General features: G+C 40.0%; 71 protein-coding genes, 1 rRNA gene and 2 other annotated features (1 of these 74 cut by a window edge). Of the genes, 1 reads left to right on the top strand and 71 read right to left on the bottom strand.

Features of this window, described 5'->3' with window-relative positions; translation table 11 throughout:
- The 3 genes from cwlD to AMD01_RS20430 form a co-directional block, all read right to left on the bottom strand.
- A protein-coding gene (gene cwlD, locus AMD01_RS20440) for an N-acetylmuramoyl-L-alanine amidase CwlD (protein ID WP_053403315.1) crosses the window boundary here: on the bottom strand, positions 1-483 show its 5' portion. Its footprint begins 225 nt before the window's first position; 483 of the gene's 708 nt are visible here — the first part of the coding sequence; it begins with the start codon at positions 481-483; the stop codon falls past the left edge of the window.
- A 67-nt stretch (positions 484-550) separates the two neighbouring features.
- A complete protein-coding gene (locus AMD01_RS20435; protein ID WP_053403314.1) occupies positions 551-994 on the bottom strand; it encodes a DUF2521 family protein in 444 nt (147 codons plus the stop codon).
- An 81-nt stretch (positions 995-1075) separates the two neighbouring features.
- Positions 1076-1594 (bottom strand): DinB family protein, encoded by a 519-nt coding sequence (locus tag AMD01_RS20430; RefSeq protein ID WP_053403313.1) that lies wholly within the window; start codon positions 1592-1594, stop codon positions 1076-1078.
- A gap of 53 nt (positions 1595-1647) precedes the next feature.
- On the opposite strand from AMD01_RS20430, the gene AMD01_RS20425 reads away from it, so the two are divergent.
- On the top strand, positions 1648-2532 hold the full coding sequence (locus AMD01_RS20425; RefSeq protein WP_053403312.1) for a metallophosphoesterase family protein: 885 nt from the start codon (positions 1648-1650) through the stop codon (positions 2530-2532).
- A 56-nt stretch (positions 2533-2588) separates the two neighbouring features.
- Here the strand turns inward: AMD01_RS20425 and rpsI are convergent, their stop codons facing one another.
- From rpsI to rrf, 68 genes are all read right to left on the bottom strand, one after another.
- Entirely contained in the window at positions 2589-2981 is a 393-nt protein-coding gene (gene rpsI, locus AMD01_RS20420) for a 30S ribosomal protein S9 (protein ID WP_053403311.1), read from the bottom strand.
- Positions 2982-3002: 21 nt separating this feature from the next.
- Positions 3003-3440, bottom strand: a complete 438-nt coding sequence (gene rplM, locus AMD01_RS20415; RefSeq protein ID WP_053403310.1) for a 50S ribosomal protein L13 — start codon at positions 3438-3440, stop codon at positions 3003-3005.
- A 152-nt stretch (positions 3441-3592) separates the two neighbouring features.
- Positions 3593-4336, bottom strand: a complete 744-nt coding sequence (gene truA / locus AMD01_RS20410) for a tRNA pseudouridine(38-40) synthase TruA (RefSeq protein WP_053403309.1) — start codon at positions 4334-4336, stop codon at positions 3593-3595.
- 12 nt (positions 4337-4348) lie between these two features.
- Positions 4349-5149 (bottom strand): energy-coupling factor transporter transmembrane component T family protein, encoded by an 801-nt coding sequence (locus AMD01_RS20405; protein ID WP_053403308.1) that lies wholly within the window; start codon positions 5147-5149, stop codon positions 4349-4351.
- Positions 5142-6014, bottom strand: coding sequence for an energy-coupling factor ABC transporter ATP-binding protein (locus tag AMD01_RS20400; protein WP_053403307.1), 873 nt, complete (start codon positions 6012-6014; stop codon positions 5142-5144). The genes AMD01_RS20405 and AMD01_RS20400 overlap by 8 nt, the downstream gene beginning before the upstream one ends.
- The gene (locus AMD01_RS20395; RefSeq protein WP_053403306.1) at positions 5990-6829 is read right to left on the bottom strand and encodes an energy-coupling factor ABC transporter ATP-binding protein; all 840 of its coding nucleotides are present in this window, start codon (positions 6827-6829) and stop codon (positions 5990-5992) included. The genes AMD01_RS20400 and AMD01_RS20395 overlap by 25 nt, the downstream gene beginning before the upstream one ends.
- Positions 6830-7095: 266 nt before the next feature.
- Positions 7096-7458 carry a 50S ribosomal protein L17 gene (gene rplQ, locus AMD01_RS20390; protein WP_053403305.1) on the bottom strand — a complete coding sequence of 121 codons (363 nt, stop codon included), beginning with the start codon at positions 7456-7458 and terminating at the stop codon, positions 7096-7098.
- Positions 7459-7503: 45 nt separating this feature from the next.
- The gene (locus AMD01_RS20385; protein WP_053403304.1) at positions 7504-8448 is read right to left on the bottom strand and encodes a DNA-directed RNA polymerase subunit alpha; all 945 of its coding nucleotides are present in this window, start codon (positions 8446-8448) and stop codon (positions 7504-7506) included.
- A gap of 183 nt (positions 8449-8631) precedes the next feature.
- Positions 8632-9021, bottom strand: a complete 390-nt coding sequence (gene rpsK / locus AMD01_RS20380) for a 30S ribosomal protein S11 (protein WP_053403303.1) — start codon at positions 9019-9021, stop codon at positions 8632-8634.
- Between the two features lie 25 nt (positions 9022-9046).
- Positions 9047-9412, bottom strand: coding sequence for a 30S ribosomal protein S13 (gene rpsM / locus AMD01_RS20375; protein ID WP_053403302.1), 366 nt, complete (start codon positions 9410-9412; stop codon positions 9047-9049).
- 34 nt (positions 9413-9446) lie between these two features.
- Positions 9447-9560 (bottom strand): 50S ribosomal protein L36, encoded by a 114-nt coding sequence (gene rpmJ, locus AMD01_RS20370; protein ID WP_003156543.1) that lies wholly within the window; start codon positions 9558-9560, stop codon positions 9447-9449.
- 37 nt (positions 9561-9597) lie between these two features.
- Complete coding sequence (infA, locus tag AMD01_RS20365) at positions 9598-9816, bottom strand: translation initiation factor IF-1 (RefSeq protein WP_010285101.1); 219 nt, start codon at positions 9814-9816, stop codon at positions 9598-9600.
- Positions 9817-10049: 233 nt separating this feature from the next.
- Positions 10050-10796: a type I methionyl aminopeptidase gene (map, locus tag AMD01_RS20360; protein ID WP_053403301.1), complete on the bottom strand. Its 747-nt coding sequence runs from the start codon at positions 10794-10796 to the stop codon at positions 10050-10052.
- Positions 10793-11446: an adenylate kinase gene (locus AMD01_RS20355; protein WP_053403300.1), complete on the bottom strand. Its 654-nt coding sequence runs from the start codon at positions 11444-11446 to the stop codon at positions 10793-10795. Before AMD01_RS20355 ends, map begins: the two co-directional genes overlap by 4 nt.
- A gap of 62 nt (positions 11447-11508) precedes the next feature.
- Positions 11509-12804, bottom strand: coding sequence for a preprotein translocase subunit SecY (gene secY, locus AMD01_RS20350; protein ID WP_053403299.1), 1296 nt, complete (start codon positions 12802-12804; stop codon positions 11509-11511).
- Positions 12804-13244 carry a 50S ribosomal protein L15 gene (rplO, locus tag AMD01_RS20345; protein ID WP_053403298.1) on the bottom strand — a complete coding sequence of 147 codons (441 nt, stop codon included), beginning with the start codon at positions 13242-13244 and terminating at the stop codon, positions 12804-12806. The genes secY and rplO overlap by 1 nt, the downstream gene beginning before the upstream one ends.
- A gap of 31 nt (positions 13245-13275) precedes the next feature.
- A complete protein-coding gene (gene rpmD, locus AMD01_RS20340) occupies positions 13276-13458 on the bottom strand; it encodes a 50S ribosomal protein L30 (RefSeq protein ID WP_053403297.1) in 183 nt (60 codons plus the stop codon).
- Between the two features lie 13 nt (positions 13459-13471).
- Positions 13472-13972 carry a 30S ribosomal protein S5 gene (gene rpsE, locus AMD01_RS20335; RefSeq protein ID WP_053403296.1) on the bottom strand — a complete coding sequence of 167 codons (501 nt, stop codon included), beginning with the start codon at positions 13970-13972 and terminating at the stop codon, positions 13472-13474.
- Between the two features lie 20 nt (positions 13973-13992).
- On the bottom strand, positions 13993-14355 hold the full coding sequence (rplR, locus tag AMD01_RS20330) for a 50S ribosomal protein L18 (protein WP_053403295.1): 363 nt from the start codon (positions 14353-14355) through the stop codon (positions 13993-13995).
- Positions 14356-14389: 34 nt separating this feature from the next.
- Entirely contained in the window at positions 14390-14929 is a 540-nt protein-coding gene (gene rplF, locus AMD01_RS20325) for a 50S ribosomal protein L6 (protein ID WP_053403294.1), read from the bottom strand.
- A 30-nt stretch (positions 14930-14959) separates the two neighbouring features.
- Complete coding sequence (rpsH, locus tag AMD01_RS20320) at positions 14960-15358, bottom strand: 30S ribosomal protein S8 (protein WP_053403293.1); 399 nt, start codon at positions 15356-15358, stop codon at positions 14960-14962.
- Positions 15359-15388: 30 nt separating this feature from the next.
- Positions 15389-15574, bottom strand: a complete 186-nt coding sequence (locus AMD01_RS20315) for a type Z 30S ribosomal protein S14 (RefSeq protein WP_025909738.1) — start codon at positions 15572-15574, stop codon at positions 15389-15391.
- A gap of 33 nt (positions 15575-15607) precedes the next feature.
- Positions 15608-16147 (bottom strand): 50S ribosomal protein L5, encoded by a 540-nt coding sequence (gene rplE / locus AMD01_RS20310; RefSeq protein WP_053403291.1) that lies wholly within the window; start codon positions 16145-16147, stop codon positions 15608-15610.
- Between the two features lie 27 nt (positions 16148-16174).
- Positions 16175-16486: a 50S ribosomal protein L24 gene (rplX, locus tag AMD01_RS20305; RefSeq protein ID WP_053403290.1), complete on the bottom strand. Its 312-nt coding sequence runs from the start codon at positions 16484-16486 to the stop codon at positions 16175-16177.
- Between the two features lie 41 nt (positions 16487-16527).
- Positions 16528-16896: a 50S ribosomal protein L14 gene (gene rplN, locus AMD01_RS20300; RefSeq protein WP_053403289.1), complete on the bottom strand. Its 369-nt coding sequence runs from the start codon at positions 16894-16896 to the stop codon at positions 16528-16530.
- A gap of 43 nt (positions 16897-16939) precedes the next feature.
- Positions 16940-17203: a 30S ribosomal protein S17 gene (rpsQ, locus tag AMD01_RS20295; RefSeq protein ID WP_053403288.1), complete on the bottom strand. Its 264-nt coding sequence runs from the start codon at positions 17201-17203 to the stop codon at positions 16940-16942.
- 23 nt (positions 17204-17226) lie between these two features.
- Positions 17227-17427: a 50S ribosomal protein L29 gene (gene rpmC, locus AMD01_RS20290; RefSeq protein WP_053403287.1), complete on the bottom strand. Its 201-nt coding sequence runs from the start codon at positions 17425-17427 to the stop codon at positions 17227-17229.
- A complete protein-coding gene (gene rplP / locus AMD01_RS20285) occupies positions 17417-17851 on the bottom strand; it encodes a 50S ribosomal protein L16 (RefSeq protein ID WP_053403286.1) in 435 nt (144 codons plus the stop codon). The genes rpmC and rplP overlap by 11 nt, the downstream gene beginning before the upstream one ends.
- Before the next feature lie 2 nt (positions 17852-17853).
- Positions 17854-18510, bottom strand: coding sequence for a 30S ribosomal protein S3 (gene rpsC / locus AMD01_RS20280; RefSeq protein ID WP_053403285.1), 657 nt, complete (start codon positions 18508-18510; stop codon positions 17854-17856).
- A 3-nt stretch (positions 18511-18513) separates the two neighbouring features.
- Positions 18514-18855 carry a 50S ribosomal protein L22 gene (gene rplV, locus AMD01_RS20275; protein ID WP_053403284.1) on the bottom strand — a complete coding sequence of 114 codons (342 nt, stop codon included), beginning with the start codon at positions 18853-18855 and terminating at the stop codon, positions 18514-18516.
- Between the two features lie 20 nt (positions 18856-18875).
- Positions 18876-19154: a 30S ribosomal protein S19 gene (rpsS, locus tag AMD01_RS20270; RefSeq protein ID WP_053403283.1), complete on the bottom strand. Its 279-nt coding sequence runs from the start codon at positions 19152-19154 to the stop codon at positions 18876-18878.
- A gap of 57 nt (positions 19155-19211) precedes the next feature.
- Complete coding sequence (gene rplB / locus AMD01_RS20265) at positions 19212-20042, bottom strand: 50S ribosomal protein L2 (protein WP_053403282.1); 831 nt, start codon at positions 20040-20042, stop codon at positions 19212-19214.
- 26 nt (positions 20043-20068) lie between these two features.
- Positions 20069-20356: a 50S ribosomal protein L23 gene (gene rplW, locus AMD01_RS20260; protein WP_053403281.1), complete on the bottom strand. Its 288-nt coding sequence runs from the start codon at positions 20354-20356 to the stop codon at positions 20069-20071.
- The gene (rplD, locus tag AMD01_RS20255; protein ID WP_053403280.1) at positions 20356-20979 is read right to left on the bottom strand and encodes a 50S ribosomal protein L4; all 624 of its coding nucleotides are present in this window, start codon (positions 20977-20979) and stop codon (positions 20356-20358) included. The genes rplW and rplD overlap by 1 nt, the downstream gene beginning before the upstream one ends.
- Before the next feature lie 30 nt (positions 20980-21009).
- Positions 21010-21639 carry a 50S ribosomal protein L3 gene (gene rplC, locus AMD01_RS20250; protein ID WP_053403279.1) on the bottom strand — a complete coding sequence of 210 codons (630 nt, stop codon included), beginning with the start codon at positions 21637-21639 and terminating at the stop codon, positions 21010-21012.
- Positions 21640-21679: 40 nt separating this feature from the next.
- Entirely contained in the window at positions 21680-21988 is a 309-nt protein-coding gene (rpsJ, locus tag AMD01_RS20245; protein ID WP_028397310.1) for a 30S ribosomal protein S10, read from the bottom strand.
- Positions 21989-22303: 315 nt separating this feature from the next.
- Positions 22304-23494: an elongation factor Tu gene (gene tuf, locus AMD01_RS20240; protein WP_053403278.1), complete on the bottom strand. Its 1191-nt coding sequence runs from the start codon at positions 23492-23494 to the stop codon at positions 22304-22306.
- 119 nt (positions 23495-23613) lie between these two features.
- Positions 23614-25692 (bottom strand): elongation factor G, encoded by a 2079-nt coding sequence (gene fusA / locus AMD01_RS20235; RefSeq protein ID WP_053403277.1) that lies wholly within the window; start codon positions 25690-25692, stop codon positions 23614-23616.
- A gap of 50 nt (positions 25693-25742) precedes the next feature.
- Positions 25743-26213, bottom strand: coding sequence for a 30S ribosomal protein S7 (gene rpsG / locus AMD01_RS20230; RefSeq protein ID WP_053403276.1), 471 nt, complete (start codon positions 26211-26213; stop codon positions 25743-25745).
- Positions 26214-26258: 45 nt separating this feature from the next.
- The gene (gene rpsL / locus AMD01_RS20225) at positions 26259-26678 is read right to left on the bottom strand and encodes a 30S ribosomal protein S12 (RefSeq protein WP_053403275.1); all 420 of its coding nucleotides are present in this window, start codon (positions 26676-26678) and stop codon (positions 26259-26261) included.
- Positions 26679-26777: 99 nt separating this feature from the next.
- Positions 26778-27026: a 50S ribosomal protein L7ae-like protein gene (locus AMD01_RS20220; RefSeq protein WP_053403274.1), complete on the bottom strand. Its 249-nt coding sequence runs from the start codon at positions 27024-27026 to the stop codon at positions 26778-26780.
- A gap of 128 nt (positions 27027-27154) precedes the next feature.
- On the bottom strand, positions 27155-30748 hold the full coding sequence (gene rpoC, locus AMD01_RS20215) for a DNA-directed RNA polymerase subunit beta' (RefSeq protein ID WP_053403273.1): 3594 nt from the start codon (positions 30746-30748) through the stop codon (positions 27155-27157).
- A gap of 43 nt (positions 30749-30791) precedes the next feature.
- A complete protein-coding gene (gene rpoB / locus AMD01_RS20210; RefSeq protein ID WP_053403272.1) occupies positions 30792-34355 on the bottom strand; it encodes a DNA-directed RNA polymerase subunit beta in 3564 nt (1187 codons plus the stop codon).
- 249 nt (positions 34356-34604) lie between these two features.
- Complete coding sequence (locus tag AMD01_RS20205; RefSeq protein WP_053403271.1) at positions 34605-35213, bottom strand: class I SAM-dependent methyltransferase; 609 nt, start codon at positions 35211-35213, stop codon at positions 34605-34607.
- A 112-nt stretch (positions 35214-35325) separates the two neighbouring features.
- Positions 35326-35691, bottom strand: a complete 366-nt coding sequence (gene rplL / locus AMD01_RS20200; protein WP_053403270.1) for a 50S ribosomal protein L7/L12 — start codon at positions 35689-35691, stop codon at positions 35326-35328.
- A gap of 56 nt (positions 35692-35747) precedes the next feature.
- Positions 35748-36248 (bottom strand): 50S ribosomal protein L10, encoded by a 501-nt coding sequence (gene rplJ, locus AMD01_RS20195; RefSeq protein WP_053403269.1) that lies wholly within the window; start codon positions 36246-36248, stop codon positions 35748-35750.
- Between the two features lie 44 nt (positions 36249-36292).
- Positions 36293-36435 (bottom strand) — a sequence feature (ribosomal protein L10 leader region).
- 44 nt (positions 36436-36479) lie between these two features.
- The gene (rplA, locus tag AMD01_RS20190; protein WP_053403268.1) at positions 36480-37175 is read right to left on the bottom strand and encodes a 50S ribosomal protein L1; all 696 of its coding nucleotides are present in this window, start codon (positions 37173-37175) and stop codon (positions 36480-36482) included.
- A 111-nt stretch (positions 37176-37286) separates the two neighbouring features.
- On the bottom strand, positions 37287-37712 hold the full coding sequence (gene rplK / locus AMD01_RS20185) for a 50S ribosomal protein L11 (RefSeq protein WP_053403267.1): 426 nt from the start codon (positions 37710-37712) through the stop codon (positions 37287-37289).
- Between the two features lie 167 nt (positions 37713-37879).
- Positions 37880-38413 (bottom strand): transcription termination/antitermination protein NusG, encoded by a 534-nt coding sequence (gene nusG / locus AMD01_RS20180; protein ID WP_053403266.1) that lies wholly within the window; start codon positions 38411-38413, stop codon positions 37880-37882.
- A 134-nt stretch (positions 38414-38547) separates the two neighbouring features.
- The gene (gene secE / locus AMD01_RS20175) at positions 38548-38730 is read right to left on the bottom strand and encodes a preprotein translocase subunit SecE (RefSeq protein WP_053403265.1); all 183 of its coding nucleotides are present in this window, start codon (positions 38728-38730) and stop codon (positions 38548-38550) included.
- Between the two features lie 52 nt (positions 38731-38782).
- The gene (rpmG, locus tag AMD01_RS23745) at positions 38783-38932 is read right to left on the bottom strand and encodes a 50S ribosomal protein L33 (protein ID WP_083446647.1); all 150 of its coding nucleotides are present in this window, start codon (positions 38930-38932) and stop codon (positions 38783-38785) included.
- A gap of 90 nt (positions 38933-39022) precedes the next feature.
- Entirely contained in the window at positions 39023-39736 is a 714-nt protein-coding gene (sigH, locus tag AMD01_RS20170; protein ID WP_211263419.1) for an RNA polymerase sporulation sigma factor SigH, read from the bottom strand.
- A gap of 5 nt (positions 39737-39741) precedes the next feature.
- Positions 39742-40254: an NYN domain-containing protein gene (locus AMD01_RS20165; protein WP_053403263.1), complete on the bottom strand. Its 513-nt coding sequence runs from the start codon at positions 40252-40254 to the stop codon at positions 39742-39744.
- Positions 40255-40257: 3 nt separating this feature from the next.
- Complete coding sequence (rlmB, locus tag AMD01_RS20160) at positions 40258-41022, bottom strand: 23S rRNA (guanosine(2251)-2'-O)-methyltransferase RlmB (RefSeq protein WP_053403262.1); 765 nt, start codon at positions 41020-41022, stop codon at positions 40258-40260.
- Entirely contained in the window at positions 41019-41441 is a 423-nt protein-coding gene (locus tag AMD01_RS20155) for a Mini-ribonuclease 3 (protein WP_053403261.1), read from the bottom strand. Before AMD01_RS20155 ends, rlmB begins: the two co-directional genes overlap by 4 nt.
- Positions 41441-42841, bottom strand: coding sequence for a cysteine--tRNA ligase (cysS, locus tag AMD01_RS20150; RefSeq protein ID WP_053403260.1), 1401 nt, complete (start codon positions 42839-42841; stop codon positions 41441-41443). The genes AMD01_RS20155 and cysS overlap by 1 nt, the downstream gene beginning before the upstream one ends.
- Positions 42831-43487: a serine O-acetyltransferase gene (gene cysE, locus AMD01_RS20145; RefSeq protein ID WP_053403259.1), complete on the bottom strand. Its 657-nt coding sequence runs from the start codon at positions 43485-43487 to the stop codon at positions 42831-42833. Before cysE ends, cysS begins: the two co-directional genes overlap by 11 nt.
- An 84-nt stretch (positions 43488-43571) precedes the next feature.
- Positions 43572-43798, bottom strand: a binding site (T-box leader).
- A gap of 47 nt (positions 43799-43845) precedes the next feature.
- A complete protein-coding gene (gltX, locus tag AMD01_RS20140; protein ID WP_053403258.1) occupies positions 43846-45303 on the bottom strand; it encodes a glutamate--tRNA ligase in 1458 nt (485 codons plus the stop codon).
- Positions 45304-45400: 97 nt separating this feature from the next.
- Positions 45401-45880 (bottom strand): 2-C-methyl-D-erythritol 2,4-cyclodiphosphate synthase, encoded by a 480-nt coding sequence (gene ispF / locus AMD01_RS20135; protein WP_053403257.1) that lies wholly within the window; start codon positions 45878-45880, stop codon positions 45401-45403.
- A 12-nt stretch (positions 45881-45892) separates the two neighbouring features.
- Positions 45893-46573 carry a 2-C-methyl-D-erythritol 4-phosphate cytidylyltransferase gene (gene ispD, locus AMD01_RS20130; protein ID WP_053403256.1) on the bottom strand — a complete coding sequence of 227 codons (681 nt, stop codon included), beginning with the start codon at positions 46571-46573 and terminating at the stop codon, positions 45893-45895.
- Positions 46574-46593: 20 nt separating this feature from the next.
- The gene (locus AMD01_RS20125; RefSeq protein ID WP_053403255.1) at positions 46594-47688 is read right to left on the bottom strand and encodes a PIN/TRAM domain-containing protein; all 1095 of its coding nucleotides are present in this window, start codon (positions 47686-47688) and stop codon (positions 46594-46596) included.
- Positions 47689-47842: 154 nt separating this feature from the next.
- Positions 47843-48916, bottom strand: a complete 1074-nt coding sequence (gene disA / locus AMD01_RS20120) for a DNA integrity scanning diadenylate cyclase DisA (RefSeq protein WP_053403254.1) — start codon at positions 48914-48916, stop codon at positions 47843-47845.
- Positions 48917-48918: 2 nt separating this feature from the next.
- A complete protein-coding gene (radA, locus tag AMD01_RS20115; protein WP_053403253.1) occupies positions 48919-50298 on the bottom strand; it encodes a DNA repair protein RadA in 1380 nt (459 codons plus the stop codon).
- A gap of 95 nt (positions 50299-50393) precedes the next feature.
- Positions 50394-52838, bottom strand: coding sequence for an ATP-dependent protease ATP-binding subunit ClpC (clpC, locus tag AMD01_RS20110; RefSeq protein ID WP_053403252.1), 2445 nt, complete (start codon positions 52836-52838; stop codon positions 50394-50396).
- 21 nt (positions 52839-52859) lie between these two features.
- On the bottom strand, positions 52860-53933 hold the full coding sequence (gene mcsB / locus AMD01_RS20105; protein ID WP_053403251.1) for a protein-arginine kinase McsB: 1074 nt from the start codon (positions 53931-53933) through the stop codon (positions 52860-52862).
- Position 53934: 1 nt separating this feature from the next.
- Positions 53935-54489, bottom strand: coding sequence for a protein-arginine kinase activator protein McsA (gene mcsA / locus AMD01_RS20100; RefSeq protein ID WP_053403250.1), 555 nt, complete (start codon positions 54487-54489; stop codon positions 53935-53937).
- A 33-nt stretch (positions 54490-54522) separates the two neighbouring features.
- A complete protein-coding gene (locus AMD01_RS20095; RefSeq protein ID WP_053403249.1) occupies positions 54523-54984 on the bottom strand; it encodes a CtsR family transcriptional regulator in 462 nt (153 codons plus the stop codon).
- Between the two features lie 225 nt (positions 54985-55209).
- Positions 55210-55285: ribosomal RNA gene (gene rrf / locus AMD01_RS25125) — 5S ribosomal RNA — on the bottom strand; the annotation flags it as partial.

The raw sequence follows: 55285 nt of genomic DNA, 5'->3' as shown, positions 1-55285 counted from the left end.
TTGAATGAACTTAGCTAAGTTCTTATTTTCTTCTAGTGATCCATGATAGAAGGTTTGTGCTCCACGCCACTTAGCAGATGGAATAGCATTTAAGTGAATGCTAAGATACATATCAGCACTTGATTCATTGATGAGCTTTAGGCGCTTTTTCAAATCTTCTACTTTCCTACGTCCATACCCCTTAATCTGTTCATCAGCCAAGTCATAGTCATCATCTCGAGTCATCATGACAAGAGCTCCTTGTCCTTGCAAATAATCGCGAATCATTAGAGAAATTTTTAGCGTTACGTCCTTCTCAAGCACTTCATCTCCTACCGCACCACCATCTGGACCACCGTGGCCTGCATCAATAATGACAATCTTTCCGCTGAGTGGTAAATTCCATGATTTCCATGAATTTCGTTGTGTAATTTGATGCTGAATCATAACTCCAAGCAAAATAAGAACGATTGTTGCTACAAGCGCAATTTTATACTTTTTCATCTCATCCCTCCAGCCAGTCCCACCTCTTTACTCTATATGGGACAACGGGAGGTTTTATGAATATTTTTTACTTGAGTCTAAGCAGATACCGCTTTTTCCCCTTATCAAATCCATCTCTCCACCATTCAGATACAAATTGCTCGCAAGTGTAATAAATACCGTCTTGAGACATACTCAACTGACCTAAAGGAGACCAAAACGTAACATATTCATATAGGGCATCTGTCAAGAGTTTCTGTTCATCTAAGCACCTTTCGTTCACCATTCGCTCTTCTTCCCCACGGTAGCCAAAATGACTAAATCTTGCCCCTAGAAGAAAAGATTCAATTGCGATGTCCATACAGCCGTCTTCTAACGTAGACACCTTATAGTCTTTCCCAACGAAAAATGGCAAAAAGCTTTGCTTCACTCGATCTTTCAACAACACAAGAGAGAGTTCCCGTAAAACCTTTCGTTCGTATAACATCTGCTTTTCTCTTCTTTTTTGCTGCAAGGTGTGACTAACCTTCATGATGCTACCCCCTTTTTTACATATTTTCTACACATGTGGTATTCTCATGCGCTAGAGGAAGCAACAAGAAGGTGGTAATTATTACGAACTATAAAGGACGTCTTTTATCTGGTTAAAATGATGTTCATCATGTTTTAATAATCCCATAAAATACGTTGCCAATAATAACGAGGTAGCTCTAAAGGAATACTCTCTATCCCAAACATACGGAGGGAAATGCTGAATAGCCTCTATTAGTTCCTCTCTCGTCTGAATAAACCGTTGGATCACTTCCTCTTGAGTTTGAGAACGACTCATTTGGACTGCCTCTTCATTAAACACTTCAACATGAGGAGCTGGTGGGAAAGGCTCATCACTCATTACATAAGGAAGTCTCTTTGCCACCACAAACTCATCCCAGTAAACGAGGTGGCCAATTACCTCAGCTACTGTCCATTTCCCTGATGAAACGGGCGTTTTCCACGCAATCTCTTTTATGGTACTCAGTCCCTTAACCGTCCGGATAGTTTCTTTGTAGTGCTCGATAATCAACCATTTGCTCTCTTTCATTACCCAATTCCACTCCCAAAACTCCCGTCCTAAAGACAAGCGTACAAGCAAAATATTCTTCCTCTCATATTATATAGTACAGGCTTCCTGAAAGGAGAGAGAAAATGCCCACTTTAAATGAGTTAGCTTTTAAAAACCTACAAGCAGTTAATAGACATTTAGCACATAAAGATCATTTTACTTTTGTCTTCCTAGGAGATTCTAGAAATACGGCGTCAAACCCTATTAATAAAAAAGTGTTAGATGATATTTTGGATCAGATTAATAAGCTTTCCGAAACACCTGCTTTTGTTTTACAAGGAGGAGATTTAGCTTATCAAGGTACAGTCTCTAACTTGAAGCAATTTAGAAGCATCGTAGAGCATCATCCATTAGTCCGAAAAAAGAAAGTGCCTTTTTTCGCCCTACCAGGCAATCACGAAGTATATTTACCAAATAATCAGTACCAGTTTAGCTTACGAAATTTCCGAGAAATCATCGGGAGTACCCGCTTTGTCATCTCCATTCCTAAATTCAAGTTTAATGTCTTAGCGATGAACAACGTAACAAGCTTAAAACCTGATGGAACAAAAATTCATTACGGCTTCTCCAATAACGCACTAAACTTTATGGATGCTCAAATTCACAAAAACAAATACGGACGAACAGCTATCGCTTTTCATACTCCTCCGAACTTCGGCTGCTGGGCGGATCACGGGATGGATCAGAAGCAAACCGATCGCTTTTTGAAAAACGTTGTTGATCACCATACAAACCAAATTCCACTTGTTTTAGTGAACCATATCCATGCTTATAGCTTTAAGAAAAAAGATGGTGTTCCTTATATATTATCTGGCGGCGCTGGGGCACCGCTGGTTTCAAAAGAGGAATATCCTTGTACAGATCCAGTGTTCAACTTTACTGTTTTTAAAGTAACCAAGCACTCTGTCACAGGAACGGTGTATAAGAAGAAGGGGAACCACTGGGTAAAATCAATTATCCATCTGTAACAAATAAAAAAAAGACTCCCAACCAAAATGGTTGAGAGTCTTTTTGTACACCAAAATTAACGTTTTGAGAACTGAGGTGCACGACGAGCGCCTTTAAGACCGTATTTTTTACGTTCTTTCATACGAGCGTCACGAGTTAATAGACCAGCGCGTTTTAGAGTTGGACGGTATTCAGGATCTGCTTGTAATAAAGCACGAGCGATACCGTGACGAATAGCACCAGCTTGACCAGTGTATCCACCACCATCAACGTTTACTAGTACGTCATAGTTACCTACTGTTTCAGTTGCAACTAATGGTTGTTTAACAACTTCTCTTAATGCAGCGAATGGAATGTATTTTTCGATTTCACGACCGTTGATTACGATGTTACCGTTACCAGGTACTAGACGTACACGAGCAACAGAACTCTTACGACGGCCAGTTCCGTAATATTGTACTTGTGCCAAGATTAAAACCTCCCTTTAAAATTATCCGCGAAGTTCGTAAACTTCTGGTTTTTGTGCTTGGTGGTTATGAGTGTCACCAGCGTATACATGTAATTTCTTGAACATTTGACGACCTAGGCTACCTTTTGGAAGCATACCTTTGATCGCTAGTTCAAGCATTTTTTCAGAGTAGTTAGTACGCATTTCTAATGCTGTACGTTGCTTTAAACCACCTGGATGTTGAGTATGACGGTAGTAAATTTTGTCAGTTAATTTTTTACCAGTCAATTCAATTTTAGATGCGTTAAGAATAATTACGTGATCACCAGTATCAACGTGTGGTGTGTAAGTTGGTTTATGTTTACCGCGTAAAAGTGTAGCAACTTCAGTTGCAAGACGACCTAAAGTTTTACCTTCAGCATCGACAACGAACCATTTTCGTTCTACTTCGTTTGCTTTCGCCATGAAAGTTGTGCGCATGAGTTTCCCTCCTAATTTCATTCATAATATCATTATTTCAACCTTATATTTCAACACGATTAATTTCCGGGGCTAACCGTGGGGTTAAAATACATACCATAGGATATATTATATCTTTGTGATGGTAATGTCAAGAAAATGTTACACCAGGTTTAGTTGTCATAAGTTACTCTCCACAGATACAATCCATGGCCTGGGGCTGTTTTTCCAACATTTTCTCGTTTTTTCTGTTCTAAAATTTTTTTTACGTCTAGAGAATTGATCTTTCCTCTCCCTACTTCTAGTAACGTACCGACTAAAATACGAACCATATTGTAGAGGAATCCACTTCCAATAAATCGGAAAACAAGTTCATCATTCTCTTCGAAAAAATCGATCTCATAAATGGTGCGGACCTTATTTTCTTTGTCCGTCTTCATGGAACAAAAGCTCGTAAAATCATGCGTTCCAATCAGATATTGCAGCGACTCTCTCATCTCTTCGTAATTCAAGGAATACGGATAGTGAAATGCATACGCTCGACTAAACACATCGCGCTCTTTAGATCGCAAGACGCGATAGCGATATTCCTTCGAAGTAACGTCGTAGCGGGCATGAAAGCCTTCACTTACAGCTTCTACATCCTTTACAACTACATCCATCGGAAGAGATGAATTTAATGCTTGTATCCAATTTCTACTAGGGATAGCAAGGGGGCTATCAAAATGAATGACTTGTCCATATGCATGTACAGTAGCATCCGTACGACCCGAGGCTTGAATTTTAATCTCTGAGCCCTTGTGAATTCGTTTTAAAGCCTTTTCTACTTCTCCCTGTACAGTTCGTTGATCAGGCTGACTTTGGAAACCAGCAAATAAGGTTCCATCATATGAGATCGTGCATTTTATTCTGTTCATATTACCTTCCACCTAAAAATACCGAATAACGATTAATAATAGCGTCACGACTAGCAAACTAACTAAGATAATGGTATCAATCGCCTGCCATTGCAATTGTCTAAACTTTGTGCGGCCTTCTCCACCCTTATACCCTCTTGCTTCCATTGCAATAGAGAGCTCCTCGGCTCGTTTAAAGGCGCTTATAAACAACGGGACAAGCAAAGGTACTACTGCCTTCATTCGGTCCTTAAACGGGCCGCTAGATATGTCTACTCCTCTGGCCGTTTGAGCCTTCATAATTTTTTGGGTCTCATCAAGCAATGTTGGAATGAAACGGAGTGAGATTGACATCATCAGCGCTAATTCATGAACAGGAAAGCGCACCTTCTTAAGGGGATTCAATAAGCTTTCCATTCCGTCCGTAACTTGAATAGGCGTTGTTGTCAGCGTTAAGAGTGTTGTAACACTAACTAAAAGGAAAAAGCGCAGCGAGATGTAAATACCTTGTCTTAACCCTTCTTCATAAATGGTTAGCCATCCCCATTTTAGGAGGACCTCGCCTTCCTTGTTTAAAAAGATCTGGATTAAGAACGTAAACACCGCAATAAAGACCACCGGTTTGAGTCCTTTTAAAAAATAAGAAAGCGGTACTTTACTCATGGCTACTAAAAGAGCGGTATAAAGTAATAAAAGTCCGTAACCTGCTGTGCTATTTGCTAAAAAGACAATAACGACAAAAAAGAACACCAATAGCAGTTTAGCACGAGGGTCCATCCTGTGCAGAGGAGAATTACCTGGTACATAGCGTCCAATAATAACTGAATCAAGCATGATGATCACCCTTTTGTGCTAAGCGTTTGATTTGCTCCACTGCCTCATCAAATGTGACGGCTTTGTCTGGTAGTAGAATTCCGAGCTTTTGCTCTAGCTTCATCATAAACGCTAGTGGCTCTGGCACATCCAATCCAAACTGTGATAATTCATCCTGACGATTAAATACTTCTTTCGGCGAACCCTTCATCACAATTGTACCTTGATTCATAACAACAATTTCATCTGCGTAGGAGGCTGCATCCTCCATGCTATGAGTAACCAGGACAGTCGTCAGGTTCTTTTCTTTATGCAGCCTTGTAACAAGGCCCATAATTTCTTTACGACCTCGTGGGTCAAGTCCTGCAGTAGGTTCGTCCAAAACAAGAACTTCGGGGTCCATTGCTAGAATACCGGCAATTGCAACACGTCTCATTTGTCCACCACTTAAATCAAACGGAGACTTCTCTAATACCTCTAGTGGTAAACCTACTAGCTGGACTAATTCCTTTGCTTTTGCTTTCGCTTCGTCTAAAGGCATACCGAAGTTAGTGGGCCCAAAGCAAATATCTTTTTCAACCGTTTCTTCAAAAAGCTGATGCTCTGGAAATTGAAACACCACGCCTACTCTCTTTCGAATATCTTTGAGATCTTTGTCTTTTTTCTTGGCGTGAATCGTACGTTCACCAATTTGAATGGAACCATCCGTAGGTTTTAATAAAGCATTTAAATGCTGAATAATCGTCGACTTTCCAGATCCAGTATGCCCAATAATTGCCACAAATTTACCCGACGGAATAGTGAAGTCTAGATCGTACAAGGCGATGCGTTCAAATGGTGTATTCGGCTGATATTTATGCGCTACATTTTTGAATATAATGTCCATAGTTCATTCACCAAATCCTCATGTGTTAAATGAAGGTTCTTTAGAGGGATTTTTGATTTTTGTAAGACTTGACTAAGCTGGATAGAAAACGGTAAATCTAGACCGATATCCGTTAAGGTTTGACCTAATTGGAATACTTCACTAGGTGTACCTTCTGCGAATTTTTGTCCGTGGTTTAAGACGATTGCTCGGTCTGCCATTGCGACTTCATTTAAATCATGTGTAATGGAGATAACCGTAATTTGTTGCTCGTCCTTTAGCTTTCTTACCGTTTCTAAAACCTCTTGTCTTCCCTTTGGATCTAGCATAGAGGTTGCCTCGTCGAGGATAATAATTGAGGGTTGCACAGCAAGAACTCCAGCGATAGCTACACGCTGCTTCTGCCCACCGGATAAATGATGCGGCTCATGCTCACGGAATGCCTCCATGTTCACAAGTTGAATTGCTTCCTCTATTCTCTCCCTCATTGTTTCTACAGGAACACCGTTGTTTTCAAGGCCAAACGCCATATCGTCCAAAACAGTCGCCCCTACGAATTGGTTATCAGGATTCTGAAATACCATCCCGATTCGCTTACGGATATCCCATATGGTTTCTTCGGTAAGAAGTAAGCCACCTACCTCTATCGTGCCGGACTCAGGCATTAATAAACCATTCAATAACTTCGCTAAAGTTGATTTACCAGAGCCATTATGGCCTACAATTGCGAGCCATTCACCCTTAAAGGCAGAAAATGAAATATCATTAAGCGTCCATTCTTTCTCTTCTTCATAACGAAAGAATAAACTATTCACGTCTAAAATAACTTCAGACATAGCTATCCTCCTGTTCATACTAGACTTTCTCTTCTAGGAAACCTTCAAGTACCATGGAATACTGCAGGTTGTTCTCATATATGAGCTACATGCAGTCCATTTCTTGAATAACTCAGACTTTTTCCGCAGCCTGCTAATTCTTACTATGCTAAAAAGAGCGGTTCATCCAGCCGTAGCTGGATAAAACCTCCCTCTGTCGATAAAAATATACAAAAAAAGGGCTGAGACAAGTCCTAAACTGTCGCGCCCTTTTAGGAATACAAATATTAAACTAATTCAATGATAGCCATTGGAGCTCCGTCTCCACGACGAGGTCCAACTTTAAGAATACGAGTGTATCCGCCTTGGCGTTCCTCGTAACGAGTTGCGATGTCACTGAAAAGTTTTTGTAAAGCGTCTTGATTTGTCTCAGCGTTAGCTACTTCGTTACGAATGTAAGCAGCAGCTTGGCGGCGAGCGTGTAAATCTCCACGTTTACCTAAAGTGATCATTTTTTCTACAACAGAACGTAATTCTTTCGCACGTGTTTCAGTAGTTTCAATACGCTCGTTGATGATTAAGTCAGTAGTTAAATCACGAAGAAGTGCTTTACGTTGAGCACTTGTGCGACCTAATTTACGGTATCCCATTGAGGTCCCCTCCTTTGTAGATAGTCGTTCAAGCAGATTAGAAAATCAATCGTCTTTGCGTAAGCCTAGACCTAATTCTTCTAATTTTGCTTTTACTTCCTCTAATGATTTACGTCCTAAGTTGCGGACTTTCATCATATCTTCTTCTGTTTTATTAGCAAGCTCTTGAACGGTATTAATACCAGCTCGTTTTAAGCAGTTATATGAACGGACAGAAAGATCAAGTTCTTCGATCGTCATTTCAAGGACTTTCTCTTTTTGATCTTCCTCTTTTTCGACCATGATTTCCGCTTTTTGAGCTTCATCTGTTAAGTTAACAAAAATATTTAGGTGTTCCGTTAAGATCTTAGCACCTAAAGCCACAGCTTTTTCAGGCTCAATACTACCATCAGTCCATACATCTAATGTAAGCTTATCGTAATTAGTCATTTGACCAACACGCGTATTTTCTACATAGTAAGCTACACGAGTAATAGGAGTATAGATAGAATCGATTGGAATAACACCAATTGGTTGATCCTCACGTTTGTTTGAAACAGCAGGGTTATAACCACGACCTGGTCTAGCCGTCAATCTTACGCGTAGATGTGCATCTTTTTCAAGAGTAGCGATGTGAAGATCCGGGTTTAGAATTTCGACATCACTGTCTGCTTGAATGTCAGCAGCAGTAACAGCGCCTTGGCCTTGAATATCAATTTCTAGTGTTTTCTCGTCTTCAGAGTAAATCTTAAGAGCAAGCTTCTTGATGTTAAGGATGATATTTGTTACGTCCTCAACAACACCAGGGATTGTTGAAAATTCATGTAGGACACCATCAATTTGGATAGATGTCACAGCGGCACCAGGGAGTGAGGATAATAGGATACGACGTAAGGAGTTACCCAAAGTAGTTCCATATCCACGCTCAAGTGGTTCGACGACAAATTTACCGTACTTTCTATCATCGCTGATTTCTACCGTTTCGATTTTTGGCTTTTCAATCTCTATCATTTATAAACCCTCCTTCAAAACGTCGAAACCTCGGCTAGACAGTGATCAAGTTCTCCTGATCGTCTAACCGAAATTCCCTATTAGACAGTTCCCGAATGTGCACAACAAATGGAATAACAGTTTGTAATTAACTATTCTATACCATATCCATTATAGACAATAGTACAAAATCTATACCATTAATTACACACGACGACGTTTTGGTGGACGGCAACCGTTATGAGGTACTGGAGTAACGTCTTTAATAGCAGTTACTTCAAGACCTGCAGCTTGAAGTGCACGGATAGCAGCTTCGCGTCCTGCACCAGGGCCTTTAACAGTTACTTCTAGAGTTTTCATACCATTATCTTGAGATACTTTTGCTGCAGTTTCAGCTGCCATTTGTGCTGCGAATGGAGTAGATTTACGAGAACCTCTGAATCCAAGAGCACCAGCGCTTGACCAAGCAATAGCATTACCATGAACGTCTGTAATCGTTACGATTGTGTTGTTGAACGTTGAACGGATATGAGCAATACCACTTTCAATATTCTTTTTAACACGACGTTTACGAGTGTTAGTTTTGCGAGCCATTTAGATTAACCTCCCTTACTAATAATTATTTCTTTTTGTTCGCTACAGTACGACGAGGACCTTTACGTGTACGAGCATTGTTTTTAGAGTTCTGACCACGAACTGGTAAACCACGACGGTGGCGGATACCACGGTATGAACCGATTTCGATTAAACGTTTGATGTTTAATGAAATTTCACGGCGAAGGTCACCTTCTACCTTGTATGCATCCATAATATCACGGATTTTACCTAATTCTTCTTCTGTTAGATCGCGAACACGAGTATTTTCAGAAACTCCAGCTTCAGCTAGAACCTTTTGAGCTGTTTGGCGGCCAATACCATAAATATAAGTTAAAGAAATTACTACACGTTTGTCACGAGGAATATCTACACCAGCAATACGTGCCATTTAAGCGTGCACCTCCTTGTTATTATCGTTGTTATTAACCTTGTTTTTGTTTATGTTTAGGGTTTTCACAAATAACCATTACTTTCCCTTTTCTGCGGATAACTTTACACTTTTCGCAGATCGGTTTTACCGATGGTCTGACTTTCATTATTCATACCTCCTTGATCGTACGGAGTGCATAGGTTTTATTTGAATCGGTACGTAATTCTACCACGAGTTAAATCATATGGTGATAATTCAACAGTTACTTTGTCACCAGGTAAGATTCGGATGAAGTGCATACGAATTTTACCAGAAACGTGAGCCAGAACTGTATGACCATTTTCTAATTCTACCTTGAACATTGCATTTGGTAAAGTCTCAGCGACCGTACCTTCCACTTCAATTACATCGTCTTTCGCCATTAAATTGCTCTCCTTTCTATGGAACAAGTAGCAAGCTTTTTACTATAACGCAGAGAACCTGTTCTGTACATTCGGAGATTCGTAATCATTAAATTCAAGATGAATAACGTTTTTATAAACATCTTTACCAAATTAGCAGCAATTCAGACGAAACGATCATCGTGAATTTAGATAATTACCTTCTACTGTCCTTATAACTAACGAAGATTCGATAGAGATTTAGACAACGTTGCTTATAGAGCTGTTAGAATCTCAAATCCAGACTCAGTGATTGCAATCGTATGCTCGAAGTGAGCACACATCTTACCGTCTACGGTAACGACTGTCCAGTCATCTGAAAGAGTCCTAACATAGCGTTTCCCGGCATTAACCATTGGCTCAATTGCCAATACCATACCTGGTCGCAAACGTGGACCTTGGTTTGGTGGACCGTAGTGAGGAATTTGAGGATCCTCATGTAAATCCTGACCTACACCATGACCAACGTATTCTCTTACAACGGAAAAGTTATGGGCCTCTACGTAAGTTTGAATAGCGTGTGAAATATTAGACAAACGATCACCTGGTTTAGCTTGCTCTAAACCTTTATAAAGCGATTGTTCAGTAACATCTAATAATCGCTGCGTTTCTTCATCCACGTTTCCTACTGCATATGTCCATGCAGAGTCACCGTGATAACCTTTGTAGCGAGCACCAATATCTATACTGATGATGTCACCTTCGTTTAATACTCGGTCACCTGGGATCCCGTGCACTAATTCTTCGTTGACCGAAGCACAAATGCTTCCGCGAAAACCATTATACCCTTTAAACGAAGGAAATGCATCATGTTTACGAATAAACTTCTCTGCAATTTCATCCAATTTCTTGGTTGTAATCCCCGGTTGAATGTGTTTCTTCAACTCCTGATGGGTTAGAGCCACAATACGACCAGCTTCACGCATGATCGCTAGTTCACGTGGAGTTTTGCAAATAATCATTTGCTTAATCCTCCAAGCAACTTACGAACATCTTCGAATACATCGTTAATGTCTTGTTGCCCGTTCACATTGCGTAGGTATCCTTTTTCCTCATAGAAGGCAAGGAGTGGTTTTGTTTGCTTCACGTTTACTTCTAAACGAGTTGCAACTGTTTCACTGTTATCATCGGCGCGTTGGTAAAGCTCGCCACCACACTTATCACATACACCCTCTTTTGCAGGAGGATTAAATACTAAGTGATAGGTTGCACCGCAATCTTTACAAATGCGTCGACCAGTCAAACGCTCCATAAGAACACTTTGATCTACATCAATGTTAATCACGTAATCAATTTTGCGTCCTAATTCTGCTAGCATTGTTTCAAGAGCATCTGCTTGAGCAACTGTTCTTGGAAAGCCGTCTAGTAAGAAGCCTTTTACGCAATCATCTTTTGATAAACGCTCACGCACAATTCCGATTGTTACTTCATCCGGAACAAGTTCACCTTTATCAATGTATGATTTAGCTTCTAAACCTAACTCAGTGCCTTCCTTCATAGCAGCTCGGAACATGTCTCCTGTTGAGATATGAGGGATATCATAATTTTCAACAATGCGTTCTGCTTGGGTACCTTTACCTGCACCAGGAAGTCCCATTAAAACTAAGTTCATTTTATTGCCCCCTCAGTCTCTAATCAGTCTAATGGAAAGCACGTCGCTCCCCATTAAACCTTTTATTTAATGAACCCTCTATAATGACGTTTTACAAGCTGGCTTTCCAGCTGTTTCATCGTTTCAAGGGCCACCCCTATTACGATCAGTAAGCTTGTTCCACCAATCTGTGCAGATTGAGGCAAGTTAGCGACCTTAATAAAGATAACAGGAAGAACCGCAATGACTGCTAAAAAGATCGATCCAACAAGTGTGAGTCGATATAACAATTTAGTTAAGTACTCTTGCGTACTTTTTCCTGGTCGAATACCTGGGATATAACCGCCTTGCTTTTTCAAATTATCAGCCACTTGCTCAGGATTAACCTGAACAAAGGTATAGAAATAAGAGAAAGCAATAATAAGTACTATATAAACAATCATACCTATTGGCTGTGTATAATCAAAGGTCTTCTCTATCCATCTCGTTACATCATTTGAGCCAAAAAATGATGCAATCGTTCTTGGAGTAACAACAAATGATATTGCGAAGATAACCGGGATAACACCAGCAGCATTTACTTTTAACGGTAAATGAGTGGATTGCCCGCCACTTACTGTAGTAGGACCTGCAGCTCGTTTCGCATATTGAATGGGAATCTTACGTAACGCTTGTTGGAAGTAAATAACCCCAACTACGATTGCAAGAATAGCCACCGCAATGATTACTACCTTCACAATACTTAAAAACAACTGGTCCCCAACATCTTCAAATTGTTGCGCGTAAATTTGGTTGATAGTCGTCGGAATTCCTGCCGCAATCCCAGCAAAGATGATAATGGAAATGCCGTTCCCTACACCTTTAGCCGTAATCTGCTCACCAAGCCATACTAAAAACGCAGTACCTGCTGTTAATACTACAGCGATCAGTAGATACGTTGAAATTCCGGGATTTTGAATGAGCTGTCCATTGGTCATATTATTAAAACCTATAGACATACCCAAAGCTTGGATAAATCCAAGCACAATTGTTCCATAACGAGTTAACTGAGTTAATTTACGGCGTCCAACTTCACCTTGTTTGGACCATTCTGTAAATTTAGGTACAACATCCATCTGTAGCAACTGCATAATGATGGATGCTGTGATGTATGGCATAATACCCATTGCAAGAATGGAGAAATTCTTAAGGGCACCGCCACCAAACGTATTTAGTACACCAAACACGTTCAGCTCATCTTGGACTCTTAGCACATCAGTGTTTACGCTAGGTACAGGTATAAATGTACCAAGACGGAAAATGATGAGCATTACCAGTGTGAAAAGAATTTTATTTCTTATATCACGCACGCGCATAAAATTGGAGATTGTTTGAAACATTAGATCACCTCAGTTGTACCGCCTGCAGCTTCGATAGCTTCTTTAGCAGTAGAGGAGAATTTAGCCGCTTTAATAGTTAGCTTTTTGTTTAAAGAACCTTGGCCAAGAATTTTAACACCTGATTTTACGTTGCTTACTAGACCAGTTTCAACTAATAATTCTGGTGTTACTTCTGTACCGTCTTCAAAGCGATTTAAAGCATCTAAGTTCACGATTGCGAATTCTTTACGGTTAATGTTTGTGAAACCGCGTTTAGGTAGACGACGGAATAAAGGAGTTTGACCACCTTCAAATCCAAGTCTTACGCCACCGCCAGAACGAGCGTTTTGACCTTTGTGACCTTTACCTGCAGTTTTACCATTACCTGATCCGATACCACGTCCAACACGATTACGTGTTTTACGAGAACCTTCAGCTGGTTGTAGCTCATGAAGTTTCATCCGGAGCACCTCCTTATGGTAGCATTTTATATTATTGTTCTTCGACTTTCACTAAGTGAGAAACCTTGTTAATCATTCCACGGATAGCTGCATTGTCTGCATGCACAACTGTTTGATTAACTTTCTTAAGACCAAGTGTGCGAACAGTTACACGTTGATCTTCAGGGCGACCAATCACACTGCGAGTGAGGGTAATTGCTAATTTGTTTGCCATTCTTTTTCCCTCCTTATCCTAACAGTTCTTCTACAGTCTTACCACGTAGTTTTGCAACATCTTCAGCACGTTTAAGTTCTTTTAAACCTTCGATAGTAGCTCGAACCATGTTAATTGGAGTGTTAGAGCCTAAAGATTTAGAAAGAATGTCACTTACACCTGCTAATTCTAATACAGCACGTACAGGACCACCAGCGATAACCCCAGTACCTTCAGAAGCAGGTTTTAAGAAAATTTCACCTGCACCAAATTGTCCTAAGATCTCATGTGGAATTGTAGTTCCAACCATTGGTACAGTCACAAGATTTTTCTTAGCATCTTCGATAGCTTTACGAATAGCATCAGGTACTTCTTGTGCTTTACCAGTACCGAAACCTACATGACCGTTTTTGTCACCAACAACAACTAATGCTGCAAAGCGGAAACGACGTCCACCTTTAACAACTTTAGCTACGCGGTTAACCGTAACTACGCGTTCTTCAAGTTCTAATTTATTTGGATCAACACGACGCATCATTTTCCCTCCTTTTACCATTAAAATTCTAGACCGGCTTCACGAGCAGCGTCAGCAAGAGCTTTTATACGACCATGGTATAAATAACCTCCGCGATCAAAGACAACTTCTTTGATACCTTTTTCGCTAGCGCGTTTTGCAACTAGTTCTCCGACCTTTGTAGCAGCATCAACGTTATTAGTAATCACATCTGCTAAATCTTTATCAAGTGTAGAAGCACTTGCGATAGTAACTGAGTTTACATCGTCAATGATTTGAGCATAAATGTGCTTGTTTGAACGAAAAACGTTTAAACGAGGACGTACAGCTGTTCCAGAAAGTTTAGCACGTACACGACCGTGTCTTTTGATACGAACTTTATTTTTGTCAAGTTTCGTGATCATCTGGGTCACTCCTTTCTTTATACCTTAAGCGGCATTATTTCTTAGCAGTTTTACCTTCTTTACGACGAACACGTTCGCCTTCGTAACGGATCCCTTTACCTTTGTAAGGTTCTGGAGCACGTACAGCGCGAATGTTAGCAGCTAGAGCACCAACGCGTTCTTTATCAATACCTTTGATAACGATTTTTGTTTGGCTAGGAACTTCGATTTCGATTCCTTGCTCTGGTACGATCTCAACTGGATGAGAGTAACCTACGCTTAATACTAGTTTGTCACCAGATTTTTGCGCACGGTAACCTACACCGACTAATTCTAGTCCACGCTCATAACCACTAGTAACACCTTCAACCATGTTACCTAATAAGCTACGAGTAGTTCCGTGAAGTGCACGGTGTTCCTTGTTGTCGCTAGGACGACCTACAGTTAATACGTTCTCTTCAAGTTTAATTTCCATGTCTGGGTGGAATGTACGAGTCAATTCACCCTTTGGGCCCTTTACAGTTACAACGTTGTTTTCGTTAGTAACTGTAACACCTGCTGGAATTTCTAAAACCTTTTTACCAACACGTGACATAACTACACCTCCATTCGTATTACAAGTTAATTACCAAACGTATGCTAGTACTTCTCCACCAGCTTGTTTTTGACGAGCTTCTTTGTCAGTTAACACACCTTGTGAAGTAGAAACAATAGCAATACCTAAACCGTTAAGTACACGTGGTACTTCATTAGATTTTGCGTAAACGCGTAAACCAGGCTTACTAATACGTTTAAGACCAGTGATTACACGCTCATTGCTGTTACCATATTTAAGGAAGATACGGATGATACCTTGTTTATCATCTTCGATGTATTCTACATCGCGTACGAAACCTTCACGTTTAAGGATTTCAGCAATTTGCTTTTTGATGTTTGATGCTGGAATTTCAAGTTTCTCATGACGAACCATGTTCGCATTACGAATACGAGTCAGCATATCTGCAATAGGATCTGTCATTACCATATTATTTTACCTCCTTCCCAATCTGGGTTTTTACCAACTAGCTTTTTTAACACCAGGAATTTGACCTTTATAAGCAAGTTCACGGAAACAAATACGGCAAAGCTTAAATTTGCGTAGTACTGAATGTGGACGTCCGCAACGTTCGCAACGTGTGTATTCTTGTACTTTAAATTTTTGTTGGCGTTTTTGTTTCGCAATCATCGATTTCTTAGCCACGTTTTCGCCTCCTCTGCGTATGGTTGGCAGTTATTACTTCTGGAATGGCATACCGAATTGAGTTAATAGTTCGCGAGACTCTTCATCAGTATTCGCAGTAGTAACGATAACGATATCCATACCACGAACTTTTGATACTTTATCATAGTCGATCTCAGGGAAAATTAATTGTTCTTTAACACCTAGAGTATAGTTTCCACGACCGTCGAAAGACTTCTTAGATACACCACGGAAGTCACGTACACGTGGAAGTGAAACTGATACTAATTTGTCAAAGAATTCATACATACGCTCTCCGCGTAATGTTACTTTCGCACCGATAGGCATACCTTCACGAAGACGGAAGCCAGCGATTGACTTTTTCGCACGAGTTACAAGTGGTTTTTGACCAGTGATTTGTCCTAACTCCTCAACAGCGTTATCCAACGCTTTAGAGTTTTGTACTGCATCACCGATACCCATATTAATAACGATTTTTTCTAACTTTGGAACTTCCATTACAGAACTATAGTTAAATTTGCTCACTAGAGCTGGAGTAATTTCTTTCTGAAATTTTTCCTTAAGGCGGTTCATCATAGTACCTCCCTTCACACTTTAATATTATTTATCTAAAATTTCACCAGATTTTTTTGCTACACGTACCTTCTTGCCATCTTCTAGTTTGAAGCCAACACGAGTTGGTTCACCAGTTTTAGGATCCAATGGCATTACGTTTGATACATGGATAGGTGCTTCTTGACTGTTGATTCCACCTTGTGGGTTAAGTTGAGATGGCTTAGAATGTTTTTTTACGATATTCACGCCTTCTACAAGCACGCGTTGCTTCTTAGGAAAAGCAGCAAGAACTACGCCTTGTTTACCTTTGTCTTTACCCGTGATAACCATTACTTTGTCACCTTTTTTAACATGCATCCTCTTCGCACCTCCTTAAAGGCTCATAAGTATTATTTCTATTAGATAACTTCTGGAGCTAAAGATACAATCTTCATAAAGTTGCTATCACGTAGTTCACGAGCAACCGGTCCGAAAATACGAGTACCACGTGGGGACTTGTCGTCACGGATGATTACACAAGCATTTTCATCAAAACGGATGTAAGAACCATCTTGACGACGAACGCCGCGTTTTGTACGAACTACAACAGCTTTAACAACGTCACCTTTTTTAACAACGCCTCCTGGTGTTGCTTGTTTTACCGTACAAACAATAACATCACCAATATTAGCTGTCTTACGTCCTGAACCACCTAATACTTTAATCGTAAGTACCTCACGAGCACCAGAGTTGTCAGCAACTTTTAAACGAGATTCTTGTTGAATCATACACGAAACCTCCCTTCGGATAAAACATAATCCGATCTATAAATTAGATAATAACCGCTTTTTCCACTACTTCTACTAGACGGAAACGTTTAGTAGCCGATAATGGGCGAGTTTCCATGATTTTTACGATATCGCCAACTTTAGCAGTATTATTCTCGTCATGAGCTTTAAACTTCTTAGAGTATTTTACGCGCTTACCGTAAAGAGAATGTTTCTTATAGGTTTCTACAAGAACAGTGACCGTTTTGTCCATTTTATCTGAAACTACACGCCCAGAATAGACCTTGCGTTGGTTGCGTTCACTCATTCTGAAAACCTCCTCTCGATCAATTATTTATTAGCAGCGATCTCTCTTTGACGAATAACAGTTTTCATACGAGCGATCGACTTACGTACTTCACGAATACGTGCAGTGTTCTCTAATTGGCCAGTAGCTAACTGGAAACGAAGATTAAATAACTCTTCTTTTAGAGCTTTTACTTTTTGTTCGATTTCCGCAGTGGTAAGATCACGAATTTCATTAGCTTTCATTAGATTCACCACCAATTTCTTCACGTTTTACGAATTTACATTTAACTGGTAATTTATGAGCAGCTAAGCGTAAAGCTTCACGAGCAACTTCTTCAGAAACACCCGCGATTTCGAACATTACTTTACCAGGCTTAACAACTGCTACCCAACCTTCTGGAGCACCCTTACCGGAACCCATGCGCACCTCTAGAGGTTTTGCAGTGTATGATTTAGATGGGAAGATTTTAATCCAGACTTTACCGCCACGTTTCATGTAACGAGTCATTGCGATACGGGCAGCCTCGATTTGACGGTTTGTAATCCAAGAAGCATCTTGAGCTTGCAAACCATATTCACCGAAATGTACTTCTGTACCACCCTTAGCACGACCGCGCATTTTCCCACGGTGTTCGCGACGATATTTAACGCGTTTAGGCATCAACATGATTAATTTCCTCCTTCCTCATTTTTCTTTTTAGTAGGAAGAACCTCTCCACGATAGATCCATACTTTAACACCGATTTTACCGTAAGTAGTATCTGCTTCAGCAGTACCGTAGTCAATATCAGCACGTAATGTATGAAGTGGAACTGTACCTTCACTATAGCTTTCACCACGAGCAATATCAGCTCCGCCAAGACGACCAGAAGTCATCGTTTTAATACCTTGTGCACCAGCACGCATTGAGCGTTGAATAGCTTGCTTTTGAGCACGACGGAATGAAACGCGGTTTTCTAATTGACGAGCGATGTTTTCAGCTACTAATTTAGCGTCAAGATCTGCTCTCTTAATTTCAAGAATGTTAATGTGTACACGTTTGCCTGTTAGTTGGTTAAGAGCTTTACGAAGTGCTTCAACTTCAGTACCACCTTTACCAATTACCATACCAGGTTTCGCAGTGTGAATAGTCACATTTAAACGGTTAGCAGCACGTTCGATTTCTACTTTAGAAACTGACGCATCATGTAAGCGTTTTGTGATGTATTCACGTACTTTTAAGTCTTCATGTAATAAATCAGCATAGTCTTTTTCAGCGTACCATTTTGATTCCCAATCACGAATCACACCGATACGCAAACCGATTGGATGTACCTTTTGACCCATTGATTATCCCTCCTTCTTTTCTGATACCACGATTGTGATGTGGCTAGTACGTTTATTGATTTGGCTAGCGCGTCCCATAGCACGTGGACGGAAACGTTTCAAAGTAGGACCTTCGTTAACGTAAGCGTCTGTGATAACTAGGTTATTCGCATCCATTTCGTAGTTGTGTTCTGCATTAGCGATCGCAGATTTTAATACTTTTTCTACAATTGGAGAAGCAGCCTTTGGCGTTAAGTTAAGGATTGCCACTGCCTCACCTACTTGCTTACCTCGAATTAAATCTACAACTAGACGAACTTTACGAGGAGCAATACGAACTGTTCTTGCAACAGCTTTAGCTTGCATTTAAATGCCTCCTCTCTTAATTAGCGTTTTGTTTTCTTATCGTCACTTGCATGACCTTTGTAAGTACGTGATGGTGCAAATTCACCAAGCTTGTGACCTACCATATCTTCTGTAACGAATACCGGTACATGTTTACGACCATCATAAACTGCGATAGTGTGACCGATGAATTGAGGGAAAATTGTTGAACGACGAGACCAAGTTTTGATAACTTGTTTGCCCTCAGTTTCATTTAACTTTTCAACTTTGTTGATTAAATGACTATCGACAAAAGGCCCTTTTTTTAAGCTACGTCCCATAAGTGAACCTCCCTTCGTGATCGCTCTACGGTTCGTATGAACCGTAGCTCAATCCCGTTATTTTTTACGACGACGAACGATAAATTTATCGGATTTGTTTTTCTTCTTACGAGTTTTGTAACCAAGAGTTGGTTTACCCCAAGGTGACATAGGTGATTTACGTCCGATAGGTGAGCGTCCTTCACCACCACCGTGTGGATGATCGTTAGGGTTCATTACAGAACCACGAACTGTTGGACGAATGCCTAACCAGCGTGAACGACCCGCTTTACCGATGTTGATAAGTTCATGCTGTTCGTTACCTACTTGACCGATTGTTGCACGGCAAGTTGCTAGAATCATGCGTACTTCGCCAGAAGTTAAACGTACTAATACGTATTTACCTTCTTTACCAAGTACTTGTGCAGAAGTACCAGCAGAACGTACTAATTGTCCACCTTTACCAGGTTTAAGTTCGATGTTATGGATAACAGAACCTACTGGAATATTAGCAAGTGGTAATGCGTTACCTACTTTAATGTCTGCTTCTGTACCTGACATGATTTCCATTCCAACTTCTAAGTTCTTAGGAGCTAGGATGTAACGTTTTTCACCATCAGCATAGTTAATTAATGCGATGTTTGCAGAACGGTTTGGATCGTACTCGATTGTAGCAACGCGACCTGGTATTCCATCTTTGTCACGTTTAAAATCGATAACACGATATTGACGTTTGTGTCCGCCACCTTGATGACGTACAGTTAATTTACCTTGGTTATTACGACCACCTTTTTTGTGTAAAGGTGCTAGTAAAGATTTCTCTGGTTGGTTCGTTGTGATTTCAGCAAAGTCAGATACTGACATACCACGACGACCGTTAGAGGTTGGTTTATATTTTTTAATCGCCATTTGGGTTTCCCTCCTTCTCTTTAGAATTAAGCTTCAAAGATTTCGATTTCTTTGCTGTCAGCAGTTAAAGTAACAACTGCTTTACGACGACGATTTGTAAGACCGCTGTAGCGACCTACGCGTTTGAATTTACCTTTGTAGTTCATAACGTTAACTTTTTCAACTTTTACGTCAAAGATTTTTTCGATAGCATCTTTAACCTCAGTTTTATTAGCTCTTACGTCAACTTCAAAAGTGTATTTTTTATCAACCATGATATCAGTTGAACGTTCAGTGATAACGGGGCGCTTAATAATATCACGAGGATCTTTCATTATGCAAGCACCTCCTCTACTTTTTCAACCGCTTCTTTAGTAATTACAACTTTGTCATGGTTTACTAAGTCTAATACGCTTAAACCATTAGCTGCAACTACAGTTACTCCAGGGATGTTACGTGCAGATAGAGCAACGTTTTCGCTTAAGTCAGCAGTTACCACTAAAGCTTTGCGGTCTACTGATAAGTTTTTAAGTACTGCTACCATTTCTTTCGTTTTAGGAGCATCAAAAGATAACCCTTCAACAACTACAAAGCTGTTTTCTAATACTTTAGAAGATAGAGCAGATTTGATTGCTAAGCGACGAACTTTTTTAGGAAGTTTGTAGCTGTAGCTTCTTGGAACTGGTCCGAATACGGCACCACCGCCACGCCATTGTGGAGAACGGATAGATCCTTGACGAGCACGTCCAGTACCTTTTTGACGCCATGGTTTACGGCCACCGCCTCGTACTTCAGAACGCGTTTTAACTTTGTGAGTACCTTGACGCAAAGATGCTCTTTGCATTAATACTGCTTCAAACATTACATGTTTGTTTGGTTCGATACCGAAAACGGAAGCGTTAAGTTCGATTTCTCCAACGTTTTTACCGTTTTGGTTAAACAATGCTACTTTTGGCATTGGTTGTTTCCTCCTTTCCTAAAAAGATAATTATTTAGATTTAACCGCACCTTTAACAACTACTAAAGCTTTTTTAGGGCCCGGTACATTACCTTTTACTAATAGAAGATTGCGTTCTGTGTCAACCTTAACGATTGCTAAGTTTTGAACAGTTACGCGCTCAGATCCCATGTGTCCAGGAAGTAATTTCCCTTTGAATACACGGTTTGGAGCAACTGGTCCCATTGAACCAGGACGACGATGGTAACGTGATCCATGGGCCATTGGTCCACGAGATTGTCCGTGGCGTTTAATAGCACCTTGGAAACCTTTACCTTTTGATACACCTGTTACATCGATAATATCGCCTTCAGCGAAAATATCAACTTTGACTTCTTGACCAACTTCATAATCAGCAGCATTTACATCGCGGATTTCACGGATGAAGCGCTTAGGAGCAGTGTTCGCTTTAGCAACATGTCCTTTTGCTGGTTTGTTAGCTAATTTCTCACGTTTATCATCAAATCCTAACTGGATTGCTTCATAACCGTCAGTTTCAGCTGTTTTCTTTTGAAGTACTACGTTAGGAGCAGCTTCAATTACAGTTACAGGAATTAAGTTACCGTTCTCAGCGAATACTTGAGTCATACCGATTTTTCTTCCTAAGATTCCTTTGGTCATAAGTCACACCTCCTATAATAAATTGTTTTTTTTATTTCAATTAAAGTTTGATTTCGATATCTACACCAGACGGTAAGTCTAGACGCATTAATGAATCAACAGTTTGTGGTGTTGGATTCACGATGTCGATTAAGCGTTTATGAGTACGCATTTCGAATTGCTCACGAGAATCTTTGTATTTATGCACCGCACGAAGAATCGTGTAAACTGATTTTTCAGTTGGTAACGGAATTGGACCAGATACAGCAGCACCAGAACGTTTAGCCGTTTCAACGATTTTTTCAGCAGATTGATCTAAAATTCTGTGATCATAAGCTTTCAAACGAATACGAATCTTTTCTTTTGCCATTATTTTCCCTCCTTTTTCGCCTACTTTAAAAATAGACATACTCTGTGAAAATTTCCCACACACGCGCCATGGCAAAGCGGCCGGGTGTGTCGGCAACCTCTCACATCATCGCAGTCAAAGACCAACATTAATATTATACTAAAGTTGGGCTATTGATGCAAGTAGAATTTAAAATTCTTTTGTCTTGCACACTTTTTTCATTATATATAATCTCTACGCATATTGCAAGGATCTTAACGAAATCTCTTTTTGTTATATTTGGAAACAAAAAAAGAGAGCGGGAAGATCCCACTCTCTTTTTAGAAAGAGTAATAATTACTCAGTGATTGTAGCTACAACGCCAGCGCCTACTGTACGTCCACCTTCACGGATTGAGAATTTAGTACCTTCTTCAATCGCGATTGGAGCGATAAGTTCAACAGTCATTTCGATGTTGTCGCCAGGCATAACCATTTCTACACCTTCAGGAAGGTTACAAATACCAGTTACATCAGTTGTACGGAAGTAGAACTGTGGACGGTAGTTTGTGAAAAATGGAGTGTGACGTCCACCTTCTTCTTTAGAAAGAACGTAAACTTCAGCTTTGAATTTTGTATGTGGAGTGATTGTACCTGGTTTAGCAAGTACTTGTCCACGTTGGATGTCTTCACGAGCAACACCACGAAGTAGAGCTCCGATGTTGTCACCAGCTTCAGCATAATCAAGAAGCTTACGGAACATTTCTACACCTGTAACAGTTGTAGATTTTGGTTCTTCAGTAAGACCGATGATTTGGATTGTGTCACCAACTTTAACTTGTCCACGCTCAACACGACCTGTAGCAACAGTACCACGACCAGTGATTGAGAATACATCCTCAACTGGCATCATGAATGGTTTTTCAGTGTCGCGTTCTGGAGTTGGGATATATTCGTCAACAGCGTTCATTAGCTCAACGATTTTTTCTTCCCACTCTGGAGCACCTTCAAGAGCTTTAAGAGCAGAACCTTTAACTACAGGTACGTCATCACCAGGGAAGTCGTACTCAGAAAGAAGGTCGCGAACTTCCATTTCTACTAACTCAAGAAGTTCTTCGTCGTCTACCATGTCACATTTGTTTAAGAATACAACAAGGTAAGGTACACCTACTTGACGAGATAATAGGATGTGTTCACGAGTTTGTGGCATTGGGCCGTCAGCAGCAGATACTACTAAGATCCCTCCGTCCATTTGTGCAGCACCTGTGATCATGTTTTTAACATAGTCAGCATGTCCTGGGCAGTCAACGTGTGCATAGTGACGAGTGTCAGTTTCATACTCAACGTGTGCAGTTGAGATTGTGATACCACGCTCACGCTCTTCTGGAGCAGCGTCGATCATGTCATATGCCATAGCTGCACCTTTACCACTGCGTTTAGCAAGAACAGTAGTGATAGCAGCTGTTAATGTAGTTTTACCATGGTCAACGTGACCAATTGTACCGATATTTGCATGCGTTTTGGAACGATCAAATTTTTCTTTAGCCATTCGGAATTCCTCCTTAAAATAATGAATAATATGAGTATATAATGCTGTGAAAGTGAAAGAAGTTCTCTCCTTTCACAGCCTACATAAGTAGTTATACTTTAATAAAGAATGAAAATCAATTATTCACCTTTATTTTTTTTAACAATTTCTTCTGCAATACTCTTAGGTACTTCTTCGTAATGATCGAAGTGCATAGAGTATGTTCCACGGCCTTGAGTGTTTGAACGTAATGCAGTTGCATAACCAAACATTTCAGATAGAGGAACGAATGCACGTACAACTTGAGCGTTACCGCGTGCTTCCATACCTTCTACTCGACCGCGACGTGAAGTTACGTCACCCATGATATCTCCAAGATATTCATCAGGGATTACAACTTCAACTTTCATCATTGGCTCAAGGATAACTGGGCTACATTTAGAAACTGCATTTTTAAGAGCTAAAGATGCAGCGACTTTAAACGCCATCTCACTTGAGTCAACATCATGGTAAGAACCGTCTACAAGAGCGGCCTTAACATCGATTAATGGGTAGCCAGCTAATACGCCGTTTGCCATTGAAGCTTCAAGACCTGCTTGAACAGCTGGAACGTATTCACGTGGTACTACACCACCGACGATTTTGTTTTCAAATTCGAAGCCTTTTCCTTCTTCGTTTGGAGAGAACTCGATCCATACGTGACCGAATTGTCCACGTCCACCAGATTGGCGAGCGAACTTACCTTCAACGCGTGCAGAACCACGGAATGTTTCACGGTAAGCAACTTGAGGAGCACCAACGTTAGCTTCTACTTTGAACTCGCGACGCATACGGTCAACGATGATATCAAGGTGAAGCTCACCCATACCAGAGATGATAACTTGACCAGTCTCTTGGTTAGTTTCCGCACGGAAAGTTGGGTCTTCTTCTTGAAGTTTTTGTAGAGCAGTTGTCATTTTATCTTGGTCAGCCTTAGATTTAGGCTCAACAGATAATGAGATAACTGGCTCTGGGAATTCCATAGACTCTAGGATTACTAATGATTTCTCATCACATAGAGTATCACCAGTAGTAGTGTCTTTAAGACCTACTGCTGCTGCGATATCCCCTGCATATACTACAGAGATCTCTTCACGAGAGTTAGCGTGCATTTGTAGGATACGTCCTACACGCTCACGCTTACCTTTTGTAGAGTTCTGTACATAAGATCCAGAGTTAAGTACACCAGAGTACACACGGAAGAAAGTTAATTTACCAACATAAGGGTCAGTCATAACTTTGAATGCTAATGCTGAGAACGGAGCCTCATCAGAAGATTCACGAGTTACTTCTTCCTCTGTATCTGGTAAAGTACCTTTAATCGCAGGTACGTCTAATGGTGAAGGCAAGTAGTCGATTACAGCATCTAACATAAGTTGAACACCTTTGTTTTTGAATGCTGAACCACAGATAACCGGGTAGAATTCAACGTTGATTGTACCTTGACGGATACCAGCTTTTAACTCATCAGTAGAAAGCTCGCCCTCTTCAAGATATTTCATCATTAAATCTTCATCAAGTTCTGCTACTGCTTCAACTAATTTAGAACGATACTCTTCAGCAAGCTCTTTATATTCCTCAGGAATTTCTACAGCTTCTGAACGAGTTCCTAAATCATCTTCGTAGAAGTAAGCAACCATGTCAATTAGGTCAATGATACCTTCGAATTCATCTTCAGCACCGATTGGTAATTGAATTGGGTGTGCATTAGCTGCTAAGCGATCATGCATTGTTTTAACTGAATATAAGAAGTCCGCACCGATTTTATCCATTTTGTTAACGAATACTACGCGTGGTACTCCGTATGTTGTCGCTTGACGCCATACAGTTTCAGTTTGAGGCTCTACACCTGATTGCGCATCAAGTACTGCCACAGCACCATCAAGTACACGAAGTGAACGTTCAACTTCTACAGTGAAGTCTACGTGTCCTGGTGTATCGATGATGTTTACACGATGGTTTTTCCATTGTGCAGTTGTTGCAGCTGATGTGATTGTGATACCACGTTCTTGTTCTTGAGCCATCCAGTCCATTTGAGAAGCACCTTCGTGTGTTTCTCCAATTTTATGGATACGACCAGTATAGAACAAGATACGCTCAGTAGTTGTTGTTTTACCAGCATCAATGTGAGCCATGATACCAATATTACGAGTGTTGCCTAAGGAGAACTCTCTTGCCATTGGGGTCTTTCTCCTTCCATGTTATATTGATTATTTTTATAAGTTGGATCTTACCAACGATAGTGAGCAAATGCTTTATTTGCTTCAGCCATTTTGTGAGTATCTTCACGTTTCTTAACTGCAGCACCAGTGTTGTTAGCTGCGTCTAAGATTTCGTTAGCTAAACGCTCTTCCATCGTTTTTTCACCGCGAAGACGAGCATAGTTTACTAACCAACGAAGACCAAGAGTAGTACGGCGTTCTGGGCGCACCTCAACAGGTACTTGGTAGTTTGAACCACCTACACGACGTGCTCTAACTTCTAATACAGGCATGATGTTTTTAAGAGCTTGTTCGAAAACCTCCATAGCATCTTTACCTGAACGTTCTTTAATAACATCAAACGCGTTATAAAGAATTGTTTGAGCTTTACCTCTCTTACCATCGATCATGATTTTGTTAACAAGACGTGTTACAAGCTTAGAATTATAAATCGGATCTGGTAACACATCACGTTTTGCAACAGGACCTTTACGTGGCATCAGTATTTCCTCCTTTCCATTCATTAAGATTATTTCAAGTTGAAATTATTTTTTAGCTTTTGGCTTCTTAGTACCGTATTTAGAACGACCTTGCATACGACCGTCTACACCTGCAGTATCTAATGCACCACGAACGATGTGATAACGTACCCCTGGTAAGTCTTTTACACGTCCACCGCGAATTAATACAACGCTGTGTTCTTGTAAGTTATGACCGATACCTGGGATATAAGCAGTTACCTCAATACCGTTAGTTAAACGTACACGAGCATATTTACGAAGCGCGGAGTTCGGCTTCTTAGGTGTCATAGTACCTACACGAGTACATACCCCACGTTTTTGTGGAGAGAACACGTTAGTTTGTGCTTTTTTGAAGCTGTTATAACCTCTGTTAAGTGCCGGTGATTTAGACTTGTCAGTTTTGCTCACGCGACCTTGACGTACTAGTTGGTTAATAGTAGGCATTTACATTTCCTCCTTTCGAACTTTTTAAGACCACACATCCAGGTGGTTCATTTTTGGACAAAAAACAATGTTTTTGAAACAATACTGTTCAAAAACAACTCAGTTAGCTATCGCTACAGTTGCTGCTCCCACATCTATTTCGCAAGCTTTTCCAAGCCTTTTCATAGAATCGACGTAAAATAAGGGGACTTGCATCTCATTAGCAGTTTGGATCACTTCAGAAGCAATACCAGGATCTGCATCCTTCGCTACAATAACCTCTTTTACAGCTCCTCGTTTAAGAGCTTTCACTGTCTGTTTTGTCCCTACAATAATATCCTTAGCCTGCTTTACTTTTTCATAAGACATTTTCATATCCTCCAAAGCAACAGGTAGTTTATAGGAGCACCTTTGATATAATATCATTCCCTAGAATGGATGTCAACTACACTCGGTAGTTTTTTTAAAACATCCATTCTAGTTGAATGATTTATGTGTTAATCGATTGTTACTGGCTCTTCAGTAGATGATGTCACAGGCTCTGTTAAGCGGTAACGAGTCATACCCGTACCAGCTGGAACTAGCTTACCAATGATAACATTTTCTTTAAGTCCAAGTAATTCATCGCGTTTTCCTTTAATTGCTGCATCTGTAAGAACACGAGTTGTTTCTTGGAATGATGCTGCAGATAAGAAGGAGTCTGTTTCAAGAGATGCTTTTGTAATACCAAGAAGAACTGGACGACCAGTAGCTGGTTGTTTTCCTTCTAGTAATACTTGTTGGTTGGCATCTGTAAATTGATGAACGTCTAGTAATGATCCAGGTAATACTTCAGTATCACCAGCATCTGTTACGCGGACTTTACGAAGCATTTGGCGTACCATAACTTCGATATGTTTATCACCAATTTCTACCCCTTGCATACGATATACTTTTTGTACTTCGTGTAAGAGGTATTCTTGAACAGCTGTCATATCACGAACTTTAAGCAATTCTTTAGGATCAATTGAACCTTCAGTTAATACCTGACCACGTGTAACGTACTCACCTTCAGTTACTTTTAGACGAGCACTGTAAGGAGCGTTATACGTTTTTGTTTCAATTTCACCTTGAACTGTAATTTCGTGTTGACGATCACGGCCTTCAGTAATGTTCGTTACTGTACCAGCGACCTCAGTAATAACCGCTTGACCTTTTGGATTACGTGCTTCAAATAGCTCTTGGATACGTGGTAAACCTTGAGTGATATCGTCTCCGGCTACCCCACCTGTATGGAATGTACGCATTGTTAACTGTGTACCAGGTTCCCCGATAGATTGAGCGGCAATAATACCTACTGCTTCCCCAACTTCTACTTGAGATCCTGTAGCTAAATTGCGGCCATAACATTTTTTACATACACCATGACGTGTATTACATGTAAAGGCAGAACGGATCCAAACCTCTTCGACACCTGCATCCACAACTTCTTCAGAAAGATCCTCTGTGATCATTTGGTTTTCTGCTACAAGTACTTCACCAGTCTCAGGATGCTTAATTGCTTTTCTTGCGTAACGACCAACTAAACGTTCGTCTAGTTTTTCGATTTCTTCTGTTCCTTCTTTTAAAGAACGGATCAGTAAACCGCGGTCTGTTCCACAATCATCTTCACGGATGATAACATCTTGAGCTACGTCTACTAGACGGCGAGTAAGGTAACCTGAATCGGCTGTTTTAAGAGCTGTATCGGCAAGACCTTTACGCGCACCATGCGTAGAGATAAAGTATTCTAATACTGTTAAACCTTCACGGAAACTTGATTTGATCGGTAACTCAATGATACGACCAGATGGATTGGCCATCAAACCACGCATACCAGCAAGCTGTGTAAAGTTTGATGCGTTACCACGGGCACCAGAGTCACTCATCATGAAGATTGGGTTACGTTTGTCTAAGCTTGCCATCAGTTTGCCTTGAATTGTATCTTTCGCAGCACTCCAGATGGAAATTACACGCTCGTAACGTTCTTCTTCTGTGATCAGACCACGTCTAAATTGTTTTAGGACATTGTCCACTTTAGCCTGAGCTTCGTTAAGGATTTCTTCTTTTTCGCCTAATACCACGATGTCAGCTACACCAACAGTGATACCAGCTTTTGTTGAATGTTTAAATCCTAGATCCTTCATACGGTCAAGCATTTTAGATGTTTCAGTGATTTTGAAACGTTTAAATACTTCCGAAATGATGTTTCCAAGAATTTTCTTCTTGAATGGATCAATGATTGGTTGCTTTTCAATCGCTTCTCTTACATCTGTACCTTTTTCCACGAAATACTTCTCAGGTGTTTTCACCTCAAGGTTTAGACGTGTAGGTTCGTTAATATAAGGGAATGATTTTGGTAAAATTTCATTAAAGATCAGTTTACCAACCGTCGTAAGTAATAGTTGCTTGTTTTGTTCTTCTGTAAACGTTTCGTTATTTAAAGAACCAGCATCTACTGCTACACGAGTGTGAAGGTGAACGTAGCCGTTTTGGTAAGCCAAAATTGCTTCGTTTGTATCTTTGAAGATCATCCCTTCACCGTTACTGCCCTCGCGTTCAAGAGTTAAGTAATAGTTACCTAATACCATATCCTGAGACGGCGTTACAACCGGTTTACCATCTTTAGGGTTCAAGATATTTTGAGCAGCTAGCATTAAAATGCGTGCTTCTGCTTGTGCTTCTGCTGAAAGTGGTACGTGAACAGCCATTTGGTCACCGTCAAAATCGGCGTTGTATGCTGTACATACAAGTGGATGAAGACGAATTGCACGACCTTCTACTAGAGTAGGTTCGAATGCCTGAATACCAAGTCTGTGAAGCGTAGGTGCACGGTTAAGTAAAACCGGGTGCTCCTTAATAACAGACTCAAGTACATCCCAAACTTCTGGTTGAACGCGTTCAATTTTACGTTTCGCACTCTTAATGTTGTGTGCTAATCCGCGAGAAACAAGTTCTTTCATTACGAAAGGCTTGAATAGCTCGAGTGCCATTTCTTTCGGTAAACCACATTGATACATCTTTAAGTTCGGTCCTACAACGATAACAGAACGTCCAGAGTAGTCAACACGTTTACCTAGTAAGTTTTGACGGAAACGTCCTTGCTTACCTTTTAGCATATGAGAAAGTGATTTTAACGGACGGTTACCAGGACCTGTAACAGGACGACCACGACGACCATTATCAATTAAAGCATCTACTGCTTCTTGTAGCATACGCTTCTCGTTTTGAACGATAATGCTAGGTGCTCCAAGATCAAGTAGACGTTTTAAACGGTTGTTACGGTTGATTACACGACGATACAAGTCATTTAAATCAGAAGTCGCAAAACGACCACCGTCTAACTGTACCATTGGGCGTAATTCTGGTGGAATAACCGGAAGTACATCAAGAATCATCCATGCTGGATCATTTCCAGAGTTACGGAATGCTTCTAGTACTTCTAAACGTTTGATAGCACGTGTACGGCGTTGGCCTTGTGCTGTTTTTAGTTCTTCTTTAAGAAGATCTACTTCTTTTTCAAGATCGATGTCTTGTAAAAGTTTTTTAACTGCTTCTGCTCCCATTGCAGCATGGAAAGTTTGACCGTATTTTTCTAAATAAGCACGGTATTCTTTTTCAGAAAGCAATTGTTTTTTCTCAAGTGGTGTATCGCCAGTATCCGTTACTACGTAAGATGCGAAGTAAATGATCTCTTCTAGCGCGCGAGGGGACATGTCTAAGACAAGTCCCATGCGGCTAGGGATACCTTTGAAATACCAGATGTGTGATACAGGTGCAGCTAGTTCGATGTGACCCATACGTTCACGACGAACTTTTGCGCGTGTAACTTCAACGCCACAACGGTCACAAACTACGCCTTTATAACGAACACGCTTATATTTTCCGCAATGGCATTCCCAGTCCTTAGTTGGACCGAAAATACGCTCACAGAACAAACCATCTTTTTCAGGTTTTAACGTACGATAGTTGATAGTTTCTGGTTTCTTAACTTCTCCGTAAGACCAAGAACGGATCTTATCAGGTGAAGCAAGACCAATTTTCATATACTCGAAGTTATTAACATCTAGCAAGGGGCCTACCTCCCTTTTCATCTACAGGTTTTTCCCTTAATGCCTATTCTTTAGTTACAGGATCTTTTAATGCTTCTACTGGTTCAGCATCTGACTCCATCATAATAGAGTCTACTGGTTGTTCTGGATCTTCTTCTTGATCCATAATATCTATTTCTTTTTCATCGCCAGCAAGGATTTTAACATCCATACCTAAGCTTTGAAGTTCTTTGATTAATACTTTGAATGATTCTGGAACACCTGGTTCTGGAACATTTTCACCTTTTACGATTGATTCGTACGTTTTCACACGACCAACAACGTCATCTGATTTAACTGTAAGAATCTCTTGTAACGTGTAAGCTGCACCATAAGCTTCAAGTGCCCAAACCTCCATCTCACCGAAACGCTGACCACCGAATTGAGCTTTACCACCCAATGGCTGTTGCGTTACTAATGAGTAAGGACCAGTTGAACGAGCATGAAGTTTGTCATCTACCATGTGAGCAAGCTTAATCATGTACATAACCCCAACAGATACACGATTATCGAACGGTTCACCAGAACGACCATCATATAAAACTGTTTTCGCGTCACGTGCCATACCAGCTTCTTCAATTGTAGACCATACATCTTCCTCACGAGCACCGTCAAATACTGGAGAAGCAACGTGGATACCTAGCTGACGAGCAGCCATTCCTAAGTGCAACTCTAATACCTGACCGATATTCATACGAGATGGTACCCCTAATGGGTTCAACATGATATCGATTGGTGTGCCATCTGGTAAATAAGGCATGTCTTCCTCAGGTAAGATACGTGAGATAACCCCTTTGTTACCATGACGACCGGCCATTTTGTCACCTTCAGAGATCTTACGTTTCTGAACGATGTAAACACGTACTAATTGGTTAACACCTGGTGGTAATTCATCTCCATCTTCACGATTGAAGACTTTAACATCAAGGATAATTCCTCCACCACCATGTGGTACACGAAGAGAAGTATCACGTACTTCACGAGCTTTTTCACCAAAGATTGCATGTAAAAGACGTTCTTCAGCCGTAAGTTCTGTCACACCTTTAGGCGTTACTTTCCCTACTAATAAATCTCCATCTTTTACTTCAGCCCCGATGCGAATAATTCCACGCTCGTCAAGGTTACGTAATGCATCTTCCCCTACGTTAGGGATATCACGAGTGATTTCTTCAGGTCCAAGTTTTGTGTCACGAGATTCTGATTCGTATTCTTCAATATGAACAGATGTGTACACATCATCTTTTACTAAGCGTTCGCTCATGATGATCGCATCCTCATAGTTGTAACCGTCCCATGTCATGAACCCAACAAGAACGTTACGTCCTAGAGCAAGTTCACCTTTTTCCATAGAAGGACCGTCTGCAAGGATCTCACCTTTTACAACTTCGTCTCCAACACTTACGATTGGGCGTTGGTTGTAACAAGTACCTTGGTTAGAACGGATGAACTTAAGCATACGATATTTATCTAAGTCACCTTTTACTTGTTGACCGTCTACTTCTGTATAACGGCGAACCCAAATTTGGCTAGCTTCCACGCGTTCAACGACACCTGGGTGTTTACAGATTACTGCAGCACCAGAGTCTTTACCAGATACGTATTCCATACCTGTACCCACGATAGGAGCTTCTGGGTTTAATAAAGGAACTGCTTGACGTTGCATGTTCGCTCCCATTAGGGCACGGTTGGAGTCATCATTTTCTAAGAAAGGAATACATGCTGTTGCAGCAGATACTACTTGCTTAGGTGATACGTCCATGTAGTCAACGCGTTCACGCTTAACTACCGTATTCTCACCACGGAAACGAGCAACGATACCATCGTCAAGGAATGAACCATCGTCAGATAGACGTGCGTTCGCCTGAGCGACAACATAGTTATCCTCTTCATCAGCAGTTAAGTAGTCAATTCGATCAGTGATTTTCCCTGTATCTGGGTCAACACGACGATATGGAGTCTCAATAAAACCAAATTTATTAACTTTAGCATAACTGGATAATGAGTTGATTAGCCCGATATTTGGACCCTCTGGCGTCTCAATCGGACACATACGACCATAGTGAGAGTAGTGAACGTCACGTACTTCGAAGCCAGCACGTTCACGAGTTAAACCACCAGGTCCTAAGGCAGAAAGACGTCGCTTATGAGTCAATTCAGCTAATGGATTTGTTTGGTCCATGAACTGAGACAACTGAGAGCTACCAAAGAACTCTTTAATTGCTGCAATTACAGGACGGATATTAATTAATTGTTGAGGTGTAATTGTGTTAGTATCTTGAATAGACATTCTTTCACGAACTACACGCTCCATACGAGATAAACCGATACGGAATTGGTTCTGTAACAATTCTCCCACAGAACGCAAACGACGGTTACCTAAATGGTCAATATCATCAGTGTCCCCTACTTGATGTAACAAGTTGAAGAAATAACTGATAGAAGAAATAATGTCAGCTGGAGTAATGTTTTTAATAGGTTCTTCTACGTATGCATTACCAAGTACATTAATTACTTTTTCACCATCAGCATCGTTTGGCGCATAAATTTTAATAGATTGAAGAACGATGTCTTCTTCTACTACTCCACCAACCGGATTGTGAGACTGGAAGTTCACTCCAGATTCAAGCATTGGCAGAATGCGATCTAAAGTACGACGATCAATCATCGTATCTTTTTCCGCAATAATTTCACCTGTTTCAGGATCTACCAACGTTTCAGCTAAACGCTGATTGAAAAGGCGATGTTTAATATGAAGCTTTTTGTTAATTTTATAACGTCCTACACTCGCTAAATCATAGCGTTTCGGATCAAAGAAACGAGAAACCAATAGAGATTTCGCATTATCAACCGTTGGTGGTTCACCTGGGCGTAATCGCTCATAGATTTCTAACAATGCTTTCTCAGTTGTTTCTGTATTGTCTTTTTCTAATGTGTTACGGATATACTCATTATCACCAATTAGGTCAATGATTTCTTGATCGCTTCCGAAACCTAGCGCACGTAATAGTACCGTGATTGGTAGTTTACGTGTACGGTCGATACGTACATGTACGACATCTTTTGCATCAGTTTCATACTCTAACCAAGCACCACGGTTTGGAATAACCGTTGCTGTATAACCTGTCTTACCGTTTTTATCTAGTTTGCCACTATAATACACGCTCGGTGAGCGAACTAACTGAGATACGATTACACGTTCAGCACCATTGATAACAAAAGTACCTGTCTCAGTCATTAGAGGGAAGTCCCCCATAAATACATCTTGGTCCTTCACTTCACCAGTTTCCTTATTGATTAAGCGCACTTTTACACGTAAAGGTGCAGCGTAAGTTACGTCACGCTCTTTTGACTCCTCTACTGAGTACTTCGGCTCTCCAAGACTATAATCAATAAACTCTAGCGACAAGTTACCCGTAAAGTCATCAATCGGCGAAATATCTTGGAACATTTCACGCAAACCTTCATCAAGAAACCATTGATATGAAGAGGTTTGGATTTCGATTAGATTTGGTAACTCTAATACTTCGCTAATGCGAGCATAACTTCTTCGTTGGCGGTGGCGTCCATACTGAACTAGTTGACCTGTCAACTGATTCACCCCTCAAATCAAGCGTTATTGTTTAAAAAAATTTAAAACTACTCTATAATAAACTAGAAAAGTTTATTATAATATAAACAAAAGAAAAATGGTTTCTGAATTAGAAAACCACAATCTTTGAAAAACGTACTATTGATTTTATTAGGATTCCCATACATACTAAAAATATACATACTTATGTACGGAAGTCCATACGAAACCATTACATATTGGCATTTTATAATGTTAACATAGCCAAGTTTATACGTCAACTTTTTTTGCACGTATAATATAGTAGCCTTTTTTCTTCAACACTACCTCTACCTCACCAAATACTGCTTCTAATTTTTCTAGAGCAGAAGGAGCACCTTGTTTCTTTTGAATAACTACCCAAAGCTCTCCATTTGCGATCAAATGATCAAATGCTTTTTCCAAAATCTCATGAACTACTTTTTTACCTGCTCGGATAGGCGGATTAGACAAAATAGCGGAAAAGCTCTTCTCTTGCACATTTTCATAGCATGGACTTTGATAAATCTGCACATTTTGAACACCGTTCTCTTGTGCATTTAATTTTGAAAGTTCCAATGCTCGCTCATTCACATCCACCATATGAACGGTACGATCAGTAAATTCTTTTGCCATCGACAATCCAATAGGTCCATAACCACACCCTACATCTAGAATAGGACCCTCTACTTCAGGAAGTTCGAATGTTTCAATTAACGTTCTAGATCCAAAATCAACTTCCTTTTTTGAGAAAACTCCATGATCTGTTGTAAAGCGGAACGTTTGGCCCTTTAATGGAAATGACCAACTTTGGCGATCACTTACAGATGAAGGGTTATTAGAGTAATAATGATCTGACAACCAAGAAACCTCCTTATGCTAGCTGTACTCTTATAATAATAAACCATCTTTTTCTTAGAAGCAAAAAAGCCCGCTTAATATTAAGCGGGCTTTTTATATAAGGAAAAGTAGATTACTTAACTTCTACAGAAGCGCCAACTTCTTCAAGTTTAGCTTTGATTTCTTCAGCTTCTTCTTTAGAAACGCCTTCTTTAAGAGTTTTTGGAGCGTTGTCAACTACTTCTTTAGCTTCTTTTAAGCCAAGACCAGTAAGTTCACGTACTACTTTGATAACTTTAATTTTTTGTCCGCCAGCAGAAGCTAATTCTACGTCGAACTCAGTTTTTTCTGCAGCAGCGTCGCCACCAGCAGCGCCACCCATAACTGCTACAGGAGCAGCTGCAGTTACGCCAAACTCTTCTTCGATTGCTTTTACTAAGTCATTAAGTTCTAAAACAGTCATATTTTTAACTGCTTCAATGATTTGTTCTTTAGTCATTAGAAATTTCCTCCTTGTTAATGGTTAAGTTTTTTTATATGGTAAAACACGTTAAATTAAGCGCCTTGTTCTTCTTTTTGATCTGCAACAGCTTTTGTAGCAAGAGCAAGGTTGCGGATTGGAGCTTGAAGAACGCTAAGCAACATAGAAAGTAAGCCTTCGCGAGATGGTAGATCTGCAATAGCTTTGATTTCTTCAACAGTTGCGATGTTTCCTTCAACAACACCAGCTTTAATTTCTAGAGCTTCGTGCTTCTTAGAAAATTCGCTGATTACTTTCGCTGGAGCAATTACATCGTCTGCACTAAACGCGATAGCGTTTGGTCCAGTTAATGCATCGTTAAGACCAGTTAGCTCAGCAGCTTCAACTGCACGGCGAGTTAAAGTGTTTTTGTACACTTTAAATTCAACACCAGCTTCACGTAATTGCTTACGAAGTTCAGTTACTTCAGCAACGTTTAGTCCACGGTAATCAACAATGATTGTTGATTTGCTTCCACGAAATTGTTCAGTGATTTGTTCTACGACTTGTTTCTTTTGTTCAAGAACTTTACTCATCTTTACACCTCCTGTAGATTTTATTTACTAAACCCATAGTACATAAGGTGCAATAAAAACCCCTATGCCTGCGTAGACATAGGGGTATGAAAAGGAATTGAAACAATTCACTTTTATATCTCATACACCTCGGCAGGAAATTAAGCCCTAAGGCACCTACTGTCTACGGTATTTTATGGTTTTTTCACAACAAAATCTATTATAATCATTTGCTAATTAAAAGTCAATAACTTATTTAGCGAATGAAGAAGGATCTACTTTAACACCAGGGCCCATTGTAGATGTTACAGCTACATTTTTCATGTAAGTACCTTTAGCCGCTGATGGTTTAGCTTTTTGAAGTGTTTCGAAAACAGTAGTGAAGTTGTCAACAAGCTTCGCATCTTCGAAAGAAATTTTACCAACTGGCACATGGATGTTTCCAGCTTTATCAACGCGGTATTCAACTTTACCAGCTTTGATTTCGTTAACTGCTTTAGTCACGTCAAAAGTAACTGTTCCAGTTTTAGGGTTTGGCATTAAGCCTTTAGGTCCTAATACGCGTCCTAATTTACCAACTTCACCCATCATGTCAGGTGTAGCAACGATCACGTCAAAGTCAAACCAACCTTGAGAGATTTTGTTGATGTAGTCTTGGTCGCCTACATAATCAGCTCCAGCAGATTCTGCTTCTTTCGCTTTTTCACCTTTTGCGAATACTAACACACGTTGAACTTTACCAGTACCGTGTGGTAATACTACTGCGCCACGAATTTGTTGGTCAGCTTTCTTAGGGTCAACGCCTAAACGGAAAGCAACTTCTACAGTCGCATCAAATTTTGCAGTATTAGTTTTTTTCACTAGCTCGATTGCTTCAGCAACTGAGTAAGCATTTGTACGATCTACTAATTTAGCAGCTTCGATATATTTTTTACCTTTTTTAGCCATGTTTGTTTCCTCCTTAGTGGTTTTAGCGGAATAACCTCCCACATAATAAAGGTTGCGAATCGGCGTAAACCATACTCGCAACCTTACATTACAAAGCCTGTTTCATAAGAATTAGTCTTCGACTACGATTCCCATGCTGCGTGCTGTACCTTCTACCATACGCATAGCAGCTTCAACGCTTGCAGCGTTTAAGTCAGGCATTTTAGTTTCAGCAATCTCGCGTACTTTCTCACGCTTAACTGTTGCAACTTTGTTACGGTTTGGTTCACCAGATCCTGACTCAATACCAGCTGCTTTTTTAAGTAAAACTGCAGCAGGTGGAGTTTTAGTGATGAATGTAAATGAACGGTCTTCAAAAACCGTAATTTCAACAGGAATGATTAAACCAGCTTGATCAGCTGTACGAGCATTGAACTCCTTACAGAATCCCATAATGTTTACACCTGCTTGACCAAGTGCTGGTCCAACTGGTGGTGCCGGGTTAGCTTTGCCCGCAGGAATTTGTAATTTAACTAATTTAATTACTTTTTTAGCCACGAGACACACCTCCTTAAGTCCGTGATGTGGTAATGGGGTTGAACCCTCCCACTCTATTGATTCTTTATCATAGTAGTATAAAGAAATTACATTTTTAGTCTCTTTTCGAGACATACTGACTTATGAAATATTATCATTAATTTTGAAGAAATGCAAGTTTTTTGGGATTATATTTTCTCAACTTGTGTAAAATCTAATTCCACTGGGGTTTCGCGTCCAAACATGTTTACAAGCACGCGAACTTTTTTGCGATTTTTATCGATTTCTTCAATGGAACCTTCAAAGTTAGCAAATGGTCCCTCTTTAACAGTTACCACTTCTTTAATTTCAAAGTCAAATTCTACGTCTTCGCCTTCCATGCCCATGCGCTTCAGAATAACGTCTACTTCACCAGGTAAAAGCGGTGTAGGCTTAGACCCAGATCCAGCAGAACCAACGAATCCTGTTACACCTGGTGTATTACGCACAACGTACCAAGAATCATCTGTCATGATAATTTCAACTAGCACGTAACCAGGGAATACTTTCTTTTTCGTGATTTTTGTTTTGTTATTTTTAATCTCTTTTTCTTCTTCTTCTGGAACTACTACACGGAAGATCTTATCTTGCATGCCCATTGTCTCAACGCGCTTTTCCAAGTTCGTCTTCACTTTATTTTCGTATCCAGAATACGTATGAACAACATACCAATTTTTCTCCATATATGAGGACTATGTGTCCTTCCCTCCCCGCAATATATTATCGCTCGTTTCTTTTTGAACAAATTAAAAAACCCGTTACCGGGCTTTTACGAAATGAATCATTCAATTGCTATTATAACACGCTTGAAATGATCTTATTCAAGTACTAAGCGAATTAACCTTGAAATTCCTAAATCTACTAGTGCAAAAAAGATAGCCATAAATGCGACAGTACCAATAACAGTAACCGTATAACGAGTTAATTCCTTACGCTTGGGCCAACTAACCTTTTTCATCTCGCGTCCTACATCACGCAAGAAATTGATGAAACGATTCATTGTAGGTAACCTCCAATTACACAGGGGTGCTCAGTCTATGCAGATCCAAACTTTATTTTGTTTCACGATGCAACGTGTGTGAATTACAAGTTTTACAAAACTTTTTTATTTCTAATCTCTCGTGCAGATTTTCCGTACTCTTCATAGTTGAATAGTTACGGCTTCCACAATCAACACATGCGAGAATAACCTTTTTTCGCATTATACGAAACCACCTATATTTCTTGAATTATCCATAAAAACGTATCACAATCATTCTTTTGGTGTCAATACAAGTTTGTTTCCTGTTTTGTCACAACGTAATCTCTCGTAGTTCCAAATAGCGCTCTAGCTTCCGCTTAACACGTTGAAGAGCATTGTCAATCGACTTAACATGTCGATTTAAATCTTCTGAAATTTCTTGATAGGATCGACCGTCTAAATATAGGGCCAAAACCTTTCGTTCTAAGTCACTAAGTAACTCCGCCATTTTGAGCTCAATATCATCAAACTCTTCCTGATTGATAATAAGCTCTTCTGGGTCCATCACTTTCGCGCCAGAAATTACATCCATTAATGTACGATCAGATTCCTCGTCATAGATAGGCTTGTCCAATGAAACGTAAGAGTTCAAAGGAATGTGCTTTTGCCTAGTGGCCGTTTTAATCGCAGTAATAATTTGCCTAGTAATGCACAACTCAGCAAATGCTTTAAACGAAGCTAGCTTATCTTCTTTAAAATCCCTGATTGCCTTGTATAATCCTATCATTCCTTCTTGGACAATATCTTCGCGATCTGCACCAATTAGAAAATAAGATCTTGCTTTGGCGCGTACAAAATTTTTGTATTTGTGAATCAGATACTCTAATGCTTCACTATTTCCTTGATGAACAAGCTCTAAAATTTCTTCGTCTTCATGATTGTCAAAACGAGCATTTGGTTTTCTCCCATAGTTGTAGGTCACGCCAATCCCCCCGACCGTACAGTAGATAGAAATATTATACAGTAGGTTTTTTGAAAGCGTCAACTACTTCATGATTCACCGCGGCGCCATTTTTCGAAAATTTTAATTACTTCATCTGATAACTGTATGCGGCTAACGGGTTTTCTCTCTTGAATTCCTTTTACATCGCGATTAATATTTTTTTCTATCTCAAGCATTTCGTTCCGCAATTCTCGTGCAGATTTCCGAAGAGCACCTTGTCCGAAGATCGCCCACTGCTCCGTAAAATCAGATGTCGCAACATGAATTTGCGTTTTAATATTATTAAGCGATTGTGCAAGCTTCTCAATTCGTTCATCAGCCGTTTCATTTTCACGAGTGAAAATGACCTCCACCTTGTAAGATAAATCTTTTTTTTCGATTCCTTCTACAAGGTGAGCATCAAATACAACAATCACACGGTAATCCATGTAGGCTCTGTACTCCGCCATCTTTTCTAACAAAACATCTCTAGCAGCAGATAGATCCCGATCTTTTAACGCCCGTAGTTCTGGCCAAGCACCAATGATATTATAGCCATCTACAAGTAGAACATTTTGCATGAGCTATTCACCTAAAGGATGGCGTTTTCTATATACCTCATACATTAGTAGACTGGCTGCAACAGAGGCATTCAAAGATGTTACCTTCCCGACCATTGGTAAGTGAACTAAGAAGTCACATTTATCTTTGATTAAACGATTCATCCCTTTACCTTCACTACCAATTACTAGACCTACAGGCATGTTTGTATCTAAATCACGATAATCTTGCGTACCTTTTGCATCTGTACCTACGATCCAAATATTGCGTTGCTTAAGCTCATCGATCGTACGCGCTAGATTGGTTACTTTTACAACCGGAATGTGCTCAATAGCTCCAGTAGAGGCTTTTGCTACAGTGGCTGTTAAACCTACCGCACGGCGCTTCGGAATAATGATACCGTGAGCTCCTATCGCATCAGCTGTTCTCATAATTGAACCTAAGTTATGAGGATCCTCGATCTCATCTAAAATTAGAAAGAACGGCATTTCGTCTCGCTTAGCTGCTAATTCGAACAAATCTTCAATGTCTGCGTACTGATAAGCAGCTACTTGTGCTAATACTCCTTGATGATTACCTTCTACCATTTGTTCGATTTTCTTTTTAGGAACAAATTGAACTAACACACCGCTGTCCTTTGCTCGTTGAATAATTTGTTGCATGGAACCTTTTTGAGACCCCTCTGCAACCAGGATTTTATTAATATCGCGCTCAGACTTTAACGCTTCTAACACTGGGTTTCGACCAATGATGTATTCGCTATCTGTCGTATTTGTTGTATTTGTCATGATTTTTGTTCTCCTTTCTCTCCTTCAATAAAACTAATGGCTAATGTAATAAGCTCTTCCATGCGCTGTTGATTGCGAAGGAGATAATGATATCCGATTAAAGCTTCAAATGCGGTACTATAACGATACGTTTGAACATCTGTGTTTTTCGGAACTGTACCTGACTTGGCATTTCTTCCTCGTTTCAGAACAGCCACTTCTTCTTCACTTAAACAATCATTTTCAATAAAGGCATGCGCAACTTTGGATTGCGCTTTTGCTGATACATAGCCCTTTGCTTTGTTATGCAATTGATTAGGGCGTACGCTTCCTAATGATAAAAGGTGTTGCCGTATATAGATTTCATATACGGCATCTCCCATATAAGCAAGCGCTAAACTATTCAACTGTTTAGCGTCGATATTTTCAGTTTGTAACATCATGATCCTCTTTTCCATCTCGTACCTTGAGCCGTATCTTCTAAAATAATGTCACGGCTCTTTAACTCATCCCGAATTTCGTCTGCGCGTTTAAAGTCACGATTTTTACGAGCATCAATTCGTTCTTGAATAAGACGTTCAATATCTTCATCAAGTAGTTCTTGCTCTCCAAGTGTCAAACCTAACACTGTAGCTAGATCCTCCATTACTTTAATGAATGCATGAAGAACTTCTTCTGACGTGTTTTTCTCGACTAGATACAAATTAGCTTGTTTAGCAAGATCAAATAAAATTGAAATAGCATTGGCTGTATTAAAATCATCGTCCATTTCACGAATGAAAGAAGTACGCAAGTCTTCAATCGTTTTTAACCACTGTGCATTATTATCAGCTAAGTCACTTGCACTCTCTACTCGATGTTTTAGATTGGCATACGCTGTTTTAATACGCTCTAGCGCGTTCTTTGTTTTCTCCAATAATTCTTCATTGTAATTGATTGGATGACGATAGTGAACTGACAAAATAAAGAAACGCAGAAGGTTTGGATCAAACTTTTTAATAATGTCATGAACCAGTACAAAGTTACCTAGTGACTTCGACATCTTTTCGTTATCAATATTAATGTAGCCGTTGTGCAACCAGTAGTTTGCAAATGGTTTACCAGTCAAGGCTTCTGATTGAGCAATTTCATTTTCGTGGTGAGGGAATGCTAAATCCTGTCCACCAGCATGAATATCAATCGTGTCTCCTAAATATTTTCGTGCCATAGCAGAGCACTCGATGTGCCAGCCTGGTCGCCCTTTGCCCCAAGGACTATCCCACGTAATTTCATCTTCTTTTGCGTTTTTCCATAGTGCAAAGTCCAATGGATCTTCTTTTTTCTCGCCTACTTCAATACGCGCACCTGATTTTAAGTCATCAATCGGTTGGTGTGATAACTTTCCATACCCATCGAATTTGCGTGTGCGATAGTAGACGTCACCATCTGATTCATAAGCGAATCCTTTTTTCACAAGTTCATCAATGAATTCAATGATAATATCCATATTTTCTGTTACACGTGGGTGAACAGTAGCTTTACTGCATCCTAGAGAAGAAACGTCTTCGTGATAAGCATCGATAAAACGCTCTGCAATGACCGGCACTTCTTCACCTAGTTCTTTTGCTGCTCGGATGAGTTTATCATCAACATCCGTAAAATTCGATACGTATTGAACCTCATATCCGCGGAACTCTAAATATTTTCGAACCGTATCGAATACAATTGCAGGACGTGCGTTTCCAATGTGAATATAGTTATAAACGGTTGGACCGCATACGTACATCTTTACCTTATTTTCCTCAAGGGGCTTAAACTCTTCTTTTTGACGAGTTAGTGTGTTGTATAACTTAATGCCCATCTTCATTCTTCCCTTCTTTTACATCATCCAGTTCTTGTTGTAATCGTTTAATTTCTCTCTCTAATTCTTTAAAACGTTCTGCTACAGGATCTGGTAAATCTTGATGATTTAAGTCTTTATTAATTTTCTTACCGTTTTGAATCTTAACCTGTCCTGGTATCCCAACAACCGTTGAATTAGGCGGAACCTCATGCAATACAACGGAACCAGCACCAATCTTTGAATTTTCATGAATAGTTATCGAACCAAGTACTTTTGCGCCTGTTGCAATCAGTACATTATCTTTAATCGTTGGATGCCGTTTTCCTTTTTCCTTTCCCGTTCCCCCGAGAGTTACTCCCTGATAAACGGTAACATTATCACCAATTTCACATGTTTCCCCAATGACAACGCCCATGCCATGATCAATAAAAAAGCGACGACCGATTTTAGCACCTGGATGAATCTCAATTCCTGTGAAAAAACGGCTTATTTGCGAAATGGATCTTGCTAAAAAGAACCACTTTCTTCGAAAAAGCGCATGAGCTAATCTGTGAGACCAAATAGCATGTAACCCTGAATACGTTAAAACAACTTCTATATAACTTCTCGCTGCTGGATCTTGTTCAAAAACCACATCGATATCTTCTTTCAGTAGTCTTATCATTGCCTTTCACCCCAATTGTTTACACCCTTGTTCTTTCTTTTTATAAATGGCTTTATATAAAAAAACGTCCCTGTGCCATCATGACACAGAGACGTTTGAATACGCGGTTCCACTCTGTTTAGGCACTAATTTGCGCCTCAACTCTGCTCTTTTAACGGGGAGGACCGCCTTTCCCTACTCCACCCATGCGGATGTTTCAAAAAAGGACTCGAAGGTGCATTTCGGCTCTCTAATACCATGAACAGCTTTCAGCCTAGGCCGTTCTCTCTAAGATGGGTAGATAGCTTACTTCTCCTTCTCAACGCTTTTTACGTACATACTGATCTTACCTTAAGAATAGTACATTATATTTTGAAGATCAACTTACGACACTTTGTAAACGAGCTAACACTGTATCTTTACCTAGTAAGGCAATTGATTGAGGAAGCTCAGGGCCATGCGTTTCGCCTGTTGTTGCTACACGAATTGGCATAAATAATTTTTTACCTTTGTGTCCAGTCGATTTTTGAACAGCTTTAATTGATGCCTTAATGTTATCTGCAGTGAATTCTTCCATTGCTTCCACTTCGCTCGCAAACCCAGCTAATACTTCTGGTACCTGCTCTTCGTCTAACACTTGGCGTGCTTCGTGATTGTACTCAATTTCTTTCTTAAAGAACATATCTGTAAGCTCTACAATTTCTGCACCGTAGCTCATTTGTTCTTGATAAAGAGCGATTAAATCTCTTACCCAAGCCTGTTGTTCTTCATCTAGGTTTCCTTCAATCTTACCTGCTTTTACTAAGTGAGGTAGAGAAAGTTCCACGACTTTATCTAGATCTAACTTCTTCATATATTGATTATTCATCCACACTAGTTTTTGTGTATCGAATAATGCTGGTGATTTAGATAAGCGCTCTGGATCAAAGATTTTAATGAACTCTTCTTTGGAGAATATTTCATCTTCACCTACTGGCGACCATCCAAGCATCGTAATGAAGTTGAAAATCGCTTCAGGTAAATACCCAAGATCTTTGTATTGTTCAATGAATTGAATAATGGACTCATCACGTTTACTTAGCTTACGACGGCTTTCGTTTACAATTAGCGTCATGTGACCAAAGATTGGTGGTTCCCATCCTAACGCTTCATAAATCATAATTTGTTTCGGCGTGTTGGAAATGTGATCATCCCCACGTAAAACGTGTGTCATTTTCATTAAGTGATCATCAATCGCTACTGCGTAGTTATAAGTTGGCGTGCCATCTTTTTTCACGATAACAAAATCACCAATACCATCTGATTCAAACGATACTTCATCTTTTACGATGTCGTTGAATTTGATTACTTGGCCTTTTGGTACGCGGAAGCGAATGCTTGGCTGACGGCCTTCACTTGCTAACTTTTCCTGTTCTTCCGTCGTTAAGTTACGACACTTCTCGGAATAACGAGGCATTTGGCCGTTCGCTGATTGCTCTTCACGCTCTTTTTCTAATTCTTCTTCCGTGCAATAGCATTTATATGCTAAACCTTTTTCAAGAAGTTCTTCTGTATATTTAGCATAGATGTGATTGCGTTCTGATTGACGGTATGGTCCGTATTCTCCGCCTACATCGATGCTTTCATCCCATTCAATTCCTAACCATTTAAGATATTGCAGCTGGCTTTCCTCTCCACCTTCAATATTTCGCTTTTGGTCTGTATCCTCAATACGGATAATAAATTTACCGTTTTGATTTCTTGCGAATAAATAGTTGAATAATGCTGTTCTTGCATTTCCGATATGAAGATGTCCAGTTGGACTTGGGGCATATCGAACACGTACTTCGTTTGACATAGTCAAGTACCCTCCAATTTATATAAATATGTACATAACATAAATACAGTCAAAGCTTATTTTAACACCAATTGCCCGTGCAATAAAGGCTACGAAACTAATTTTGGACGATTAAGACGGTTGCAAGCGCTGCAATCCCTTCTTCTCGACCTGTGAAGCCTAGCTTCTCTGTTGTAGTCGCCTTTACGTTAATTTGATCCACATCTGACTCTAAAAGCTCTGCGATGCGCGCACGGATTTTTTCAATGTGCGGTGCCATTTTGGGGCGCTGTGCAATAATCGTACAGTCCACATTTCCCAATTCATAGCCTTCCTCTTTCACTAATTTCCATACGTGTTGAAGTAAGACCGCTGAATCAGCTCCTTTATAGGCATCATCTGTATCTGGAAAATGTTTTCCGATATCCCCTTTTGCAACGGCACCTAATAATGCGTCTGATACGGTATGCAATAGAACGTCTGCATCCGAATGTCCAAGCAATCCTACTTCATGAGGAATTTCAATTCCACCGATAATTAATGGACGACCTTCTGCAAATTCATGCACGTCAAAACCTTGTCCAATACGAAATTTCATCCTTCTTCACCTCTACTGTCGACTATTTAAAATCGCTTCTGCATAAAGCAAATCTTCTTGCGTTGTTAATTTAATGTTGTGATATCTTCCTTCGACGATCGCAACCTTTTTTTCCATATATTCTACTAAACTAGCATCATCCGTGCCTAAAAAACCTTGTTGCCTTGCTACTTCATGAGCATGTTGAATGACAGGAACAAGAAAAGCTTGTGGAGTCTGAACTGACCACAAGCTAGAACGCTCAACTGTTTCAACCGCATATCCATCTACTGCTCGTTTCACAGTGTCTTTCATTTGAACGGCTAACACAGCTGCTTGCTCCTTCTGTACGACGTCTACTAGCTCATGAATTTTATCTTGTTCAACGAACGGGCGAGCTCCATCATGAATTAATACAACTTCATGATCCTGAAGCTTTTGCAGACCATTGTATACGCTGTGCTGACGTTCCTGTCCACCAATCACCATCTCAGATATCTTTTGAACACCGTACTCACTTATAAGATGCTGAAAGAATAATTGATCCTGCTCATTAACCACCAGTATGATGCCATCGCATAATGGATCGGCATCGAATACACGCAGTGTATGAATAATAACCGGCACACCGTCTAGTTCAATGAACTGCTTGTTTTTACCCACATTCATTCGTTTTCCCTGTCCTGCAGCAGGAATAATTACTCGATACTTCATAAGCTACTCCTCTATATCTTTTATAGCGCTTTTTCTAATAGCTTTGGCTTCGCAAATATCATTCGTCCAGCAGATGTTTGTAACACACTTGTTACTAACACATCAATGCTTTTACCAATATAGTTGCGACCTTCCTCTACTACGATCATTGTACCATCATCTAGATAAGCGATCCCTTGATTATGTTCTTTCCCGTCTTTAATGACTAAGACATGCATTTCTTCACCAGGTAACACGACTGGCTTAACAGCATTGGCTAAATCATTAATATTAAGAACTTTTACATTTTGGAGTTCGCACACTTTGTTTAAATTAAAATCATTGGTTACCACGACTCCGGATGTAATTTTGGCTAACTTCACTAGCTTGCTATCTACTTCCTGAATGTCTTCAAAATCTCCCTCATAAATTTCTACGCGAACAGGTAGCTCTTTACGAATTCGATTTAAAATATCCAATCCACGTCTCCCTCGATTTCGTTTTAACGCATCTGAGGAATCCGCAATATGCTGAAGCTCTTCGAGTACAAACTGAGGAATCACAATTGTTCCCTCTAGAAACTGCGTTTGGCAAATATCCGCTATGCGTCCATCAATAATGACGCTCGTATCTAAAATCTTAAACGTAGAGTCCTGAAGGTCAGCTTCTCCATCTTGCCCCTTCTTTTTACCCAATCTAGTTGGCAATGAAAACAAACTAATAAGCTCATCTCTTTTCTTAAATCCTACCTGAAAGCCTAGATAACCTAAAAGGATCGTTAAGAAAATTGGTAATATAGTATTCATAAGCTGAAGCTGAATCGCTTTCAATGGAATGACAACTAAAAAGGCCACAACAAGCCCAAAAATCAACCCAATACTTCCAAATAGGACGTCCGTAACTGGGGCTTTTACTAAAGACTCTTCTAGCCAATGAATAAAATGAACGACATGATCGACTAACCAAAAAGTAATAATAAAAAAGATAATGGCACCTAAAATTGCGCGTATATAGGATTTTTCTAAGACAGCTAACTCACCACTTACACCTAAAAGTGACATCAATTCTGGTATAAAGATAATCCCTAATGTACCACCTGTAATAAGAAAGAAAACTTGAATCAAGCGCTTTAACACGTCCTCACCTCCCTTAATCATTATAAACAGTTTACACCAAATGAAACCCTTAATTTTAACAAAAACCTTTTATCAAAATCTGGGATTTATCAACCATTTCACTACATATGCGATGAAACGAAATCACTTAAAATTGCTATACTACTATTATAAGCTAAAGTTGCCGTGGCATTAAGTAATGTTGTTTTAACCTTTTTAATCCGTTGCGAATTTTCTTCGCTCGAATTTCGCCAATTCCTTCTACCTCATCTAATTCTTCTACTGTTGCATCGTTAATCTTTTGGAAATTTTCTAATTCATCCACAAGGTTTTCAATAATGATGGAAGGGAGCCTTGGGATTTTATGCAGCATTCGGTACCCTCTTGGATACGTGACTTCTTCGAAGCTTGTATACAGTGGATAACCTAGCAGCCTTAACAATGTCTGATCATCCAATAGCATCGAATTTGCAATGTCTTGAAGTTTCAAGATGATTTTATGCGGATCTTGAGTCGGATCAAACATGTAATCCTTAATGAGTAAAATGGCTTCCTTTTCTAAATCAGAAAGTAACTCGTTCATCTGTAACCGTATTAATCGACCTTCTATTCCTAGCTCGCTTACATAAGCTAAAATCTCTTGCTTGATGCGAAGAACCATTTCAATACGATGCAGGGATTGTAGTACGTCTAAGTGTGTGACCTGCTCTTCAAATTCTAGGGCATTTAAGCTTTCAATAGACTCATCTAGTACGCTTTTATATTTTTCTAGCGTTCCAAGTGCCTGATTTGCTTTTGTAAGGATAACACCAATATCTTTTAATACGTACTTTAGTGACCCTTTATAAAGACTAATTACGTTCCGGCGCTGAGAAATAGCAATAACTAACGCCTTCGTTTGCTTTGCTACTCGCTCAGCTGTCCGGTGCCTCATCCCTGTCTCAGAAGAAGGTGTAGATGGGTCCGGCATTAGCTGTGCATTAGCAAATAATATCTTTGTTCCTGTTTCATTTAAAATGAGGGCTCCGTCCATCTTCGCCAGCTCATATAAATGGGCAGGTGAAAAAGCACAGTTAATCGAGAAGCCTCCATCAACGATTCTTTTTACTTGGTCATTATAGCCCAAGACAATTAATCCACCTGTTTTCGCTCTTAATACGTTGTCAATACCTTCGCGAATAGGGGTTCCTGGAGCTACAAATTGTAATATGTCATCAATTAGTTTGTCGTGTATTTTTTCTCCTTCCATCCCTATCCTCCTAACGTATACTGCAGTGCTTCAGAGACCGTTGACACACCGACAACTTCAATGCCATCAGGTATCTTCCATCCCCCTAAATTACGTTCGGGTAAAATCACGCGCTTAAAGCCTAGTTTAGCTGCTTCTTGAACCCTTTGATCAATTCGAGAGACTCTACGCACTTCTCCAGTTAATCCGACCTCACCAATAACCACATCGGTTGGGTTAGAGGAAACATCTCTAAAACTAGAAGCGATACTTACCGCAATCGCTAAATCAATCGCTGGCTCATCAAGCCTCACTCCTCCGGCTACTTTCAAGTAAGCATCTTGGTTTTGAAGCAACATGCCAACGCGTTTTTCTAACACAGCCATTAACAGCGGTACTCGATTATGATCGATGCCAGTAGCCATTCTCCTTGGATTCCCAAAACTTGTCGGACTTATTAAGGCTTGTATTTCTACTAAAACAGGTCTTGTTCCTTCCATAGAAGCCACTACAATTGATCCTGCTGCACCTTGAGACCGCTCTTCTAAAAAGATTTCAGAAGGATTTGCTACTTCTTCTAACCCTGCTTCTTTCATTTCAAAGATACCTATCTCATTCGTTGAACCGAAGCGATTTTTTACTGCTCGCAAAATACGATACGTATGATGGCGTTCTCCCTCAAAATAGAGAACTGTATCCACCATATGTTCTAATAGACGTGGACCTGCAATAGAACCTTCCTTCGTAACATGTCCCACTATAAAAACGGCAATTCCTTTCGTTTTGGCAATACGCATAAGTTCTGCTGTACATTCTCTTACTTGGGAAACACTTCCGGGAGCGGATGTAATATCGCTGTGGTAAATGGTTTGAATGGAATCAACAACAACAAATTCTGGATCCATTTCATTAATAATTTCAGAAATCAATTCCAAATTGGTCTCGGCATGGACAAATAGGTTGTTTGATTTAATATTTAGCCGGTCGGCACGCAGCTTTGTTTGTTTAATGGATTCTTCCCCTGAAATATAGAGAACCTTATGGTCATTATCGGCCAACTGTGCGGATGTTTGTAGAAGAATAGTGGACTTTCCAATCCCTGGGTCTCCTCCAATTAAAACAAGTGATCCACGCACAATTCCCCCACCTAAAACACGATCAAATTCTGGAGATTTGGTATAGATACGGGGCTCTTGCGTAGATTCTATCGTTGTAATTGATTGAGGCTTTTGAACAGCTGTTGATGTGGCACCAGAAAAAGCTCCTCTTCTTCCTGCTTTCACTACTTGCTCCATTTCCTCTACCATTGAATTCCAAGATCCACATCCAGGGCATTTCCCCATCCATTTTGCAGATTCATAGCCGCAATCCTGGCATGTAAATTTTGTTTTCTTCTTTGCCATCTATGCTTTTACCTAACCTTTCTATTGTAGATTATCTTAAAAAAAGGAAGGCATACGAACAAAAATACGTATGCCTTACCACTGCTAGTGAAGTCTTAAATTTCGCTTACGCTCGGTTCAGCCGTATGAACCACAAATTCTTTTTCTTCTACATCTAGCGTTACTTTTTGACCTTTTTTAACGGTTCCTTTTAAAAGTTCCTCAGACAAGCGATCTTCAATATGCTTTTGGATTGCTCGACGAAGAGGTCTTGCCCCGTACTCTGGGTCAAATCCTTCTTCAGCAATTTTTTCAATCGCTTTTTGTGTTAATACAAGATCAATTTCCTGTTCTTTTAATCGATTTGTTAGCTGATTAGCCATCAACGTCACGATACGTGCGATGTGCTGTTTCTCTAACGAATGGAACACGATAATTTCATCAATACGGTTTAAGAACTCTGGGCGGAACGCATTTTTAAGTTCGCCCATCACTTTATCTTTCATTTCCTTGTAATCTTGACTTTCGTCTTGAACAGCGAAGCCAAGATACTTGTTGCGTTTTAGCGTACTTGCTCCTACGTTTGATGTCATAATAAGAATCGTATTTCGGAAATCGACTGTACGACCTTTAGAGTCCGTTAAGCGTCCATCTTCAAGTACTTGTAATAAGATATTGAAAACATCTGGATGCGCTTTTTCAATCTCATCTAATAGTACGACAGAATAAGGCTTACGGCGAACTTTTTCCGTTAATTGTCCACCTTCATCGTATCCAACATATCCTGGAGGAGAACCAACAAGGCGAGAAGTCGAATGTTTCTCCATGTACTCTGACATATCAATTCGAATCATTGCATCTTCGTCTCCGAACATTGATTCAGCTAGTGCACGAGCTAGTTCTGTTTTACCTACCCCTGTAGGACCTAGGAAGATGAAAGAACCAATTGGTCTTTTAGGATCTTTTAAGCCTGCGCGAGCACGTCGTACAGCCTTAGCGATTGCCTTTACAGCTTCCTCCTGACCAATAACACGAGAATGTAGAATCTCTTCCATGTTCAGAAGTTTCTCAGTCTCAGCTTGTGCTAACTTAGAGACAGGAATTCCAGTCCAGCTAGAAACAACCATTGCGATATCTTCTACTGTTACCTCTGAATTTTCTTTTCCTTGTTTTTCTTTCCATATCTTTTTCGTTTCTTCTAGCTCTTCACGAAGGCGTTGCTCTGAATCACGTAATGATGCAGCTTTCTCGAACTCTTGGCTTTGTACAGCTGCATCTTTTTCTTTACGAACGGATTCTAGCTTTTGCTCAAGTTCTTTTAAGTTTGGTGGCGTTGTAAATGAACGTAATCTTACTTTTGAGCCAGCTTCATCAATTAAATCAATCGCTTTATCTGGTAAGAAGCGATCAGAGATATAGCGGTCAGATAATTTTACTGCCTGCTCAATTGCTTCGTCTGTAATAGACACTCTGTGATGTGCCTCGTAACGGTCACGTAAGCCTTGTAAAATCTGAATTGATTCATCTGCTGTCGGTTCGTCAACTTGAATCGGCTGGAAGCGGCGTTCAAGTGCCGCATCTTTTTCGATGTATTTACGGTACTCATCAAGAGTCGTGGCACCAATACACTGTAACTCACCACGTGCAAGAGATGGTTTTAAGATATTCGATGCATCAATTGCACCTTCAGCACCACCAGCACCGATTAATGTGTGGAGCTCATCAATGAATAAGATGATGTTACCCGCTTGTCGGATTTCGTCCATAACTTTCTTCAAGCGATCCTCAAACTCACCGCGATACTTCGTTCCAGCTACTACTGTCCCCATATCAAGCGTCATCACGCGTTTGTCGCGTAAAATCTCTGGTACTTCGTTGTTGACGATTTGCTGTGCTAAGCCCTCAGCAATTGCTGTTTTACCAACACCAGGCTCCCCAATTAATACAGGGTTATTTTTCGTACGACGGCTTAATACCTCAATAACACGCTGAATTTCTTTACTTCGACCAATAACAGGATCTAAGCTTCCTTCGCGTGCAATTGCCGTTAAATCACGTGCTAAGCTGTCTAAAGTAGGCGTATTAGCATGAGAGGATGATCCTCCTTGATTGCTTGATGTTGCTTCGTTGCTACCTAACAGCTGTAATACTTGCTGACGTGCTTTATTTAAACTCACACCTAGGTTGTTAAGAACGCGTGCTGCAACTCCTTCGCCTTCGCGAATTAAACCTAATAGAATGTGTTCTGTTCCTACGTAAGAGTGTCCTAGTTTACGTGCTTCGTCCATTGAGAGCTCAATAACTTTTTTTGCTCTCGGTGTATAATGAATCGTTTGAGTCACTTCTTGGCCACGACCGATTAAGTTCTCAACTTCTTTTTGAATTTTGTCAGCGCCTAATCCTAAAGCTAAAAGAGCCTTAGCAGCAATACCTTCGCCTTCACGCACAATTCCTAATAAAATATGCTCAGTTCCAATATTATTATGTCCTAGTCTTAAAGCTTCTTCTTGCGCCAGTGCTAAAACCTTTTGAGCACGCTCTGTAAATCTTCCAAACATCATATTATCGTCACCTTCCACATATTAGTTTTCATCTTTTTTATCTTGCAAGCATTCCCTGATTAATGAGGCTCTTTTAATATCTCTTTCATCAGGACTCAATGCTCCCCCGAAATATCGCTGTAGAAATCCAGGCTGTGTTTTAATCATGAGTTCATTTAATATATTTCTAGGAATATTTTTTATATATCCTAGGTCAATCCCTAATCGAATATCAGATAGACATTTTGCCGCTTCTTTCGATTCAATAATGCGACTATGAGAAAGCGTACCATATGAGCGGAATACTCGATCCTCTAACTCAATATTAGAGGTATTAAGCAAAGCATTTCGAGCTGCACGCTCTTGTTCAATCAACTGCTTTACCACGCTCGTCAAGTCACCGACAATGTCTTCTTCTGATTTTCCAAGAGTCATTTGGTTTGAAACTTGAAAGATGTTTCCTAGAGCTTCGCTACCTTCCCCATAAATTCCTCTTACCACTAAACCTAATTGGTTAATAGCCGGAATAATACGGTTAATTTGTCTAGTCATTACTAAAGCCGGAAGATGCATCATGACAGAAGCTCTTAGCCCTGTTCCAACGTTGGTGGGGCAGCTTGTTAAATACCCTCTTGTCTCATCGTAGGCATAGTCGAAATTCCTCTCGATCCAATCATCAATCTGATTTGCCTCATTCAGAGACTCCAACAGCTGCAGTCCAGGAAATAAACACTGTATACGAAAATGATCTTCTTCATTAATCATGATACTAATTTCTTCATTTTTAGATAGGATACACGCTCCGTACACCGACTCTTCTGCTAGCTTAGGGCTAATTAAATGCTTCTCTACAAGTACCCTCTTCTCTACAGGTTCTAACTCCCCCATTGTGATAAACTCAAACTCCCAACTATTTTCAGTGTCATCTTCAAATAAATCGTGTTTGATTTTTGCTGTTAAATGGGCGTCTTGCTCACCTTTCGAAACCGTAGGGAATAAAAAATCTTGTAGATTTCGTGCTAACCGCACCCTGCTGCTTAGGACAATATCTGAGTCTGGACCATTTTGATTCATCCAGGGACTTATAGCTTGGTTTAAAAATTCATTCATCGCCATATTACATTTCGTCCCCCTTTTTTCCTTCCTGAATCCTTTTCTCAAAAGCACGTATTTGATCTCTAAGCTCAGCTGCCTTTTCAAACTCCTCTTGAGCAATGTATTCTTTTAAGTTCAATTTCATGGCTTCTAATTCCTTTTTTAAATGAATATTTCCACCAATTCGCTTCGGTACTTTACCATTATGAACATAATTTCCGCCGTGAAGTCTTTTCAAAAAAGGTGTGAGTGAATTCTCAAACGTCTTGTAACACTCTGCACAACCGAACTTCCCAAGCTTAGCAAACTTATGATAAGTCATTTTACAGTGTGGACACTGCAAAACTTCTTTATTGCTGTATGTTTGTTGCTTAGTAGACTTTGAAAAAGAAGATTCCAAATTAATAAGGCCTGCTAACAAATTATTGATAGAAAATCCTGAATTCCCCTGGAACATTAGTGACTCACCGTTTTCCTTTGCACACTGCTCACATAAGTGAATTTCGGTTTTTTCACCATTGATAAATTTCGTAAAATGTAGCGACGCAGGTCTAGTTTCACAGTTCTGACAAATCATTAGGTTTCCTCACCCACTTTTAAAAATTGCTAATCACTTATATCGTAAAGCATTTAACATTGATTTTAAAATCTTAGCTCTTAGCTCATCTCTGTAAGGAAGACTAATCGCAATAACCGAACGGTCCATCACACTCAACATAATCTTTGCTTCCCGCTCGGATATGACATTTTCTTCAACCAAACGAATGATTAGATTCTCTGAACTAGCTTGGGTGATTTTATATCCAATCATATCAATTACCTGTTCAAATAGATGAGAAGAATCATGTACTTTTACTTTCATGATACGGATAAAGCCTCCGCCGCCTCTTTTGCTCTCTACTACATATCCTCTTTCTAGCGTAAAACGGGTATTGATCACATAATTAATTTGTGAGGGGACACATTGAAATTTATCTGCTACTTCACTTCGCTTTATTTCTACAATTTCTCTTTCACTAAGATCGAGTACTTCCTTAAGATACTGTTCAATGATGTCAGAGATATTTGCCATAGGGCTCCCTCCTTCTGACTTTGACTATATTTGACTATATCCTTACTATAAATACATTTGAAAAAATTTTCAACTGTTAGACTACCTGTATATAATCATCGTTTCCAAAAGAAAGGGTTTCAAAACATATTTAACAAGTTTCTCTTATAAGTATATTTCTATTTTAGGCGATGGTGTATGAAAACACAAAAAAGACTAGTCAAATGACTAGTCTTTTTCTAATATGCCTGGCGATGTCCTACTCTCACAGGGGGAAACCCCCAACTACCATCGGCGCTCGAGAGCTTAACTTCCGTGTTCG

It is taken from the genome of Priestia koreensis (assembly GCF_001274935.1).
Classification (GTDB): domain Bacteria; phylum Bacillota; class Bacilli; order Bacillales; family Bacillaceae_H; genus Bacillus_AG; species Bacillus_AG koreensis.
This window is presented reverse-complemented; position numbering and strand designations above follow the sequence as displayed.

What these genes read in the sequence shown, in the direction of transcription:
- AMD01_RS20435 (WP_053403314.1), bottom strand. Translation starts at nt 994, where the DNA reads ATGAAGGTTAGTCACACCTTGCAGCAAAAAAGAAGAGAAAAGCAGATG.
- AMD01_RS20425 (WP_053403312.1), top strand. Translation starts at nt 1,648, where the DNA reads ATGCCCACTTTAAATGAGTTAGCTTTTAAAAACCTACAAGCAGTTAAT.
- rplM (WP_053403310.1), bottom strand. Translation starts at nt 3,440, where the DNA reads ATGCGCACAACTTTCATGGCGAAAGCAAACGAAGTAGAACGAAAATGG.
- truA (WP_053403309.1), bottom strand. Translation starts at nt 4,336, where the DNA reads ATGAACAGAATAAAATGCACGATCTCATATGATGGAACCTTATTTGCT.
- AMD01_RS20405 (WP_053403308.1), bottom strand. Translation starts at nt 5,149, where the DNA reads ATGCTTGATTCAGTTATTATTGGACGCTATGTACCAGGTAATTCTCCT.
- AMD01_RS20400 (WP_053403307.1), bottom strand. Translation starts at nt 6,014, where the DNA reads ATGGACATTATATTCAAAAATGTAGCGCATAAATATCAGCCGAATACA.
- AMD01_RS20395 (WP_053403306.1), bottom strand. Translation starts at nt 6,829, where the DNA reads ATGTCTGAAGTTATTTTAGACGTGAATAGTTTATTCTTTCGTTATGAA.
- rplQ (WP_053403305.1), bottom strand. Translation starts at nt 7,458, where the DNA reads ATGGGATACCGTAAATTAGGTCGCACAAGTGCTCAACGTAAAGCACTT.
- AMD01_RS20385 (WP_053403304.1), bottom strand. Translation starts at nt 8,448, where the DNA reads ATGATAGAGATTGAAAAGCCAAAAATCGAAACGGTAGAAATCAGCGAT.
- rpsK (WP_053403303.1), bottom strand. Translation starts at nt 9,021, where the DNA reads ATGGCTCGCAAAACTAACACTCGTAAACGTCGTGTTAAAAAGAATATT.
- rpsM (WP_053403302.1), bottom strand. Translation starts at nt 9,412, where the DNA reads ATGGCACGTATTGCTGGTGTAGATATTCCTCGTGACAAACGTGTAGTA.
- rpmJ (WP_003156543.1), bottom strand. Translation starts at nt 9,560, where the DNA reads ATGAAAGTCAGACCATCGGTAAAACCGATCTGCGAAAAGTGTAAAGTT.
- infA (WP_010285101.1), bottom strand. Translation starts at nt 9,816, where the DNA reads ATGGCGAAAGACGATGTAATTGAAGTGGAAGGTACGGTCGCTGAGACT.
- map (WP_053403301.1), bottom strand. Translation starts at nt 10,796, where the DNA reads ATGATTATTTGCAAAACTCCACGTGAACTAGCGATCATGCGTGAAGCT.
- AMD01_RS20355 (WP_053403300.1), bottom strand. Translation starts at nt 11,446, where the DNA reads ATGAACTTAGTTTTAATGGGACTTCCTGGTGCAGGTAAAGGTACCCAA.
- secY (WP_053403299.1), bottom strand. Translation starts at nt 12,804, where the DNA reads ATGTTTCAAACAATCTCCAATTTTATGCGCGTGCGTGATATAAGAAAT.
- rplO (WP_053403298.1), bottom strand. Translation starts at nt 13,244, where the DNA reads ATGAAACTTCATGAGCTACAACCAGCTGAAGGTTCTCGTAAAACACGT.
- rpmD (WP_053403297.1), bottom strand. Translation starts at nt 13,458, where the DNA reads ATGGCAAACAAATTAGCAATTACCCTCACTCGCAGTGTGATTGGTCGC.
- rpsE (WP_053403296.1), bottom strand. Translation starts at nt 13,972, where the DNA reads ATGCGTCGTGTTGATCCAAATAAATTAGAACTTGAAGAACGCGTAGTT.
- rplR (WP_053403295.1), bottom strand. Translation starts at nt 14,355, where the DNA reads ATGATCACGAAACTTGACAAAAATAAAGTTCGTATCAAAAGACACGGT.
- rplF (WP_053403294.1), bottom strand. Translation starts at nt 14,929, where the DNA reads ATGTCACGTGTTGGTAAAAAGGTTTTAGAAATTCCAGCAGGTGTTACA.
- rpsH (WP_053403293.1), bottom strand. Translation starts at nt 15,358, where the DNA reads ATGGTAATGACAGATCCTATTGCAGATATGCTGACTCGTATTCGTAAT.
- rplE (WP_053403291.1), bottom strand. Translation starts at nt 16,147, where the DNA reads ATGAACCGCCTTAAGGAAAAATTTCAGAAAGAAATTACTCCAGCTCTA.
- rplX (WP_053403290.1), bottom strand. Translation starts at nt 16,486, where the DNA reads ATGCATGTTAAAAAAGGTGACAAAGTAATGGTTATCACGGGTAAAGAC.
- rplN (WP_053403289.1), bottom strand. Translation starts at nt 16,896, where the DNA reads ATGATTCAACAAGAATCTCGTTTAAAAGTTGCTGACAACTCTGGTGCT.
- rpsQ (WP_053403288.1), bottom strand. Translation starts at nt 17,203, where the DNA reads ATGAGTGAACGCAACCAACGCAAGGTCTATTCTGGGCGTGTAGTTTCA.
- rpmC (WP_053403287.1), bottom strand. Translation starts at nt 17,427, where the DNA reads ATGAAAGCTAATGAAATTCGTGATCTTACCACTGCGGAAATCGAACAA.
- rplP (WP_053403286.1), bottom strand. Translation starts at nt 17,851, where the DNA reads ATGTTGATGCCTAAACGCGTTAAATATCGTCGCGAACACCGTGGGAAA.
- rpsC (WP_053403285.1), bottom strand. Translation starts at nt 18,510, where the DNA reads ATGGGTCAAAAGGTACATCCAATCGGTTTGCGTATCGGTGTGATTCGT.
- rplV (WP_053403284.1), bottom strand. Translation starts at nt 18,855, where the DNA reads ATGCAAGCTAAAGCTGTTGCAAGAACAGTTCGTATTGCTCCTCGTAAA.
- rpsS (WP_053403283.1), bottom strand. Translation starts at nt 19,154, where the DNA reads ATGGGACGTAGCTTAAAAAAAGGGCCTTTTGTCGATAGTCATTTAATC.
- rplB (WP_053403282.1), bottom strand. Translation starts at nt 20,042, where the DNA reads ATGGCGATTAAAAAATATAAACCAACCTCTAACGGTCGTCGTGGTATG.
- rplW (WP_053403281.1), bottom strand. Translation starts at nt 20,356, where the DNA reads ATGAAAGATCCTCGTGATATTATTAAGCGCCCCGTTATCACTGAACGT.
- rplD (WP_053403280.1), bottom strand. Translation starts at nt 20,979, where the DNA reads ATGCCAAAAGTAGCATTGTTTAACCAAAACGGTAAAAACGTTGGAGAA.
- rplC (WP_053403279.1), bottom strand. Translation starts at nt 21,639, where the DNA reads ATGACCAAAGGAATCTTAGGAAGAAAAATCGGTATGACTCAAGTATTC.
- rpsJ (WP_028397310.1), bottom strand. Translation starts at nt 21,988, where the DNA reads ATGGCAAAAGAAAAGATTCGTATTCGTTTGAAAGCTTATGATCACAGA.
- tuf (WP_053403278.1), bottom strand. Translation starts at nt 23,494, where the DNA reads ATGGCTAAAGAAAAATTTGATCGTTCCAAAACGCATGCAAATATCGGT.
- fusA (WP_053403277.1), bottom strand. Translation starts at nt 25,692, where the DNA reads ATGGCAAGAGAGTTCTCCTTAGGCAACACTCGTAATATTGGTATCATG.
- rpsG (WP_053403276.1), bottom strand. Translation starts at nt 26,213, where the DNA reads ATGCCACGTAAAGGTCCTGTTGCAAAACGTGATGTGTTACCAGATCCG.
- rpsL (WP_053403275.1), bottom strand. Translation starts at nt 26,678, where the DNA reads ATGCCTACTATTAACCAACTAGTACGTCAAGGTCGCGTGAGCAAAACT.
- AMD01_RS20220 (WP_053403274.1), bottom strand. Translation starts at nt 27,026, where the DNA reads ATGTCTTATGAAAAAGTAAAGCAGGCTAAGGATATTATTGTAGGGACA.
- rplL (WP_053403270.1), bottom strand. Translation starts at nt 35,691, where the DNA reads ATGACTAAAGAACAAATCATTGAAGCAGTTAAAAATATGACTGTTTTA.
- rplJ (WP_053403269.1), bottom strand. Translation starts at nt 36,248, where the DNA reads ATGAGTAAAGTTCTTGAACAAAAGAAACAAGTCGTAGAACAAATCACT.
- rplA (WP_053403268.1), bottom strand. Translation starts at nt 37,175, where the DNA reads ATGGCTAAAAAAGGTAAAAAATATATCGAAGCTGCTAAATTAGTAGAT.
- nusG (WP_053403266.1), bottom strand. Translation starts at nt 38,413, where the DNA reads ATGGAGAAAAATTGGTATGTTGTTCATACGTATTCTGGATACGAAAAT.
- secE (WP_053403265.1), bottom strand. Translation starts at nt 38,730, where the DNA reads ATGAATCGTTTCATCAATTTCTTGCGTGATGTAGGACGCGAGATGAAA.
- rpmG (WP_083446647.1), bottom strand. Translation starts at nt 38,932, where the DNA reads ATGCGAAAAAAGGTTATTCTCGCATGTGTTGATTGTGGAAGCCGTAAC.
- AMD01_RS20165 (WP_053403263.1), bottom strand. Translation starts at nt 40,254, where the DNA reads ATGCAAAATGTTCTACTTGTAGATGGCTATAATATCATTGGTGCTTGG.
- rlmB (WP_053403262.1), bottom strand. Translation starts at nt 41,022, where the DNA reads ATGACAAATACAACAAATACGACAGATAGCGAATACATCATTGGTCGA.
- AMD01_RS20155 (WP_053403261.1), bottom strand. Translation starts at nt 41,441, where the DNA reads ATGTTACAAACTGAAAATATCGACGCTAAACAGTTGAATAGTTTAGCG.
- cysS (WP_053403260.1), bottom strand. Translation starts at nt 42,841, where the DNA reads ATGGGCATTAAGTTATACAACACACTAACTCGTCAAAAAGAAGAGTTT.
- cysE (WP_053403259.1), bottom strand. Translation starts at nt 43,487, where the DNA reads ATGATAAGACTACTGAAAGAAGATATCGATGTGGTTTTTGAACAAGAT.
- gltX (WP_053403258.1), bottom strand. Translation starts at nt 45,303, where the DNA reads ATGTCAAACGAAGTACGTGTTCGATATGCCCCAAGTCCAACTGGACAT.
- ispF (WP_053403257.1), bottom strand. Translation starts at nt 45,880, where the DNA reads ATGAAATTTCGTATTGGACAAGGTTTTGACGTGCATGAATTTGCAGAA.
- ispD (WP_053403256.1), bottom strand. Translation starts at nt 46,573, where the DNA reads ATGAAGTATCGAGTAATTATTCCTGCTGCAGGACAGGGAAAACGAATG.
- disA (WP_053403254.1), bottom strand. Translation starts at nt 48,916, where the DNA reads ATGGAAGGAGAAAAAATACACGACAAACTAATTGATGACATATTACAA.
- radA (WP_053403253.1), bottom strand. Translation starts at nt 50,298, where the DNA reads ATGGCAAAGAAGAAAACAAAATTTACATGCCAGGATTGCGGCTATGAA.
- clpC (WP_053403252.1), bottom strand. Translation starts at nt 52,838, where the DNA reads ATGATGTTTGGAAGATTTACAGAGCGTGCTCAAAAGGTTTTAGCACTG.
- mcsB (WP_053403251.1), bottom strand. Translation starts at nt 53,933, where the DNA reads ATGGCGATGAATGAATTTTTAAACCAAGCTATAAGTCCCTGGATGAAT.
- mcsA (WP_053403250.1), bottom strand. Translation starts at nt 54,489, where the DNA reads ATGATTTGTCAGAACTGTGAAACTAGACCTGCGTCGCTACATTTTACG.
- AMD01_RS20095 (WP_053403249.1), bottom strand. Translation starts at nt 54,984, where the DNA reads ATGGCAAATATCTCTGACATCATTGAACAGTATCTTAAGGAAGTACTC.